The organism is Streptomyces sp. NPDC051322 (genome assembly GCF_040689485.1).
Lineage (GTDB): Bacteria > Actinomycetota > Actinomycetes > Streptomycetales > Streptomycetaceae > Streptomyces.
The window spans coordinates 1-57,671 of sequence record NZ_JBFBAK010000014.1; the positions used below are offsets into that span (position 1 = coordinate 1).

The 57,671-nt window shown below is 69.1% G+C and carries 46 protein-coding genes, 1 tRNA gene and 1 rRNA gene (1 of these 48 running past the window's edge); 34 read left to right on the top strand and 14 right to left on the bottom strand.

From position 1 onward, the window contains the following. The 3 genes from rrf to AB0436_RS26990 all read left to right on the top strand — a co-directional run. A 5S ribosomal RNA gene (gene rrf, locus AB0436_RS26980) occupies positions 1-91 on the top strand; the annotation flags it as partial. Positions 92-187: 96 nt separating this feature from the next. Continuing rightward, entirely contained in the window at positions 188-874 is a 687-nt protein-coding gene (locus AB0436_RS26985; protein WP_366470543.1) for a DegT/DnrJ/EryC1/StrS family aminotransferase, read from the top strand. A gap of 73 nt (positions 875-947) precedes the next feature. Beyond that, a tRNA-Thr gene (locus tag AB0436_RS26990) sits at positions 948-1,020 on the top strand. Positions 1,021-1,110: 90 nt separating this feature from the next. Here AB0436_RS26990 and AB0436_RS26995 read toward each other — a convergent pair. Next, a complete protein-coding gene (locus AB0436_RS26995; protein WP_366470544.1) occupies positions 1,111-3,771 on the bottom strand; it encodes a SpoIIE family protein phosphatase in 2,661 nt (886 codons plus the stop codon). Positions 3,772-4,032: 261 nt separating this feature from the next. Between AB0436_RS26995 and AB0436_RS27000 the strand changes: the two genes are divergently transcribed. The 10 genes from AB0436_RS27000 to AB0436_RS27045 all read left to right on the top strand — a co-directional run bounded on the left by AB0436_RS27000 (position 4,033) and on the right by AB0436_RS27045 (position 18,362). Beyond that, on the top strand, positions 4,033-9,516 hold the full coding sequence (locus tag AB0436_RS27000; RefSeq protein WP_366470545.1) for a HAMP domain-containing protein: 5,484 nt from the start codon (positions 4,033-4,035) through the stop codon (positions 9,514-9,516). A 244-nt stretch (positions 9,517-9,760) separates the two neighbouring features. Further along, positions 9,761-10,441 (top strand): response regulator, encoded by a 681-nt coding sequence (locus tag AB0436_RS27005; protein ID WP_366470546.1) that lies wholly within the window; start codon positions 9,761-9,763, stop codon positions 10,439-10,441. 128 nt (positions 10,442-10,569) lie between these two features. Continuing rightward, entirely contained in the window at positions 10,570-13,389 is a 2,820-nt protein-coding gene (locus AB0436_RS27010; RefSeq protein WP_366470547.1) for a DNA translocase FtsK, read from the top strand. Between the two features lie 201 nt (positions 13,390-13,590). Then, positions 13,591-14,388, top strand: a complete 798-nt coding sequence (locus tag AB0436_RS27015) for a helix-turn-helix domain-containing protein (protein ID WP_366470548.1) — start codon at positions 13,591-13,593, stop codon at positions 14,386-14,388. A gap of 48 nt (positions 14,389-14,436) precedes the next feature. Next, positions 14,437-15,900 carry a 30S ribosomal protein S12 methylthiotransferase RimO gene (rimO, locus tag AB0436_RS27020; protein WP_366470549.1) on the top strand — a complete coding sequence of 488 codons (1,464 nt, stop codon included), beginning with the start codon at positions 14,437-14,439 and terminating at the stop codon, positions 15,898-15,900. Beyond that, positions 15,897-16,553 carry a CDP-diacylglycerol--glycerol-3-phosphate 3-phosphatidyltransferase gene (gene pgsA, locus AB0436_RS27025; protein ID WP_366470550.1) on the top strand — a complete coding sequence of 219 codons (657 nt, stop codon included), beginning with the start codon at positions 15,897-15,899 and terminating at the stop codon, positions 16,551-16,553. Before rimO ends, pgsA begins: the two co-directional genes overlap by 4 nt. Then, positions 16,550-17,059 (top strand): CinA family protein, encoded by a 510-nt coding sequence (locus AB0436_RS27030; RefSeq protein WP_366470551.1) that lies wholly within the window; start codon positions 16,550-16,552, stop codon positions 17,057-17,059. Before pgsA ends, AB0436_RS27030 begins: the two co-directional genes overlap by 4 nt. Before the next feature lie 109 nt (positions 17,060-17,168). Beyond that, positions 17,169-17,552, top strand: coding sequence for a helix-turn-helix transcriptional regulator (locus AB0436_RS27035; RefSeq protein WP_250304879.1), 384 nt, complete (start codon positions 17,169-17,171; stop codon positions 17,550-17,552). Between the two features lie 133 nt (positions 17,553-17,685). After that, complete coding sequence (locus AB0436_RS27040) at positions 17,686-18,156, top strand: DNA starvation/stationary phase protection protein (protein ID WP_366470552.1); 471 nt, start codon at positions 17,686-17,688, stop codon at positions 18,154-18,156. Between the two features lie 11 nt (positions 18,157-18,167). After that, positions 18,168-18,362 carry a hypothetical protein gene (locus AB0436_RS27045; protein ID WP_366470553.1) on the top strand — a complete coding sequence of 65 codons (195 nt, stop codon included), beginning with the start codon at positions 18,168-18,170 and terminating at the stop codon, positions 18,360-18,362. Positions 18,363-18,400: 38 nt separating this feature from the next. Here the strand turns inward: AB0436_RS27045 and AB0436_RS27050 are convergent, their stop codons facing one another. Together AB0436_RS27050 and AB0436_RS27055 are read right to left on the bottom strand one after the other, a co-directional pair. Then, positions 18,401-19,189, bottom strand: coding sequence for a DNA-formamidopyrimidine glycosylase family protein (locus AB0436_RS27050; protein ID WP_366470554.1), 789 nt, complete (start codon positions 19,187-19,189; stop codon positions 18,401-18,403). 52 nt (positions 19,190-19,241) lie between these two features. Beyond that, entirely contained in the window at positions 19,242-23,879 is a 4,638-nt protein-coding gene (locus AB0436_RS27055) for a DEAD/DEAH box helicase (protein WP_366470555.1), read from the bottom strand. Between the two features lie 58 nt (positions 23,880-23,937). Here AB0436_RS27055 and AB0436_RS27060 point away from each other — a divergent pair, with 58 nt between their 5' ends. The 3 genes from AB0436_RS27060 to AB0436_RS27070 are packed head-to-tail and all read left to right on the top strand — an operon-like array spanning position 23,938 to position 25,884. Then, a complete protein-coding gene (locus AB0436_RS27060; protein ID WP_366470556.1) occupies positions 23,938-24,795 on the top strand; it encodes an AraC family transcriptional regulator in 858 nt (285 codons plus the stop codon). Between the two features lie 10 nt (positions 24,796-24,805). Then, on the top strand, positions 24,806-25,582 hold the full coding sequence (locus AB0436_RS27065) for an AzlC family ABC transporter permease (RefSeq protein WP_366470557.1): 777 nt from the start codon (positions 24,806-24,808) through the stop codon (positions 25,580-25,582). Further along, entirely contained in the window at positions 25,579-25,884 is a 306-nt protein-coding gene (locus AB0436_RS27070; RefSeq protein ID WP_366470558.1) for an AzlD domain-containing protein, read from the top strand. Before AB0436_RS27065 ends, AB0436_RS27070 begins: the two co-directional genes overlap by 4 nt. 15 nt (positions 25,885-25,899) lie before the next feature. Here the strand turns inward: AB0436_RS27070 and AB0436_RS27075 are convergent, their stop codons facing one another. After that, positions 25,900-26,814 (bottom strand): hypothetical protein, encoded by a 915-nt coding sequence (locus AB0436_RS27075; RefSeq protein WP_366470559.1) that lies wholly within the window; start codon positions 26,812-26,814, stop codon positions 25,900-25,902. Positions 26,815-26,892: 78 nt separating this feature from the next. On the opposite strand from AB0436_RS27075, the gene AB0436_RS27080 reads away from it, so the two are divergent. The 4 genes from AB0436_RS27080 to recX all read left to right on the top strand — a co-directional run bounded on the left by AB0436_RS27080 (position 26,893) and on the right by recX (position 30,352). Continuing rightward, complete coding sequence (locus AB0436_RS27080; RefSeq protein ID WP_365851440.1) at positions 26,893-27,087, top strand: DUF3046 domain-containing protein; 195 nt, start codon at positions 26,893-26,895, stop codon at positions 27,085-27,087. Between the two features lie 194 nt (positions 27,088-27,281). Then, positions 27,282-28,424, top strand: a complete 1,143-nt coding sequence (locus AB0436_RS27085) for an AI-2E family transporter (RefSeq protein WP_366470628.1) — start codon at positions 27,282-27,284, stop codon at positions 28,422-28,424. Positions 28,425-28,597: 173 nt separating this feature from the next. Further along, positions 28,598-29,725 carry a recombinase RecA gene (gene recA / locus AB0436_RS27090; RefSeq protein ID WP_366470560.1) on the top strand — a complete coding sequence of 376 codons (1,128 nt, stop codon included), beginning with the start codon at positions 28,598-28,600 and terminating at the stop codon, positions 29,723-29,725. A 3-nt stretch (positions 29,726-29,728) separates the two neighbouring features. Then, entirely contained in the window at positions 29,729-30,352 is a 624-nt protein-coding gene (gene recX, locus AB0436_RS27095; protein WP_366470561.1) for a recombination regulator RecX, read from the top strand. A 29-nt stretch (positions 30,353-30,381) separates the two neighbouring features. Here recX and AB0436_RS27100 read toward each other — a convergent pair whose 3' ends face one another. The 5 genes from AB0436_RS27100 to AB0436_RS27120 form a co-directional block, all read right to left on the bottom strand. Next, positions 30,382-32,010: an FAD-dependent monooxygenase gene (locus AB0436_RS27100; protein WP_366470562.1), complete on the bottom strand. Its 1,629-nt coding sequence runs from the start codon at positions 32,008-32,010 to the stop codon at positions 30,382-30,384. A gap of 155 nt (positions 32,011-32,165) precedes the next feature. Next, positions 32,166-33,035, bottom strand: coding sequence for an amino acid ABC transporter permease (locus AB0436_RS27105; RefSeq protein WP_366470563.1), 870 nt, complete (start codon positions 33,033-33,035; stop codon positions 32,166-32,168). Then, positions 33,032-33,679: an amino acid ABC transporter permease gene (locus tag AB0436_RS27110; protein WP_366470564.1), complete on the bottom strand. Its 648-nt coding sequence runs from the start codon at positions 33,677-33,679 to the stop codon at positions 33,032-33,034. Before AB0436_RS27110 ends, AB0436_RS27105 begins: the two co-directional genes overlap by 4 nt. Positions 33,680-33,776: 97 nt before the next feature. After that, positions 33,777-34,697, bottom strand: coding sequence for a glutamate ABC transporter substrate-binding protein (locus tag AB0436_RS27115; RefSeq protein ID WP_366470565.1), 921 nt, complete (start codon positions 34,695-34,697; stop codon positions 33,777-33,779). A gap of 43 nt (positions 34,698-34,740) precedes the next feature. Next, positions 34,741-35,526 (bottom strand): amino acid ABC transporter ATP-binding protein, encoded by a 786-nt coding sequence (locus AB0436_RS27120; RefSeq protein ID WP_366470566.1) that lies wholly within the window; start codon positions 35,524-35,526, stop codon positions 34,741-34,743. Between the two features lie 299 nt (positions 35,527-35,825). Between AB0436_RS27120 and AB0436_RS27125 the strand changes: the two genes are divergently transcribed. Further along, a complete protein-coding gene (locus AB0436_RS27125; RefSeq protein WP_366470567.1) occupies positions 35,826-36,521 on the top strand; it encodes a response regulator transcription factor in 696 nt (231 codons plus the stop codon). A gap of 15 nt (positions 36,522-36,536) precedes the next feature. After that, positions 36,537-37,931 (top strand): HAMP domain-containing sensor histidine kinase, encoded by a 1,395-nt coding sequence (locus AB0436_RS27130; protein ID WP_366470568.1) that lies wholly within the window; start codon positions 36,537-36,539, stop codon positions 37,929-37,931. Positions 37,932-37,955: 24 nt separating this feature from the next. Here AB0436_RS27130 and AB0436_RS27135 read toward each other — a convergent pair whose 3' ends face one another. Beyond that, on the bottom strand, positions 37,956-38,951 hold the full coding sequence (locus AB0436_RS27135) for a TAXI family TRAP transporter solute-binding subunit (RefSeq protein WP_366470569.1): 996 nt from the start codon (positions 38,949-38,951) through the stop codon (positions 37,956-37,958). Between the two features lie 70 nt (positions 38,952-39,021). Between AB0436_RS27135 and miaB the strand changes: the two genes are divergently transcribed. Next, complete coding sequence (gene miaB / locus AB0436_RS27140; RefSeq protein WP_366470570.1) at positions 39,022-40,518, top strand: tRNA (N6-isopentenyl adenosine(37)-C2)-methylthiotransferase MiaB; 1,497 nt, start codon at positions 39,022-39,024, stop codon at positions 40,516-40,518. A 67-nt stretch (positions 40,519-40,585) separates the two neighbouring features. Beyond that, the gene (locus AB0436_RS27145) at positions 40,586-41,296 is read left to right on the top strand and encodes a class III extradiol dioxygenase subunit B-like domain-containing protein (protein ID WP_366470571.1); all 711 of its coding nucleotides are present in this window, start codon (positions 40,586-40,588) and stop codon (positions 41,294-41,296) included. 54 nt (positions 41,297-41,350) lie between these two features. Here AB0436_RS27145 and AB0436_RS27150 read toward each other — a convergent pair whose 3' ends face one another. Continuing rightward, positions 41,351-41,596, bottom strand: a complete 246-nt coding sequence (locus AB0436_RS27150; protein WP_366470572.1) for an antitoxin — start codon at positions 41,594-41,596, stop codon at positions 41,351-41,353. Positions 41,597-41,625: 29 nt separating this feature from the next. Beyond that, positions 41,626-41,877, bottom strand: coding sequence for a hypothetical protein (locus tag AB0436_RS27155; RefSeq protein WP_366470573.1), 252 nt, complete (start codon positions 41,875-41,877; stop codon positions 41,626-41,628). Between the two features lie 180 nt (positions 41,878-42,057). Between AB0436_RS27155 and miaA the strand changes: the two genes are divergently transcribed. The 6 genes from miaA to hflX all read left to right on the top strand — a co-directional run bounded on the left by miaA (position 42,058) and on the right by hflX (position 50,007). After that, positions 42,058-42,996 (top strand): tRNA (adenosine(37)-N6)-dimethylallyltransferase MiaA, encoded by a 939-nt coding sequence (gene miaA, locus AB0436_RS27160; RefSeq protein ID WP_366470574.1) that lies wholly within the window; start codon positions 42,058-42,060, stop codon positions 42,994-42,996. Positions 42,997-43,115: 119 nt separating this feature from the next. Further along, complete coding sequence (locus AB0436_RS27165) at positions 43,116-43,553, top strand: hypothetical protein (protein ID WP_366470575.1); 438 nt, start codon at positions 43,116-43,118, stop codon at positions 43,551-43,553. A gap of 77 nt (positions 43,554-43,630) precedes the next feature. After that, entirely contained in the window at positions 43,631-44,503 is an 873-nt protein-coding gene (dapF, locus tag AB0436_RS27170; protein WP_366470576.1) for a diaminopimelate epimerase, read from the top strand. 158 nt (positions 44,504-44,661) lie between these two features. After that, a complete protein-coding gene (locus AB0436_RS27175; RefSeq protein WP_366470577.1) occupies positions 44,662-46,794 on the top strand; it encodes an HD domain-containing protein in 2,133 nt (710 codons plus the stop codon). 78 nt (positions 46,795-46,872) lie between these two features. Beyond that, a complete protein-coding gene (locus AB0436_RS27180; protein WP_366470578.1) occupies positions 46,873-48,321 on the top strand; it encodes a M1 family metallopeptidase in 1,449 nt (482 codons plus the stop codon). Positions 48,322-48,459: 138 nt separating this feature from the next. Next, positions 48,460-50,007: a GTPase HflX gene (gene hflX, locus AB0436_RS27185; RefSeq protein WP_366470579.1), complete on the top strand. Its 1,548-nt coding sequence runs from the start codon at positions 48,460-48,462 to the stop codon at positions 50,005-50,007. Between the two features lie 128 nt (positions 50,008-50,135). Here hflX and AB0436_RS27190 read toward each other — a convergent pair whose 3' ends face one another. Both AB0436_RS27190 and AB0436_RS27195 read right to left on the bottom strand, forming a co-directional pair. Then, positions 50,136-51,311 (bottom strand): hypothetical protein, encoded by a 1,176-nt coding sequence (locus AB0436_RS27190; RefSeq protein ID WP_366470580.1) that lies wholly within the window; start codon positions 51,309-51,311, stop codon positions 50,136-50,138. 117 nt (positions 51,312-51,428) lie between these two features. Further along, positions 51,429-52,649, bottom strand: coding sequence for a hypothetical protein (locus AB0436_RS27195; RefSeq protein ID WP_366470581.1), 1,221 nt, complete (start codon positions 52,647-52,649; stop codon positions 51,429-51,431). Between the two features lie 333 nt (positions 52,650-52,982). Here AB0436_RS27195 and AB0436_RS27200 point away from each other — a divergent pair, with 333 nt between their 5' ends. The 4 genes from AB0436_RS27200 to AB0436_RS27215 form a co-directional block, all read left to right on the top strand. After that, complete coding sequence (locus AB0436_RS27200) at positions 52,983-54,362, top strand: diaminobutyrate--2-oxoglutarate transaminase family protein (RefSeq protein ID WP_366470582.1); 1,380 nt, start codon at positions 52,983-52,985, stop codon at positions 54,360-54,362. A 27-nt stretch (positions 54,363-54,389) separates the two neighbouring features. Next, on the top strand, positions 54,390-56,249 hold the full coding sequence (locus tag AB0436_RS27205) for an IucA/IucC family protein (RefSeq protein ID WP_366470583.1): 1,860 nt from the start codon (positions 54,390-54,392) through the stop codon (positions 56,247-56,249). A gap of 32 nt (positions 56,250-56,281) precedes the next feature. Continuing rightward, a complete protein-coding gene (locus tag AB0436_RS27210; RefSeq protein WP_366470584.1) occupies positions 56,282-57,058 on the top strand; it encodes a GNAT family N-acetyltransferase in 777 nt (258 codons plus the stop codon). A gap of 138 nt (positions 57,059-57,196) precedes the next feature. Beyond that, positions 57,197-57,671, top strand: partial view of an IucA/IucC family siderophore biosynthesis protein gene (locus AB0436_RS27215; protein WP_366470585.1) — the 5' end (the start) only. The gene runs 1,331 nt beyond the window's last position; only the first 475 of its 1,806 coding nucleotides appear in the window; it begins with the start codon at positions 57,197-57,199; its stop codon lies off the right edge, out of view.

A 57,671-nucleotide genomic window follows, 5' to 3' on the forward strand; every position in this document is an offset into this window, starting at 1 on the left:
GCCCGGTTACATTCCGAACCCGGAAGCTAAGCCTTTCAGCGCCGATGGTACTGCAGGGGGGACCCTGTGGGAGAGTAGGACGCCGCCGAACAATTTTTCATCGTCAGCCCCCGAACTTCGGTTCGGGGGCTGACGTTTTTTTATGCCCGGACACCTCTCGTTCACGTGGGCCGACAAGCATGCGGGCATGAACACCGCGAGGTTTCTGAAGTCCGCAGGCGTGGGCGCCGGCGATGAGGTGATCATGTCGGCCTACGGTGACACCGAGGCCGCCCAGTCCGTGGTCACGGTCGGGGCGCAACCCGTCTTCGTCGACATAGACCCGTCGAGTTACTGCATCGACCCCGAAGCGATTGCCGCCGCACTCACCTCCCGTACGGCGGGCGTCGTAGTGGCTTCCGCCTTCGGCTGCCCGCCGGATCTGGCCCGCATCGGCGAACTGGCACGGGCCCACGGCCTGTTGGTCGTCGGCGCCGGCGAAGCCGAAGCCGGCCCCGACGAGGTGACCCAACGCCGCTCCCATGCAGCCTTTCTGACGGGTCGCTTGACCGGCGTGCGTACCCCGGAACCACACGAGGGCCACACCTACCAGCGGTATGTCGTCCGGGTGCCGGGCAACGGCCGCCCCGATCGCGACGCGTTCGCCCGCGCGTTGCGCGGCAGGGGCGTTGCCTGCGAGGTGCCGGTGCGGGCACCGGTGCACCGGCAGCCGGCCTTTCGCAGCAGCCTTCGGCTGCCCGAGACCGAGCGGGCCGTCGACGAGACCTTGGCGCTGCCCGTGCAGGGGTCGCTGCGGCGCCGCGAACTGCAGCGCATGGTCTCCTCCTGCAACGCACTTGGCGGCCTGCTTCCAACCTGCCTTGCAGGCCGGTGATTCGGAGAGCCGACGAAATGCGGCCGTGTCACGGAGCACCTGGGAGTTCGGGTATGATCTAGCTTGTTGCTGCGCCCCAATAGCTCAGTCGGTAGAGCGTCTCCATGGTAAGGAGAAGGTCTACGGTTCGATTCCGTATTGGGGCTCCGGAGAACAGAAGGGCCCTCGCCGATCGGCGAGGGCCCTTTCTCGTTCCAGCCGTCGGCCTTGGTGCCGTGGCCCACCGGCCGGTCGGCCTACTCGGCGTGCGGCTCAGGGACACGCATCGCCAGGATCGCCATGTCGTCGGAAGCGGGTTCGGCGGCGAAGCGTTCCACTGCCCGCAGGATGCGTCCGGCCACCGCGCCGGCCGTCAGGCCCGTGCAGGTGCTGAGGACATCGGCCAGACCGTCGTCACCGAGCATCCGGGTGCCCTCGCGCCGTTCGGTGACCCCGTCGGTGACGCAGAGCAGCACATCACCCGGGTCGAGCGTCATGGACTGCTCGTAGAGCTCCAGGTCCTCCATGACGCCGAGCAGCGGCTGAGGGTCCGCCGCAGGTTCGACGGTGCCGTCCTGGCGCAGGCGCAGGGGGAGCGGGTGACCGGCACAGACCATCTTGAGCACCGCGCTGCCGTCCTCCTGCGGCCACAACTCCCCGTACAACAGAGTCAGGAACCTGCTGCGGGAGCCCTCGTCGAGAATGGCCGCATTCAGCCGTTCCAGCACCGCCGGCCCGGCGAAGCCCTCGCGGGCGAGCAGCCGGAGGGCGTGCCGGGCCAGGCCCGTCACCGCCGCCGCCTCGGGGCCGGTACCGCAGACGTCGCCGATGGCGAAGCCGTACGCGCCGTCGTGGATCGGGAAGAGGTCGTAGAAATCGCCGCCGACCTCGTTCCCCTCGCCCGCGGCCCGGTAGATGACCTCGACCTCGACATTGGGCACCTCGGGCAGACCGGGCGGAAGCAGACTGCGCTGCAGGGCCTGGCTGATGGCTGTCCGCTCGGAGTAGAGCCGGGCATTGTCGAGGGCGAGCGCCGCACGCCGGGAGAGGTCCTCGGCGAGCTCAAGGATCTCCTGGCGGAAGTGGTCGTCGGACGGTTTGCCGAGGGTGAGCATGCCGATGACACGGTTACGGGCGACCAGCGGCAGAACCACCGTCTCCCCGCCCACCGCGGCGGCGGTCGCCAGCGTCGTCCCGATGCCGGAGCCGAGGGCGGGGCTCGAACCGAGGCCGAGGCTACGCATCGAGGACGTGAGGGCCGCTTGATGGGCAGCCTCTCCAGGAGCCGGCCAGATCCGGGCGCCCGGCGTGGGGACCGGTTCGGGCGGACTGATTTTGGACAGCAGGGCCTTGAGACCGTCGATCCGCTCCTCGTCCTCGTGCAGTACATAGGAGAGATACGGCTCGGACGACTGATCGGCGATGGTGTAAACGGCGCACCAGGCGGCCAGCGTCGGTACCGTCATCTGCGCCATCAGAGCCAGCGTCTGATCGCGGTCGAGGGTGCCCGCGAGCAGGTCGGAGGCTTCGACCAGGAAGGACAGCGAGCCGCGGCGCAGCTTCTCCAGTTCTCCCAGACGGGCCGACTCGACGGCGAGGGCGATGCGGTCGGCAGCGAACTGCAGACGCAGCGCCTCCTCGTTGGAGTACCGGCCGGGGGCTTCCGCCGAGATGCCCAGGGAGCCGGTGAGGCGCCCCTCGACCTTGAGCGGTACCGTGACCACCGAGCGCATACCCGTCCCGTTCAGCAGCGGGACTGCCCCGGGAACAGCGGCAAGATCCTCGTGAACGGCCGGCATACGGGCCGATCCGTACCGTCCTGCGCCGGTCTCCACCGGTACCCGGGCGAAACGCTGGCGGGCGGACGGCAGACCGGTGGTGGCCCGTACCTCCAGTTCCGTCTCGTCGTCGGTTGCCAGCAGCAGGAAGGCGGCGTCCGCGTCCAGCATGTCGCGGGCGCGTTCGACGGTTCGCTGCAGCAGGCCATCGAGGTCGTCGGGGGCCGGTGAGCCGATGAAGACCTCGAAGGGGTCGGTGGTGCGGTTGTCGGTGAAGGCGGTGCCGGTGCTCTGTGGGGCGCGCTGCGGTGTCTGCAGGACAGCTCGTTCTTCATCGCGTACCAGCAGGCAGACGGTCGACGGTTCGCCTTCGGCGTCGCGTACCCGCAGATGCGAGGCGTACACCGGGACGACTCGGCCGTCCGCGCCGCTGATGCCGTAGCTGCCCTCCCAGCGGGACAGCTGAAGGGCGTCGGCGATACCGGTGCCGGTGCCGGGCGTGTGTGGCCACGCTGCGAAATCGGTCAGTTGCTTACCGATGACGTGCTTGGCCGGATAGCCGAACAGCACTTCGGCGTCCTCGTTCCACGCCGAGACGGTGCTTTCCCGGTCGATCTGGATCACGGCCACCCGCACATGCCCGTCGGCGACCGGCAGCATCGTCACCGGGAGCAGCGGGCCCGCGGACCGGGCGCCCACCGGGCGTTGCGGCAGATCGAGCTGGAACCAGACCTGCTTCTCGGTGGGGGTGTACTCCACGCCCCAGCGCGAAGCCAGCGCGGCGCACAGCAGCAGCCCGCGGCCGCCCTCGCTGTCGGGGCTGCCGAAAGGCTGTCCCGCGCTCTGCAGCGGGACCTCTCGCTCCGGGTAGTGGTCGGCGACCTCGACTCGGACGGCTTCGTCCGACCGCAGGCAGAGGACGTCCGCGGTGGTGCCGGCGTGGACCACGGCGTTGGTGACCAGCTCGCTGGTGAGGACGACCGCGTCGTCGACGACGTCGGAGTACCCCCAGCCCTGCAGGGTGTCGCGGACGAAGGCGCGGGCGGTCGCCACGGACCGCCCGACTGGTTCGAAACTGGCAGCCGCCCGCGCGGTGATCACAGAACTCCTCAAACGCGTCTCGACGCCCGGCTCTGCCATATGCCCCGCCCCTCGGTGCCCGGTGGTAGTACTGGTGCCTCCGCCCCCGCCGGGCGGACCGGGACGGTTGGACAGCCGCATGCCAGGTTACTTACCTTCGCAGTCCGTGCGGATGCCGGTCACAGGGTTTCCGCCCCGAAAGGGCGGGGACGGTATGCAAAGCTGCCGAACTGTTATGGCCTGGTTCCGCCGGGGTGAAACACTGGGCAAGCATCTCAAGACAGCCCGGGCAGTACGGCCAACCCCTGCGGGAGGGACACGGTGGAGTCTGGCACGGCGTCGCGTGGCAAGAACACGCGCGCAAAAAGCGGACAGTCCCCAAATAAGCGTCACAGCGGGACAACTGAGGTGGATACCGCCGCCCTGGGGAGACTCCTGAGCGCTCTGGCCGCGATGCGGGACGGGAATTTCCGTCGGCGTCTGACGGTCTCCGGCGAAGGTCCGATGGCCGAGATCGCGGCTGTCTTCAACGAGGTCGCCGACCGCAATCTGCATCTGACGGGCGAGCTGGCCCGGGTGCGCCGGATGGTCGGGCGTGAGGGAAAGCTCACAGAGAGGCTGGAGACCGGAGCCCTCGAGGGGTCCTGGGCCGTCGCGATCGACGCGTCGAACGAACTGGTGGACGACCTGGCACGGCCGGTCTCCGAAGTCGGACGGGTGCTCTCGGCGGTGGCCGAGGGCGACCTGGAGCAGCGGATGGATCTGCGCTCCCAGGCGATGGACGGAGCGGAGCGGCCGCTGCGCGGTGAGTTCCTGAAGGTCGCCCGGACGGTCAACAATCTGGTCGACCAGCTCTCGGCGTTCACCGATGAGGTGACCAGGGTCGCGCTGGAGGTCGGTACCGAGGGCAAGCTCGGCGGTCAGGCCCAGGTGCGCGGCATGTCCGGTTCGTGGAAAGACCTCACGGATTCCGTCAACACCATGGCGTACCGGCTCACCGCGCAGGTGCGTGACATTGCTCTCGTGACCACTGCGGTCGCCAAGGGTGATCTGTCGCGCAAGGTCACGGTCCATGTGGCCGGTGAGATGCTCCAGCTGAAGAACACCGTCAACACGATGGTCGACCAGCTGTCCTCGTTCTCCTCCGAGGTGACCCGGGTCGCGCGCGAGGTGGGTACGGAGGGTGAGCTCGGCGGTCAGGCCGTGGTGCCCGGGGTGGCCGGAGTGTGGAAGGACCTCACCGATTCGGTGAACCTGATGGCCGGCAACCTGACGTCCCAGGTGCGGGGGATCGCCGAGGTCACCACAGCCGTCGCCAATGGTGACCTCTCGCAGAAGGTCACGGTGAGCGCGCGCGGCGAGGTCGCCCAGCTCGCCGAGACGATCAACCAGATGACCGAGACGCTGCGCACTTTCGCGGACGAAGTGACCCGGGTGGCGAGCGAGGTCGGCGCCGAAGGGGTGCTCGGCGGGCAGGCCCAGGTGCCGGGTGCCGCAGGCACCTGGAAGGACCTGACCGACTCGGTCAACACCGTTTTCCGCAACCTCACCACCCAGGTGCGGGACATCGCCCAGGTCACCACGGCGGTCGCCAACGGCGACATGTCGCAGAAGGTCACGGTGGATGTGGCCGGCGAGATGCTGGAGCTGAAGAACACGGTCAACACGATGGTCGATCAGCTGCAGTCCTTCGGCTCCGAGGTCACCCGGGTGGCGCGTGAGGTCGGTGTCGAGGGCCGGCTCGGCGGGCAGGCCGAGGTGCCGGGCGCCGCGGGGACCTGGAAGGACCTGACCGACTCGGTGAACACGGCGTTCCGCAACCTGACCGGTCAGGTGCGGGACATCGCCCAGGTCACGACGGCGGTCGCCAACGGTGATCTGTCGCAGAAGGTCACGGTGGATGTGGCCGGCGAGATGCTGGAGCTGAAGAACACCGTCAACACGATGGTGGCGCAGCTGTCCTCCTTCGCCGACCAGGTGACACGGATGGCGCGTGAGGTGGGCACGGAGGGCCGTCTCGGTGGCCAGGCACGGGTGGACGGGGTCAGCGGTACCTGGAAGGAACTCACCGACTCCGTCAACTCCATGGCAGGCAATCTGACCTCTCAGGTGCGCCAGATCGCTCAGGTGACCACAGCAGTCGCGCGGGGTGACCTGTCGCAGAAGATCGACGTGGACGCGCGGGGCGAGATCCTCGAGCTGAAGAACACCATCAACACGATGGTCGACCAGCTCTCCGCCTTCGCGGACCAGGTGACGCGGGTGGCTCGCGAGGTGGGTACGGACGGCCGCCTGGGTGGTCAGGCGCAGGTGCCCGGCGTGGCCGGCGTATGGCGTGACCTGACCGACTCGGTGAACGGTATGGCGGGCAACCTCACCGCTCAGGTCCGCAACATCGCGCAGGTCGCCACCGCGGTCGCCCGGGGTGACCTGTCGCAGACGATCGACGTGGACGCCCGGGGCGAGATCCTCGAGCTGAAGAACACCCTGAACACGATGGTCGACCAGCTGTCGTCGTTCGCGGAGCAGGTCACGCGGGTGGCACGGGAGGTGGGTACCGAAGGGATCCTCGGTGGTCAGGCCGAGGTCCAGGGCGTCTCCGGTACGTGGAAGGACCTCACCCAGTCCGTCAACTTCATGGCGAACAATCTGACCTCCCAGGTGCGGAACATCGCGGAGGTCACCACCGCGGTGGCCAGGGGCGATCTCTCGAAGAAGATCACCGTTGACGCCAAGGGCGAGATCCTCGAACTGGTCACCACCGTCAACACGATGGTCGACCAGCTGTCGAGCTTCGCCGAGCAGGTGACCCGGGTCGCCCGTGAGGTGGGGACCGAGGGGATCCTCGGCGGCCAAGCCCGGGTGCGCGGGGTCACCGGTATCTGGGAGGACCTCAGCGACAACGTCAATCTGATGGCCAACAACCTGACCTCCCAGGTGCGGAACATCTCTCAGGTCGCCACCGCGGTCGCGAACGGCGACCTGACCAGGAAGGTCACCGTGGAGGCCCGGGGCGAGGTCGCCCAGCTCGCCGACACCGTGAACACCATGGTGACGACGCTCTCCTCGTTCGCCGACGAGGTGACCCGGGTGGCGCGTGAGGTGGGGACCGACGGCTCGCTCGGCGGCCAGGCACGCGTACCCGGGGTGTCGGGTACCTGGAAGGACCTCACCGAGTCCGTGAACTCGATGGCGTCCAACCTGACCGGCCAGGTGCGGCAGATCGCCACGGTCACCACGGCCATCGCCAAGGGAGACCTGACCAAGAAGATCGACATCGACGCCCAGGGGGAGATCCTCGAGCTGAAGACGACGATCAACACGATGGTCGACCAGTTGTCGAGCTTCGCCGAGCAGGTGACCCGGGTCGCCCGTGAGGTGGGGACCGAGGGGCAGCTGGGTGGTCAGGCACGGGTGCGGGATGTGGACGGCACCTGGCGCGACCTCACCGAATCGGTGAACGAGATGGCCGGAAACCTGACCCGTCAGGTCCGTGCCATCGCTGCGGTGGCCACCGCGGTGACCCGTGGTGATCTCAATCTGAAGATCGACGTGGACGCCGCGGGTGAGATCCAGGCGCTGCAGGACAACATCAACACGATGATCGCCAACCTGCGCGACACCACCGTCGCCAACAAGGAACAGGACTGGCTGAAGGGCAACCTGGCCCGTATCTCCGGGCTGATGCAGGGTCGCCGCGACCTGGCCGACGTCGCGTCGCTGATCATGAGCGAGCTCACGCCGGTCGTCTCGGCCCAGCACGGTGCGTTCTTCCTGGCGATGGCGAGCGGTAACACGTCCGAGGGCGGCGCGGGGGGTGAGAACGCGTACGAGCTGCGGATGAGCGGCAGTTACGGATACTCCGCCGGCTCCATGCCGACGACCTTCCGGCCGGGTGAGACGCTCATCGGGACGGCGGCCGAGGAGAAGCGGACGATCCTGGTGGAGAACGTTCCGCCGGGCTATCTCAAGATCTCCTCCGGCCTCGGGGAGGCGCCGCCCGCCCATGTGATCGTGCTGCCGGTGCTCTTCGAGGGGCAGGTCCTCGGGGTGATCGAGCTGGCGTCCTTCCAGCCCTTCACCCATATCCAGAAGGACTTCCTCAACCAGATCGCGGAGATGATCGCGACCAGCGTCAACACCATCAGCGTCAATACCAAGACCGAGGTGCTGCTCAAGCAGTCGCAGGAACTCACCGAGCAGCTCCGGGAGAGGTCGGCCGAACTCGAGAACAGGCAGAAGGCACTTCAGGCGTCCAACGCCGAACTGGAGGAGAAGGCCGAGCTGCTGGCACAGCAGAACCGCGACATCGAGGTGAAGAACACCGAGATCGAAGAGGCCAGGCAGGTGCTCGAGGAGCGTGCCGAACAGCTCGCCGTCTCCATGCGCTACAAGTCGGAATTCCTGGCCAACATGTCGCACGAGCTGCGCACGCCGCTCAACTCGCTGTTGATCCTGGCCAAGTTGCTCGCCGACAACGCCGAGGGGAATCTCTCCCCGAAGCAGGTGGAGTTCGCCGAGACGATTCACGGAGCGGGTTCGGATCTGCTTCAGCTGATCAACGACATCCTGGATCTGTCCAAGGTCGAGGCGGGCAAGATGGATGTCAGCCCGACCAGGATCGCACTGGTCCAGCTGGTCGACTATGTGGAGGCGACCTTCCGGCCGCTCACCGCGGAGAAGGGTCTGGACTTCTCGGTGCGGGTCTCGCCGGAACTCCCCGCGACCCTGCACACCGACGAGCAGCGGCTGTTGCAGGTGCTGCGCAACCTGTTGTCCAACGCGGTGAAGTTCACCGACACCGGAGCGGTGGAGCTGGTGATCAGGCCGGCCGGCGCCAATGTGCCCACTGCCATCCGGGCGCAGCTGCTCGAAGCGGGTTCGTTGCGTGATGCCGACGCCGATCTGATCGCCTTCTCGGTCACCGACACCGGCATCGGGATCGCGGCGAGCAAGATGCGGGTGATCTTCGAGGCGTTCAAGCAGGCGGACGGGACCACAAGTCGCAAGTACGGTGGCACCGGCCTGGGGCTGTCCATCAGTCGCGAGATCGCGCGGCTGCTCGGCGGCGAGATCCACGCGGCCAGTGAGCCGGGCCGAGGGTCGACGTTCACGCTGTACCTGCCGTTGCATCCCAGCGAGCTGCCGCCCCAGGGCTACCCCCAGCTCAGTCCGGGAGGTCTGGAGCGGGCGCCGGGCCACGGACAGGACGAAAAGGCCATCGAGCCCGGTCAGCGTGCCGGTATGGCCCCCACCGACGGCCAGGGCGGACCCGCGGGTCTGCTCCGGCGCCGGCGCAAGGCGCTGGGTTCGGCTGGACGGCCCTCGCTGACCACGCCGGCCACACCGGCGGCGGACGGCGCGGCGACGGAGGAGCCCTGGGCGGGGGACGGACAGGAGGCGCAGGAGCCGCGCCGGGTCTTCGAGTTCCACGGTGAGAAGGTGCTCATCGTCGACGACGACATCCGTAACGTCTTCGCGCTCACCAGCGTCCTCGAGCAGCACGGTCTCTCGGTGCTGTACGCGGAGAACGGCCGGGAAGGCATCGAGGTCCTCGAGCAGCATGACGACCTGACGCTGGTCCTCATGGACATCATGATGCCGGAGATGGACGGATACGCGACGACCACCGCGATTCGCAGAATGCCCCAGTTCGCCGGGCTGCCGATCATCGCGTTGACGGCGAAGGCGATGAAGGGCGACAGGGAGAAGGCCATCGAATCCGGTGCTTCCGACTATGTGACCAAGCCGGTCGATCCTGATCACCTGCTTACGGTTATGGAGCAGTGGATGAACGGGGAGTGATCGATTTCCGGGTGAGTGATCGCAACTTCCTGTTTGCGTTCCGCAAAAGACGTGTGAGGTCCCCGCATCCGGGGAACCTTCTGGTCTTCCACCACGTTTCCGCTATGTGCACAGTGACAATGCGGTGACAGGGTGTGGCGACGGGCGGGGTGCGGTTACCATGACCGGCACAAGGACGGGCGGCGTAATGGAGCCGTCCCCTGGGGCGGCGCCCGGTGCACTTCCGGGACGAGGAGGACGGGCCATGGTGCAGAAGGCCAAGATCCTCCTGGTCGATGACCGGCCGGAGAATCTGCTGGCGCTGGAGGCCATCCTCTCTGCGCTCGATCAGACGCTGGTGCGGGCATCGTCAGGGGAGGAGGCGCTCAAAGCGCTGCTGACGGACGATTTCGCAGTGATCCTGCTGGACGTCCAGATGCCGGGCATGGACGGGTTCGAGACGGCCGCCCACATCAAGCGGCGGGAACGGACCCGGGACATCCCGATCATTTTTCTCACCGCGATCAACCACGGGCCGCACCACACCTTCCGCGGTTACGCCGCGGGGGCGGTGGACTACATCTCCAAGCCCTTCGACCCGTGGGTGCTGCGCGCGAAGGTGTCGGTCTTCGTGGAGCTGTACATGAAGAACTGCCAGCTGCGTGAGCAGGCGGCGCTGCTCCGGCTGCAGCTGGAGGGAAACGGCCACGCCGTCGGTGACACCAAGGAGCCCGCCGGACTGCTCGCCGAACTGTCCGCGCGGCTGGCGGCAGTTGAGGAGCAGGCCGAGGCGCTCACCAAGCAGCTCGATGACGAATCGGCGGATGCCGCCGCGGTGGCCACGGCAGCGCATCTGGAACGCAAGCTCACCGGTCTCCGGAGGGCTCTCGATGCGCTGGAGCCGGGAACAGGCGGCCCTGCCGCCTCCCTTCCATCCCAGAACTGACGGGCAGCGCAGAACTGACGGGCTGTCCGGCTGAATTCCCGTCAAGTGGCCCGTTTGCCGTGCGACACGAACGGGTGAAGCGGTAAGCACACGTGTCCGTTGCCGTGGACACCGGTAACCTCGGCCCCATGGCCTCACGTACGTCCGGCAAAGGTTCCCCAGGTACGGCGGGCACCGCGAAGCCGCGCACCGGCCGTACGGCGGGCGCAGCCAAGAACGCGGTGCCCGCGAAAAAAGCTGCTGCCAAGAAGACCGCTGCCAGGAAACCAGCTGCCAAGAAGGCGGCACCCGGCACCAGGGCGCCGGCCAGGAAGGCGGCAGCCAAACCGCTGCCGAAAGCGGCTCCGAGCCCGACCGGAGGTGTCTATCGGCTGGTCAAGGCGGTGTGGCTGGGAATCGCCCACGGCGTCGGGGCCCTCTTCCGCAGCATAGGACGCGGTGCGAAGGGGCTCGACCCCGCTCACCGCAAGGACGGCCTCGCGCTGCTGCTGCTCGGCCTCGCGCTCGTGGTGGCGGCCGGGACCTGGTCGAATCTGCACGGCCCGGTGGGCGATCTCGTCGAACTGCTGATCACCGGAGCCTTCGGGCGGCTCGATCTGCTGGTGCCGATACTGCTCGGCGCGGTGGCGGTGCGGCTGATTCTCTATCCGGAGAAGCCGGAGGCCAACGGGCGGATCGTCATCGGACTCTCCGCGCTGGTCATCGGCGTGCTCGGACAGGTGCACATCGCCTGCGGCGCGCCGGGACGCGGGGACGGCACGGCTGCGCTGCAGGACGCGGGCGGGTTGATCGGCTGGGCCGCGTCCAAGCCGCTGATCTTCATGATGGGCGAGGTTCTCGCCGTGCCGCTGCTTCTGCTGCTCACCGTCTTCGGGCTGCTGGTCGTCACCGCCACCCCGGTGAACGCCATTCCGCAGCGGCTGCGGGCGCTCGGCGTGATGCTCGGCATCATCGACGCCGCACCGGGCGACCGCTCGGCGGACGAGGACGAGCGGTTCGACGACGAGCGATACGACGAGCAGTGGCGCGAGGCGCTGCCCGGCGGCTCCCGACGTCCGCCCGCACGGCGTGGCGAATCCTCGGACGGTTACGACCCCGGCCACGCGGAGGAGGAGGCGCTCGTCAGGCGCCGCCGTCCGCGCAGGCCGTCGGTGCAGCCCACGCCGGGCCGGGCGATGGACGCTGTGGACGTGGCGGCTGCTGCCGCAGCGGCGCTGGACGGGGCCGTGCTGAACGGGCTACCGCCCTCGCCGCTGGTCGCCGACCTGACCCAAGGCGTGGCCGTGGACCGCGATCGTGCGGCGGGCACCGCGTCGCAGTCGCTCTCGGCGTCCGTGCCGCCGGCGCGGGACGCCGCCAGGCCGGTCCCGTCCGAGGAGTCCGGGGCGACGCCGGTACCCGATCTGACGAAGGCGGCCCCGAAGTCGTCACAGCCGCTGCCTTCCCGGGCGGAACAGCTTCAGCTCGCAGGCGACATCACGTATGCGCTGCCTTCGCTCGACCTGCTGGTACGCGGCGGGCCCGGCAAGACGCGCAGCGCAGCCAACGACGCGGTCGTCGCCTCCCTGTCGAATGTCTTCATGGAGTTCAAGGTGGACGCCGCGGTCACCGGCTTCACCCGCGGACCGACGGTCACCCGGTACGAAGTGGAACTGGGCCCGGCCGTGAAGGTGGAGCGGATCACCGCGCTCACCAAGAACATCGCCTATGCGGTCGCCAGCCCCGACGTGCGGATCATCTCGCCGATCCCGGGGAAGTCGGCGGTCGGCATCGAGATTCCCAACACGGACCGCGAGATGGTCAATCTCGGCGATGTGCTGCGTCTGGCGGATGCGGCCGAGGACGAGCACCCGATGCTGGTCGCACTCGGCAAGGACGTGGAGGGCGGCTATGTGATGGCCAATCTCGCCAAGATGCCGCACGTCCTGGTGGCGGGCGCGACCGGGTCGGGAAAGTCCTCCTGCATCAACTGCCTGATCACCTCGGTGATGATAAGAGCGACCCCGGAGGACGTCCGGATGGTGCTGGTCGACCCCAAGCGGGTGGAGCTCACCGCTTACGAAGGCATTCCGCACCTCATCACCCCGATCATCACCAACCCGAAGAAGGCTGCCGAGGCGCTCCAGTGGGTCGTGCGCGAGATGGACCTGCGCTACGACGACCTCGCGGCCTACGGCTACCGGCACATCGACGACTTCAACCAGGCCGTGCGCAACGGCAAGGCCAAGGCGCCGGAAGGCAGCGAGCGGGAGCTGTCGCCCTACCCGTATCTGCTGGTGATCGTCGACGAGCTGGCGGACCTGATGATGGTCGCGCCACGTGACGTCGAGGACTCGATCGTCCGCATCACCCAGCTGGCGCGCGCCGCGGGCATCCATCTGGTGCTGGCCACGCAGCGGCCTTCGGTCGACGTCGTCACCGGCCTGATCAAGGCGAATGTGCCCTCGCGGCTCGCCTTCGCCACGTCCTCGCTCGCCGACAGCCGGGTCATTCTCGACCAGCCGGGTGCCGAGAAGCTGATCGGCAAGGGCGACGGGCTGTTCCTGCCGATGGGGGCGAACAAGCCGACCCGTATGCAGGGCGCCTTCGTGACCGAGGAGGAGGTCGCCCTGGTCGTCCAGCACTGCAAGGACCAGATGGCACCGGTCTTCCGCGAGGACGTGGTGGTCGGTACGAAGCAGAAGAAGGAGATCGACGAGGACATCGGCGACGACCTGGACCTGCTGTGCCAGGCGGCCGAGCTGGTGGTGTCCACCCAGTTCGGTTCGACGTCGATGCTGCAGCGCAAGCTCCGGGTCGGCTTCGCCAAGGCGGGCCGGCTGATGGATCTGATGGAGTCCCGGAACATCGTCGGCCCCAGCGAAGGATCCAAAGCCCGCGATGTGCTGGTGAAACCGGACGAAATAGATGGCGTACTCGCGGTGATCCGTGGAGAGGCTCATCCGTAACCGATCAGCGGGCAACCGTTTCACCCGGTCGTACGTCAAGTTGAGAAGAGGCCGGGAATGTTCCCTCGTCAGGCCGTCCGGCGGTCATCCGACCATCGGCAGGTCCGATGGCGTACAAATCCCTCCTCCGATTGCCCCACCTTTTCCCCACCCCCCTAGACTGAACATCCAGCAGGTGGCTCACGCTCGAAAGGCGCCCCCGTGTCCATCGGCAACTCCCCCGAAGACGACCGGCCTTCGATCGGTCACATCCTCCAGCAGGCCCGGGTCGCCGCGGGTCTGACGGTCGACGAGATCAGTTCCTCCACACGGGTGCGCATCCCCATCGTGCACGCGATCGAACAGGACGACTTCTCCCGCTGCGGCGGCGACGTGTACGCCCGCGGTCATATCCGTACGCTCGCCCGCGCCGTGGGCATCGATCCCGCCCCGCTCGTCGAGCAGTACGACGCCGGGCACGGCGGGCGTCCCGCACCCACCCCCGCGGCGCCGCTCTTCGAGGCGGAACGCATCAGGCCGGAGCGGCGGCGCCCCAACTGGACGGCCGCGATGGTCGCGGCGATCGTCGTCGTGGTCGGTTTCGTCGGCTTCACCCTCTTGAACGGCGGCAGTGGCGGCCGGCAGAAGACCCCGGTCGCCGAGGGCCCCACGACCACCGGCAAGCCGAAGCCCAGCCCCAGCAAACCCGCCGACCCGAAGCCCGATCCCTCGGACAGCGCCATCGCGGCGGTGCCCAAGGACAAGGTGACGGTCAAGGTCTCCGCGGTCGACGACAAGAGCTGGATCTCGGCGAAGGCGCACAACGGCAAGCTGCTCTTCGACGGGACTCTCGCGAAGGGTGATTCCAAGACCTTCACCGACGAGCAGCAGGTCGATCTGATCCTCGGCAACGCGGGGGCCATCCAGCTGTTCGTGAACGGCAAGGACGTCCAGAACGACTTCCAGCCGGGCCAGGTCGAGCGGCTCTCGTACACCAAGGGCGACCCCGAGGCCGGCTGATCACCCTCGAGGATCGGGTATGGGCCAGGACAAAGTAGTCTTGAGCCCATGCCCGAACGCCGTACCGTCGCCCTTGTCACTCTTGGCTGCGCCCGTAACGAGGTGGACTCGGAGGAGCTCGCAGGCCGCTTGGCAGCGGACGGCTGGGACCTCGTCGAGGACGCCGCCGCCGCGGACGTGGCCGTCGTCAACACCTGCGGGTTCGTCGAGGCCGCCAAGAAGGACTCCGTAGACGCCCTGCTCGAAGCCAATGACCTCAAGGATCACGGCCGCACCCAGGCCGTCGTCGCGGTCGGCTGCATGGCCGAGCGCTACGGCAAGGATCTCGCCGAAGCCCTTCCGGAGGCGGACGCGATCCTGGGATTCGACGACTACGCCGATATCTCCGACCGGCTCCAGACCATCCTCAATGGCGGCATCCACGCCTCGCACACCCCGCGCGACCGGCGCAAGCTGCTGCCCATCAGCCCGGCCGAGCGTCAGGACGTGGCCGCGGTTGCTCTGCCCGGCCACGCTCAGGACGTCGCTCCCGAAGACCTTCCGGCGGGGGTCGCCCCGGTATCCGGCCCCCGGGCGCCGCTGCGTCGCCGTCTCGGCAGCAGCCCGGTCGCCTCGGTGAAGCTGGCGTCCGGCTGTGACCGCCGGTGCTCCTTCTGCGCCATTCCCTCCTTCCGCGGTTCCTTCATCTCACGGCGGCCGTCCGACGTCCTCGGTGAGACCCGCTGGCTCGCGGAACAGGGTGTGAAGGAGGTCATGCTGGTCTCCGAGAACAACACGTCGTACGGCAAGGACCTCGGCGACATCAGGCTGCTGGAGACGCTGCTGCCCGAGCTCGCCGAGGTGGCGGGCATCGAACGGGTCCGCGTCAGCTATCTGCAGCCCGCGGAGATGCGCCCGGGACTCATCGACGTACTGACGTCCACGCCGAAGGTCGCGCCCTACTTCGACCTGTCCTTCCAGCACTCGGCGCCCGGTGTGCTGCGCGCGATGCGGCGCTTCGGGGACACCGACAGGTTCCTGGAGCTGCTGGACACCATCCGCGGCAAGGCCCCGCAGGCCGGCGTGCGGTCCAACTTCATTGTGGGCTTCCCGGGGGAGAGCGAGGCCGATCTGGCCGAGCTGGAGCGCTTCCTCACCGGGGCGCGGCTCGACGCCATCGGAGTCTTCGGCTATTCCGACGAGGACGGCACCGAGGCGGTCGGCTACGAGAACAAGCTGGACACCGACGTCATCGCGGAGCGACTTGCGCGTGTCTCCCGACTCGCCGAGGAGCTGACCGCGCAGCGGGCCGAGGAGCGGCTCGGAGAGACTTTGTCGGTCCTGGTCGAGTCCGTCGACGAGACCGAGGGCGCGGTGGGCCGGGCGGAGCACCAGGCGCCCGAGACGGACGGCCAGGTGATCCTCACGTCGAGCGAAGGACTTGCACCCGGCCGTATGGTCGTGGCCAAGGTGGTCGGTACCGAAGGCGTCGACCTGGTGGCCGAGTGTCTCGGTGAGGAGGCGGGCAGATGACCGGAGTCCCGGCATCCGCCGCCGGCGGTACCGGTGCGAAGCCGGCGCCCGGCGGCAAGCTGGGCGCTGCGGCCGTCCCTCAGGCCGGGCTGTGGAACGTCGCGAATCTGCTGACCATGGTGCGGCTGGTGCTGGTACCCGGATTCGTGGTGCTGCTGCTGCACGACGGCGGCTACGACCCGGTCTGGCGGGCCTACGCGTGGGCGGCCTTCGCCGTCGCCATGATCACCGACATCTTCGACGGACATCTCGCGCGGACGTACAACCTGGTGACGGACTTCGGGAAGATCGCGGATCCCATCGCCGACAAGGCGATCATGGGAGCCGCACTGGTCTGCCTGTCGTATCTCGGCGATCTGCCCTGGTGGGTGACGGGCGTCATTCTCTTCCGCGAGCTGGGGATCACCCTGATGCGGTTCTGGGTGATCAGGCATGCCGTCATTCCGGCCAGTCGTGGCGGAAAGCTGAAGACGCTCGCACAGGGCACGGCGGTCGGAATGTATGTGCTGGCGCTGACCGGCCCGCTCGCTTCGCTGCGCTTCTGGGTGATGGCGGTGGCCGTGGTGCTGACCGTGGTGACCGGGCTGGACTATGTGCAGCAGGCCGTGACGGCGCGACGCCAGGGGCTTGCTGCGGAGCGGGCCGCACGGTGAGCACGGCGGCCCGGGTGCTGGAACTGCTGGCCGGACGAGGGGAGACCCTCGCCGTCGCTGAGTCGCTGACCGGCGGCCTGGTGGCGGCGGAGCTCACCTCGGTGCCGGGTGCCTCGCAGGCTTTCCGCGGGTCTGTGACCGCCTATGCGACCGCGCTGAAGCACGAGATTCTCGGCGTCGATGCGGATCTGCTCGCGGATCGCGGAGCGGTCGACGCGGATGTGGCACGCCGGATGGCAGTCGGCGTACGACGGGTACTCGGCGCCGACTGGGGAGTGGCGACCACGGGGGTGGCCGGTCCCGAGCCCCAGGACGGGCAGCCCGTCGGCACGGTGTATGTGGCCGTTGCCGGCCCCGGAGGCGTGGAGAATCTGTCGCTCCTGCGATTGAACGGGGACAGGGCGGACATCCGTAAAGAGAGCGTACGAAGCGTTCTTGAGCTGCTCTCCGGCGAACTCCGCGAATATGCGGGGGCACAGGATACGGAACAGAACGGGGGGAATTGATGTTTGCAGCCCTGAGTGAACACGACATCGCTCCCCGCACGGCCGCGGCGCAAGGCGGTACGGTGGGGCGAGAAGGATGCGGTTACGCGGTCCGAGGAGGGAGCCACCGATGATTCTGCTCCGTCGCCTGTTGGGTGACGTGCTGCGTCGGCAGCGCCAGCGCCAGGGCCGTACTCTGCGCGAAGTCTCCTCGTCCGCCCGAGTCTCTCTCGGTTATCTGTCCGAGGTGGAGCGGGGGCAGAAGGAGGCATCCTCCGAACTGCTCTCCGCGATCTGCGACGCGCTTGACGTACGGATGTCCGAGCTCATGCGCGAAGTGAGTGATGAACTCTCGCTCGCCGAGCTGGCCGAGTCGGCAGCGGCCAGCGAGCCCGTGCCTGCGCCGGTACGCTCAATGCTCAACTCCGTCTCCGTGACATCGGTGACGGGCGTTCCGACCGAACGAGTGACGATCAAGGCGCCTGCCGAAGCGGTGGATGTCGTCGCTGCCTAGCACTTGCTTCAATGGCTCCGGCCGGTCCTTCGGGACCGGCCGGAGCCTTTTTCGTCGGGCAACCTTGAATGTCCGCCTTGTGGGTATATGTGCGATGGTGGAGTCAACGGACCAACGCATGGGAGGATCTCGCATGTCTGGCGTGAAGAGCCCGCTCTCCGAGGCCGATCAGAAGGTGGTGGGCGAGGCCCTGCAGGGCGCGCTCGCTGATCTCGTCGATCTCTCCCTGGTGGCCAAGCAGGTGCACTGGAACGTGGTGGGGCCGCGCTTCAGGTCGGTGCATCTTCAGCTCGACGAGGTCGTGGACACGGCCCGGCAGTACACGGATGCGGTGGCCGAGCGGTCGTCGGCGGTCGGTGTCACCCCGGACGGGCGGGCCGGCACGGTGTCCAGGACCAGCGCCATCGGCGAGGCACCGCAGGGCTGGATCAAGGACGGCGATGCCGTACGGATCCTGGTGGAGGCGCTCGGCGCCGTCATCGACGGGATGCGGGAACGGATCGCAGCCACCGCTGTCCCCGACCCGGTCACCCAGGATCTGCTGATCGGAGTCGCCGCCGACCTCGAGAAGCATGCGTGGATGTTCCAAGCGGAAAGCGCATAGCGGTTGCGGCCGTGAGACGGCGACGGATAGCCGGGCTGCTGGTGTCCGTGCTGGTCACCGGGGTGTGGTGGTGGACCGTGCTGCGGCTGGTGGTGGCCCCCGGTGACAGCGGGCCGCTGGAGAGCGCGGTCGCGGTGGGGGGCTGGGGCCTCAGTCTGCTGCCCATACATGTCGTCGCGGTGCCTGCCAGGGCGCCGCGACGATGACGTAAGCGGATGACGTGACCGGATGACGCACGCCGCGGTCACGGCGTCGGCCCCGTCTGGCACCGCGGGCACCAGTAGGTCGGACGCTCGCGATTGCCGTCGTCCTGTCCGGCTCTGCGTACCGACGTCCCGCACCGCAGGCAGGGGCGGGGTGCTCGGCCGTAGACGTACAGACGCTGATGGGGCAGCCCGGTGGTCATACGGACCGGACGGTCGCGGTTCGCCTCCAGGAGCTTCTTGGCCACGGTCACGATCCGTTGGGGAGTGGGGACCTCGCCGATCGGCAGCCACGGGGTGGCGCCGAGCAGGAAACAGATCTCCGACTTGAAGATGTTGCCGACACCCGCGAGGTTGCGCTGGTCGAGGAGTGCCTCGCCGAGCGGGCGATCCGGAGCGGCCAGCAGATTGCGCAGGGCCCCGTCCGGGTCCCAGTCGGGGCCGAGCAGATCCGGGCCCAGGTGGCCCACAGCGTTGCTCTCCTGCGACGTACGCAGTAGCTCCAGTACGGGAAGTCGGTAGCCGACCGCGCTGTGTTCCGCGGTGGCGAGGACCGCGCGGATCTCGTGGGCCGGACCGCCGCGCCAGCGCTCGCCCGCGGCGTAGACCCGCCAGGCGCCGTCCATCCGCAGATGGCTGTGCAGGCTGAGATCCCCCTCGATCCGCACAAGCAGGTGTTTGCCGCGCGAGACGACGCCGAGCACCGTGCGCCCCGTGAGGTCGGCGGTGGCGAGCCGGGGCACGCGCAGATCGGACCGGGTCAGGACCCGGCCGGCGAGAGCCGTATGCAGACGCCGTGCCGTCTGTGCGACGTTGTCTCCTTCGGGCATCCCACCATGATGCGCGGTGGGAACCGGCGGTGTCGTGCCGGTCCCGGCGTGGTCAGGCGCGCAGCCGCAGCCCCCTCGGCGTGGCGACGAACCCCGCCGCCTCCAGAGCCCGGCCCACGTCGGACGTCAGGGCGGATACACCGTTGGTGCGCTGCACGGTCACTGTGCCCAGCGCGCCGGCCCGGGCGGAGGCGGCCAGCGCCTGCCCGGCGGCTGCCAGCCGGGGGTCGTCCGGTTCGGTCGGCCAGGCCAGCAGGCTCTTGCCGCCGCGCTCCATGTAGAGGATGAGTTCGCCGTCCACCAGCACGACCAGCGATCCTGCCTTGCGCCCGGGCTTGTGGCCCGCGCCACCGGGAGCCTCCGGCCACGGCAGCGCCGCCCCATAGGCGTTCGCCGGGTCCGCAGCCGCGAGCACCACCCCGCCCCCCGGCGGGCCTCCCTCCGTACGCTCCCGGGCGGTCGCCGCCGCACGCAGCCGGTCCACGGCCCCGTCCATCGCGAACTGGGCCGCCCCCAGGCCTTCGACGACATAGCCGCGGCGTGCCTGGCCACTGTCCTCGAAGGCCGAGAGGATGCGGTAGATGGCGGAAAAGCCGCCCTCGACCCCCTCAGCGGCCACCGCGCCCCGGGTCACGACGCCGTGCCGGTCGAGCAGCGTGCGGGCCAGGGCGTGGGCGCGATGGGTGGCTTCGGGCTCGGCGGCGGGCAGTACGGACCACCGGCCGGCGACGGTCGGTGGTCCGGTACGGGAAGCGGGTCGGGCGGCAGCAGTGAGCGAGCCGTAACGGCCGCGGGGGACCGTCCGCCGTGCCCGGTGCGCGGTGGATCCCGCGGTGCGGCCGGAGCCGAGCAGGGAGCGGAGCGGAGCCAGCGAGTCGTTGGTCAGGCGGCCGGACCAGGCCAGCTCCCAGACGGCATCGGCCAGTTGAGGGTCGGTGCAGTCCGGGTGGGTGGTGGCGCGTACCTCGTCGGCGATCTGGCGGAAGAAGAGGCCGTACCCGGGCGAGAGGACCTTGAGCACGGACTCATGGAGCGCGCTCAGCTCCAGTGGGTGCGGTGGGGGAACGAGCAGCGGGGCGGCGTCCGCGAGATACAGCGAGATCCAGCCGTCCTTGCCGGGCAGCGCTCCCGCTCCCGCCCAGACGACCTCGCCGGTGGTGGTCAGTTCGTCGAGCAGTGTGGGCGTGTAGCCGGCCACCCGGGCAGGGAGGACCAGCCTCTCCAGTGCGGAGGCCGGAACGGGGGCTCCCTGCAACTGTTCGACGGCCCGGGCCAGGCCGTCGATACCGCGCAGGCTGCTGCCGTCGAGGTGCTGCCACTGGGGGAGGAACGCGGCGAGAGCGGCGGGGGCCACCGGTTCGAGCTCCTGGCGCAGGGCGGCCAGCGAGCGCCGGCGCAGTCGGCGCAGCACGGTGGCGTCGCACCACTCCTGACCGATCCCGGACGGGTGGAACTCGCCCTGCACGACCCGGCCGGCAGCGGCGAGGCGCTGCAGGGCGCCGTCGGTGACCGCCGTGCCGAGGCCGAAGCGAGCCCCGGCATCGGACGAGGTGAAGGGGCCGTGCGTACGGGCGAACCGGGACAGCAGATCGCCGAGCGGATCCTTCACCGGCTCGGTGAACGCTTCCGGCACGCCCACCGGCAGCGCCGTGCCGAGCGCGTCGCGCAGCCGACCCGCGTCCTCGATCGCCGCCCAGTGGTCCGCGCCGGCGATACGGACCCGGATGGCCCGGCGGGATTCCGCGAGTCCGCGGGCCCAACCGGGCTCCGCCCCGCGGGCGGTCAGCTCCGCGTCGGTCAGCGGTCCGAGCAGTCTCAGCCGGTCGGCGACACCTTCGATGTCCTTGATCCGCCGGTCCTCGGTCAACCACTGGAGTTCACTCTCCAGCTCCTCGAGGACGTTGGCGTCGAGCAGTTCGCGCAGCTCCGCCTGGCCGAGCAGTTCGGCCAGCAGACGTGAGTCGAGCGACAAGGCGGCGGCCCGCCGCTCGGCGAGCGGGGAGTCTCCCTCGTAGAGGAACTGGGCGACATAGCCGAAGAGCAGCGAACGGGCGAACGGCGAGGGCTCCTGGGTGGTGACCTCGACGAGCCGGACCCGCCGTGACTCGATGTCGCCCATCAGCTCGGTGAGCCCCGGCACGTCGAAAACGTCCTGAAGACATTCCCGAACCGCTTCCAGCACGATCGGGAACGAGCCGAATTCCCCCGCCACCTGCAGCAGTTGGGAGGCGCGCTGACGCTGCTGCCACAGCGGGGTCCGTTTGCCCGGGTTGCGGCGCGGCAGCAGCAGGGCACGCGCCGCGCACTCACGGAACCGTGCGGCGAAGAGCGCCGAGCCGCCGACCTGGTCGGTGACGACCTGCGCGACTTCCCCCTTGTCGAAGGCGACGTCGACGGCTCCCAGCGGGGCTTGCTCACTGTCGTACTCGGCGCCGAGCGGCTGGGTCTGCGCAGCGGGGTCGCCGTCCAGCAGGTCGAGGCCCATGAGGTCGGCGTCCGGCAGCCGCAGCACCAGGCCGTCGTCGGCGTGCATCACCTGGGCGTCCATGCCGTAGCGCTCGGACAGCCTGGCGCCGATGGCCAGCGCCCAGGGGGCGTGCACCTGAGCACCGAACGGGGAGTGGACGACGACCCGCCAGTCACCCAGCTCGTCACGGAATCGCTCGACGACAATGGTGCGGTCGTCGGGGACATGGCCGCAGGCGCGGCGCTGTTCGTCGAGATAGGACAGCACATTGTCCGCAGCCCAGGCGTCGAGGCCGGCGGCGTGCAGCCGCTCGCGGGCACGGTCGGGCTGCAGAGCACCGACCTCGCGGAGGAAGGCACCCACCGCACGGCCCAGCTCCAGCGGACGGCCCAGCTGGTCGCCCTTCCAGAACGGCAGCCGCCCCGGCACACCCGGGGCGGGGGTGACGAGCACGCGGTCCCGGGTGATGTCCTCGATACGCCATGAGGTGGTGCCGAGGGTGAATACGTCCCCCACCCGGGACTCGTAGACCATTTCCTCGTCGAGCTCACCGACCCGGCCGCCGCCCTTCTTGGGGTCGGCACCGGCGAGAAAGACGCCGAAGAGTCCGCGGTCGGGGATGGTGCCGCCGGAGGTGACGGCGAGGCGCTGCGCCCCGGGACGGCCGGTGACCGTACCGGCGACGCGGTCCCAGACCACGCGGGGGCGCAGCTCGGCGAACGCGTCGGAGGGATAACGTCCGGCGAGCATGTCGAGGACGCCGGTGAAGGCCGACTCGGGAAGTGCCGCGAAGGGGGCTGCCCTGCGGACCACCGCCAGCAGATCATCGGCCTGCCAGGTGTCGAGGGCGACCATCGCGACCAGCTGCTGGGCGAGCACGTCCAAGGGGTTGGAGGGAACCCGGAGCGATTCGATCGAACCGGTCCGCATCCGCTCGGTGACCACGGCGGCCTGCACCAGGTCGCCCCGGTACTTGGGGAAGACCACACCGGTGGACACCGCACCGACCTGGTGTCCGGCACGGCCGACCCGCTGCAGCCCGGAGGCGACGGACGGCGGTGACTCGACCTGGATGACGAGATCCACGGCGCCCATGTCGATGCCCAGCTCGAGGCTGGAGGTGGCGACCACCGCAGGCAGCCGACCTGCCTTCAGGTCCTCCTCCACCTGGGCACGCTGTTCCTTGGAGACCGAACCGTGGTGCGCCCGGGCGAGCAGTGCGGGCGCACCCTTCGCCGCGCCTGCCTCCGCCATGACCTCGGCGGGCGAGTGTGCCTCCGGCAGCGGCTCGCCGGTGGCCCTTTCGTACGCGATCTCGTTGAGCCGGTTGCACAGGCGCTCCGCCAGACGGCGGGAGTTGGCGAATACGATGGTCGAGCGGTGGGACTGCACCAGATCGGCGATGCGCTCCTCGACATGGGGCCAGATCGAGGGCTTCTCGGCCTTGTCCGGGTCGATGTCGGAGGCGGGGGAGCCGCCCAGCTCGCCCAGATCCTCGACCGGGACGACGACCGAGAGAGCGAATTCCTTGCCGGACGGCGGCTGGACGATCTCCGCCTTGCGCTGGGGGGACAGATACCGCGCGATCTCATCCACCGGGCGGACCGTCGCGGAAAGACCGATACGGCGGGCCGGCCGAGGCAGCAGTGCGTCCAGCCGCTCCAGCGACACGGCGAGGTGCGCACCGCGCTTGGTGCCGGCCACGGCATGCACCTCGTCGAGGATCACCGTCTCGACACCGGCCAGCGCATCGCGGGCCGAAGAGGTGAGCATCAGAAACAGTGACTCGGGGGTGGTGATCAGGATGTCCGGCGGCTTCGTCGCCATCGAACGCCGCTCGGCCGCCGGGGTGTCGCCCGAGCGGATGCCGACCCGGATCTCCGGCTCGGGCTGCCCCAGCCGCACCGACTCCTGACGGATGCCGGTCAGCGGGCTGCGGAGATTGCGTTCCACATCGACCGCGAGAGCCTTGAGCGGGGATACATAGAGCACCCGGCAGCGCTTTCTGGCGTCAGCGGGCGGGGGCGTCGACGCCAGCTGGTCGAGGGCTGCGAGAAAAGCGGCGAGTGTCTTCCCGGAACCGGTAGGGGCGACCACCAGCACATCCGTACCCTTGCCGATCGCCCGCCATGCGCCGTCCTGAGCGGCTGTGGGCGCATTGAAGGCCCCCGTGAACCAACCGCGGGTCGCGGGGGAGAAGGCGTCGAGCGCTGACCTCACCATGTCCCCATCGTGCACCCCGCCACTGACAACGGCCCGGAGCCGGGGAAATAATGAAGTCATGGGGCCGGGGACCGAGGAGCAGGCGAGGCACTGGCAGCTCGGGGAGTTGCCCGGGGTCGATCTGCTGCACGCCCGCTACATTCGCAAATCCTTCGCCTGGCACACCCACGACACGTTCGTCATCGCAGCGATCACCGAGGGCGTGGAGGCTTTCCACCACCGCAACGAGCTCGTCCGGGCGGGGGTGGGTCAGCTCGCTCTGGTGAACCCGGACACCCCGCACACCGGCCATGCCGGGGTGCCTGAAGGGTGGACGTACCGCACGCTCTATCCGGCCGCCGATCTCATCGCCGAGATCGCGGGCGACATCAGTACTCTCGCCGGTCCTGTCGGGTTCACAGCGCCGGTGGTGGAGGACCCCGGTGCGGCGCGGCTGGTCGTCGCTGTGCACGAGGCAGCCGAGCAGGGCAACGCGCTGGCCGCCGACAGCCTGCTGCGGCTCGCCGTTGCCAGGTTGCTGCGGACCCATGGCGGCCGGCTCCCCGAGCGCCCCCTGCGCACGGCCGGCGCCCGGACCGCGACCCGGGCACGCGCCGTCCTGGAGGCGGAGATGGCGCGGCCGCCCTCTCTGGGGAAGCTGGCCACCGAGCTCGGCACCAGCCCGTTCGCACTGCTGCGCGCCTTCAAGGAGGCGTACGGCATGCCCCCGCACACCTGGCTCACCGACGCACGGGTGCGCCGGGCCCGGCAGTTGCTCGACGAGGGCGCGGCCCCGGCCGAAGCGGCGGTCGCCGTGGGTTTCACCGATCAGCCGCACCTGAACAGGCACTTCGCCCGCATCGTGGGGGTGCCGCCCGGCGCCTACCGCCGAGGGCGTGCAAGAACGTACAAGACCGGTGCCGCCCGCGCCTCATAGCGTTCTCGATGTGGCAGCAGAGCAGACAGCACTCGACGAAAGCAGCACGGCCCCGGAACCCGGACCGGACTCCGCCGTCATCAGGGACGCCCTCGGTGTGGGCATCGTGGTGGGGCTCTCGGGCTTCGCCTTCGGTGTGACCGCAGCGGGCTCCGGCCTCAGCGTGCTGCAGACATGTGTGATGAGCTTGCTGGTGTTCACCGGAGCCTCACAGTTCGCGCTGGTCGGAGCACTGGCAGCGGGCGGCAACCCCCTCACCGCGGCCGCCGGTGCCTTCTTCGTCGGCGTACGAAACACCTTCTACGGGCTGCGGCTCTCCCAGCTGCTCGCGCTGCCACCCGCCGTGCGTCCCCTCGCGGCGCACTGGGTCATCGACGAGACAACGGCCGTCACCCTGGCGCAGCGCACCCGGCGCGCCGCGCGGATCGGGTTCACCGCCACCGGGCTGACCCTCTACGTGCTCTGGAACCTCACCACCCTGCTCGGCGCGCTGGGCGCGGAGGCGCTCGGCGACACCGGCGCGTGGGGCATTGACGCGGCAGGACCGGCGGTGTTCCTGGCACTGCTCGCCCCGATGTTGCGGACGGCGGCGGACCGCGCGGTCGCCGGGCTCGCTGTCCTGCTGGGGCTGGGACTGCTCCCGGTGCTGCCCGCCGGGGTGCCGGTACTGATGGCCGCACTGGCCGCACCGGCCGTGCTGTTCCTCCAGGGCCGCGGCATGTTCCGCACCGCCAGTACCGCACCCGCCGCCGAACAGGGCGCCGCCGATAAGGAGCAGGACCGTTGACCGCCTGGACCGCCATAGCAGTGACCGCTGTCGGCTGCTACCTCGTCAAACTGCTCGGTCTGCTGGTCCCGGCCGGTGCGCTGGAGCGCCCCCTGGTCAGGCGGCTCGCGGCGCTGCTGCCCGTCGCTCTGCTGGCCGCCCTCACCGCCCAGCAGACCTTCGCGGACGGACAGCATCTCGTCCTGGACGCCCGGGGGGCGGGACTGGCGGCCGCAGCGCTCTCACTTGTGCTGCGCGCCCCGTTCCTCGTCGTCGTCGCGGCGGCCGTGGTGGTCACCGCCGGGGTACGCGCCCTCGGCTGAGCCATCCGGCGAGGGTCAGACAACGGCACGTCCGTGCGCCCGCAGTGTCATCAGCGCCCGGATCGTCACCATCGGCCGCGCCTCCAGCTGTGTTCCCGGTGCCCAGGAACGCCAGTTGACCGGCCAGCCGCCGTCCTGCTGCTGCTCGGCAGCCAGGAAGTCCAGCGAACGGTCCATCTCCTCGTCCGTGAACCAGCCGCGCGCCAGCGAGCCGGGTGCCGCCGCATAGTCGTGCGGGAAATGCTGCTCACCCGGTGCGTAGCCGGGCGCGATCGGATAAGCCGCCCGGTCCGCCGGATCCAGCACCGCCAGCCGCTGCTCCCGTACCTGCCGGCCGATCCGGTCCGCGGCCGCCTCGGCACGCGACCGGTCGGGGGCCGAGTCGAGGAAGGCGACTGCCGCCTGGATCTCGTAGGGATGGGACCTCTCCAGGGAGTCGACGGCGGCCCAGCAGAAATCGGTCGCCCGGAACAGCCAGGCGTGCCACACCTCATTACGGTGCAACAGTCCCACCACCGGCCCGGTCGCCAGCAGCTCGCTCGGCGGGTCGTCGACGATCGGGATGAAAGGAGCGGACGGGTATCCGCGCTGCGAGGGATGAACGGCGGGCAGCGCGCCTTCCTTGGTGGACACCTCGGTGAGATAGCGACAGATTCGCTCCATCCGCATTCCACCGCAGCGGCCGACGGAATCCAGGACCTGCAGCGCGTGTGCCGTGTGCAGTGGCTGACTGACCGGGCCGCGCAGATCGGGTTCGAGCGCGTGGCCGTAACCACCGTCCTCGTTGAGGTAAGCGGCGAGCGCGGCCTCGACCTGGTCCGCCCCGCCGTCGAGGAAGTGATAAGCGAACCGCCGCTGCTCGAGCACCCGGGCCGTCAGCCAGATGAAGTGCTCGGCGCGGGCGAGAGGAGATGCTCCGGATCCGGCCATGTTCCGACGGTAGAGCGGAAAGCGCTCTCGGGCAGGGACGCGGGCAGGGAGCACTCTCCAGGGCGGGATACTGGAGGCATGCGGTTGACGATTTTCTGGGAGCGGATGGCGGAGCACTTCGGAGCCGGGTATGCCGATTCGTTCGCCCGCGATCATGTGATGGCAGAGCTCGGCCACCGGACGGTGTACGAAGCGCTCGCCGCCGGCTGGGAGACGAAGGACGTCTGGCGGGGAGTCTGCGCGGCGGTGGGCATTCCGGAGAGCAAGCGCTGAGAGGTACGGCACACCGGGCGGCCCTGACCGGTGTCACACCGGTAAGCGAGACTGAGTTCGTGGCACCGACTGATGAGAGCGCCGAGGACCGGATGATCCCCGACCAGAGCACGGACGACCGGACGACCGCGGGACGGACGCCTCCGGTCGTGCCGCCGACACCCGACGGTGCCACGGCAGCCGGCTCGCTGCGCATGCCCCGGTGGCTGCCGCGTGCGATGGTCCTCGCGCTGGCTCTCGTCGCCTGCTTTCAGCTGGGCAGCTGGGCCTTTTATCAGCTCATCGGGCTGCTCACCAATATCCTCATCGCGTTCTTCCTGGCGCTGGCGATCGAACCGGCGGTGGGACGGATGTCCGCCCGCGGCATGCGCCGCGGCCTTGCCACGTTTCTGGTCTTTCTCGGAGTGGTGATCGCGGGAGCCGGATTCGTCTTCCTGCTCGGCTCGATGCTGGCCGGACAGATCGTGGACATGGTCGAGGAGTTCCCCAAGTACCTCGACTCGGTGATCAACTGGACCAACCACACCTTCCACACCGAGTTGTCCCGGCTGGACGTCCAGGACAGCCTGCTCCACTCCGACTGGCTGCAGAAGTACGTGCAGAACAGCGCGAGCGGAGTGCTGGACGTCTCGGCCACCGTGCTCGGCGGCCTCTTCCGGCTGCTGACGGTTTTCCTGTTCGCCTTCTACTTCGCCGCCGACGGGCCACGACTGCGGCGGGCGCTCTGTTCCGTGCTGCCCCCGGCGAAGCAGGCCGAGGTACTGCGGGCCTGGGAGATCGCGGTTACCAAGACCGGTGGCTATCTGTACTCGCGCGGCCTGATGGCGTTGGTCTCCGGGATCGCGCACTACATCCTGCTGGTCGCCCTCGACGTGCCGTACGCCCCCGCGCTCGCCATGTGGGTCGGCCTGGTCTCGCAGTTCATCCCGACCATCGGCACGTATCTGGCCGGCGCCCTGCCGATGCTGCTGGCGTTCACCGTCGACCCCTGGTACGCGCTGTGGGTGCTGGTCTTCGTGGTGATCTACCAGCAGTTCGAGAACTACGTGCTCCAGCCGAAGCTCACGTCGAAAGCCGTCGACATCCATCCGGCAGTGGCCTTCGGCTCGGTCATCGCGGGCACCGCCCTGCTGGGGGCGGTCGGCGCGCTCATCGCCATCCCGGCGGCCGCGACCCTGCAGGCGTTCCTGGGCGCCTATGTGAAGCGGTACGACGTGACGGACGACCCCCGGGTGCACGGTCGGCGGCGCCCGCGTGACGGGGTCTCGCTGCGCGCCCGGATGCGCGCCTCGCTGCGGCAGGGGCGGACGCCGCCACCGGGAAACACCGGCGGCTGAGTGCCCGCGTGGTGCGCTTGACACCAAAATCGAACATCCATTCTCATTGGATTCCGGGCCCAGCGCGGGTATGAGTCGCCGATGGGCCGGAGGGACGCCGGGGCCCATTGTCAGTGGCAGGGGATAGCGTCATTGACGTGAAGCGATCGACTCAAGCAAATCGGGTGGAACCCATGGCAGGCAACGACCGCGAGAAGGCGCTGGACGCCGCGCTCGCACAGATTGAACGGCAATTCGGGAAGGGCGCGGTGATGCGCCTCGGCGAGCGGCCGAACGAGCCCATCGAGGTCATCCCCACCGGGTCGACCGCCCTCGACGTCGCCCTCGGCGTCGGCGGACTGCCACGCGGCCGCGTCGTCGAGGTCTACGGGCCGGAGTCCTCCGGCAAGACGACGCTGACGCTGCACGCGGTGGCGAATGCGCAGCGGCTCGGCGGCCAGGTGGCCTTCGTCGACGCCGAGCACGCCCTGGACCCAGAGTACGCGAAGAAGCTCGGTGTCGACATCGACAACCTCATCCTGTCCCAGCCCGACAACGGCGAGCAGGCCCTCGAAATCGTGGACATGCTGATCCGCTCGGGCGCGCTCGACCTGATCGTCATCGACTCCGTCGCGGCCCTGGTGCCCCGGGCGGAGATCGAGGGCGAGATGGGCGATTCGCACGTCGGTCTGCAGGCCCGGCTGATGAGCCAGGCGCTCCGGAAGATCACCAGTGCGCTGAACCAGTCCAAGACCACCGCGATCTTCATCAACCAGCTCCGCGAGAAGATCGGCGTGATGTTCGGCTCTCCGGAGACCACGACCGGTGGCCGGGCCCTGAAGTTCTATGCCTCGGTGCGGCTCGACATCCGCCGGATCGAGACTCTGAAGGACGGCACCGACGCGGTCGGTAACCGCACCCGTGTGAAGGTCGTCAAGAACAAGGTCGCGCCGCCCTTCAAGCAGGCCGAGTTCGACATCCTCTACGGCCAGGGCATCAGCCGTGAGGGCGGACTGATCGACATGGGCGTGGAGAACGGCTTCGTCCGTAAGGCGGGCGCCTGGTACACCTACGAGGGCGACCAGCTGGGCCAGGGCAAGGAGAACGCCCGTAACTTCCTCAAGGACAACCCCGATCTCGCCAATGAGATCGAGAAGAAGATCCTGGAGAAACTGGGCATCGGCGTCAAGCCGGAGGCCGTGACTGCTGAGCCGGGCGCGGACGCGGCGGGCGTTGTGGTGGCCGATGAGGCATCGAAGGCGGTTCCCGCCCCGGCCGGTGGCAAGGCCAAGACGGCCAAGACCGCCGCGGCCAAGAGCTGAGCCATGGTCCGGAGAACCGAATGGCCGGGGGCCACGGACTCCGAGGACAGCGAGGGGGAGAGGCCGCGGCAGCCGGGAACACGGCAGCCCGGTGAGCGGGCGCAGAAGCCGCAGGATCCGGCGGAGCAGGCGCGGGCGATCTGCCTGCGCCTGCTCACCGGGACGGCGCGCACCCGCAAGCAGCTCGCGGACGCGCTGAGCAAACGCGAGATCCCCGAGGATGTGTCCGACGAGGTGCTGTCCCGTTTCGAGGAGGTCGGGCTCATCGACGACGCCGCCTTCGCGGACGCCTGGGTGGAATCCCGGCACCGCGGCCGGGGACTTGCCAGACGGGCGCTGGCACGCGAACTCCGCACCAAGGGGGTGGACTCCGCGCTCATCGACGAGGCCGTCGGGCAGCTCGACTCCGAGCAGGAGGAGGAGACGGCCCGCGAGCTCGTCGCACGCAGGCTTCCCTCGACACGTGGCCTGGACCGCGACAAACGGCTGCGCCGGCTTGCGGGCATGCTGGCCCGCAAGGGGTATCCGGAGGGCACGGCCCTGCGAGTGGTCAGACGAGCGCTGGAGGAGGAGAGCGAGGAGCCGAGGAACGATGGCCCGGTAGCCCCGGACCACGAGAGGCCTTAGCGTTGCCCCTCCCACGGCGCCCGCCACGGTCAATTGACGTCGGCTGTGTGCTCCTCCCGCACTGCCGTGGCGGCGCCACCGCGTACGGCGTCGGCCGCCGCGTACAGCTCGGCGGGGCGCACCCCGGCGAAGGCCGCGGCCAGGTGGCCGTCCGGTCGTACCAGCAGCACGGTGTGGGCGGAGGCGCCCGGATAGGCCTCCGCCACCAGAAGTTCGGCCTGCACCGGCAGGGCTGTCACGGCAGCGGCCAGCCGGGGCATCACCCCTGCCGTCAGCCAGTGCCGCCGGTCCCAGACGCCGGTGCCCGGGGCCACCAGGACCACCAGCAACCTGGCGTGTCCCAGTCGGTCCCGCAGCCGCACCGCCGTACCGTCCGGTGCCGTCACCCCGACGTCGGCGACCGGTCCGCCGACCGGCGTGCCGACCGGCGTCTGCGCGGGGGTGGGGGCGGGCGCGAGAGGAGAGCGCGCGTAAGTGGCGGGCGCTCCGAGCGCTCCGCGCCCCAGATGGCCGTCGGCGAGCAGTGCGTCGTGCCCACGCGAGGCACCGGGCAGGTACGTCCGCAGCCCGCCGCCGCGCAGTATCGGCAATGACTGGTCGGCGGCGCGCAGCCGTGCGGCGACGGCCGTGCGGCGCTCCGCCTGATAGCTGTCGAGCAGCAGTTCCGAGGCGCCGTGGTGCCACGCCCGGGCCAGTTTCCAGGCCAGGTTGTCGGCGTCCCGCAGCCCCTCGTCGAGCCCTTGGGTACCCAGGGCGCCCAGCAGATGAGCCGCGTCGCCGGCCAGGAAGGCCCGGCCCACCCGCCAACGGCGGGCGAGTCGGTGGTGCAGCGTGTAGACGCCGGTGTCGATCAGTTCGTAGGGCGGTGTCTCGCCGCACCACCCGGCCAGCGCGGCCCGTACCCGCGCCACCAGTGCCTCGGGCGTGACAAGTTCGGCACGGGGCGGCAGCAGCCAGTCGATCCGCCAGGTGTCGTCGGGAAGCGGACGAGCCGTCACTTCCTCACCGCCGGACCGCCAGGGCGGCATCCGGTGCAGCAGTGCCTCACCGGGCCACGGAAGTTCGGCGCGCAGCGCGGCGACGGCATGGCGCTCCACCGCCGTACGGCCGGGGAAGCGGACATCCAGCAGTTTGCGCACGGTGGACCTGGCCCCGTCGCAGCCGACCAGATGGCTGCCGCGCCACCAGGTGGGCTCCGGCCCGGCGGTGTGCGCGGCGATCCCGGTGACGTCCTGCTCGATGGTGTCGATCCGGCTGCGTCCCACCAGCGTCACCAGGTCCTGGGCGGCCGCCGCGGTCCGTAGACCGCGAGTCAGTGCATGCTGCGGCAGATGCAGCGGCGAAGGCTCCCGTGCTCCGGTCGGCACTGCGAAGCCGCCGAAGTCGTCGAAGTCCCCGAATTCCACATGCTGTACCTGCTGACCTCGCCGGATCGCTCGCCAGGCCACCCAGTGAGCGGCGTCGTCGGGGTGCAGTGTGCAGCCGAGCCGCTCGACGAAGGCCGCGATGTCGGGCCGCAGCACGACCGTACGGGCCGGGCGCGGTTCATGATCGCCGGTGCCCTCGTCGAGTACCACGGAGGGAACGTCCTGAGCAGCCAGCGCCAGAGCCAGCGCGAGCCCGACAGGGCCCGCGCCGACCACGATCACCGGGTCCACGGTGCGACTCCTCGGACCCGTACGGAGAAGTTGCTGATGGCAGGTTGAGCCCGGTGCACGATCACAGAACGTATGCAACCGACTGGGGATGCCCCCGTCAAGCGAGCACGGGAGCCGCGCGCCGCCGCGAACCGGCCGAGATCCTCAGCGCCGTTCTAGACGACATCCGCGGCGGGTTCCACCGTGAAATCGGGGTCTGTGGGCGAAGCGACGGCGATCCCGGCCCTGCCACGCCTGCCGCGCTTCTCGATCCAGGTGGCGAGAGCAGAAAGGAGCAGGCACATCGCGATGTAGATGGCGCCGATGACCACAATCGTCGAGACATACGGGTACTGGCCGTTGACTTGGGTGTTGCTCGCGATGAGACGCGCGGTCTGGAGCAGCTCCGGGTACAGGATGATGAATCCCAGCGAGGTGTCCTTAAGGGTGACGACCAATTGGCTGATGATGGTCGGCAACATCGCACGAACGGCCTGTGGCATCAGCACGCTCGCCATGACCTGCGTCTTGCTCAGCCCCAGGGCGTACGCCGCCTCACGCTGTCCCGTGGGCACAGAGTTGATGCCGGCTCGCAGCACCTCGGCCTGAACACAGCCGTTGTAGATGGACAGGCCCAGAGCCAGCGCCCACATCGAGTAATCGGTCAGGAAACCGACCCAGAGCGCATAGATCGTGATCAGCAGCGGAATGGAGCGGAACAGTTCGATGAAGGCGGTCGCCAGCCAGCGGACGAGCCGCTGATCGGAGAGCCGGCAGACGACCAGCACCACGCCCAGCACGAGCGAGCCCACGGCGGCGAGCCCGAACGCCTTCATGGTGGCGACGATGCCGTCCGCGATGTTCTTCCGGATGCCGGTGTAATTGAAGATGTCCCACATGCCGCCGGCGAGATCGCCCTTGTCGGCAAGGCGCATCACGCAGACGACCAGCAGCGCGATGATGGCGACGCTGCCGACGACGGCATAGACGCGGTTGCGTACGACGGCCTTGGGGCCCGGTGCGTCGTAGAGCACGCTTGCACTCATCGGGCGACCTCCATACGGCGCTCGATCAGACGGAAGATGCCGCTGATGGCGAAGGTGATGACCAGGTAGCCGATGGCCACCCAGATGAAGATGGGAACGATGGAGTGGCCCAGATCGCTCATCGTCTTCTGCCAGCCGAACAGTTCGGTGACGCTGAAGGCGCCCGCGATCGCCGAGTTCTTGGTGAGCGCGATGAAGATGCTGCTCAGTGGCGGCACGACGATGCGAGTCGCCTGCGGCAGCACGACCATCCGCAGCGTCTGGGTGAAGCTCATGCCCAGCGAGCGGGCGGCCTCGGCCTGACCGAGCGGGACCGTGCTGATGCCGGACCTGACGGCTTCGCAGACGAACGACGAGGTGTAGAAGCCGAGCGCGAGCGAGCCGAGAACGTAGGGGCTCATCCCCGGAAAGAGGATCTCCGGGACAACGAAGGTGGCGATGAGGAACAGCAGGACCAGCGGGGTGTTGCGCAGGAGGGTGACCCAGGCCGTCCCGAAGAACCGGAGCGGAGGGACGGGCGAGACCCGGAAGCCGGCGATGAGCACACCGAGCACCAGGGCGATGACCGCGCTGACGGCGGTGATCGACAGGGTTCCTATGAAGCCGTCGCGGAACGCCGGGAAGTTGTCGAGCAGTACGTTCATGAGGTCTCCGCGTCGGCGGGCAGCTGCTGAAAGACGGGGCCGCAGCGCCCCGTACCCGCGTACGGGGTGCTGCGGCGTCGGTTGAGCGAGGGATCGATCAGTACCGCTCGACGGCAGGCGGTGCGACGTACGAGGAGCCGGAGAGACCCAGCGTCGCCTCGTAGATCTTCTTGTACGTGCCGTCCTTGACGTGCTTCTCGATCGAGCTGTCGATGAAGTCGCGCAGCGCCTTGTCGCTCTTGCTCAGGCCGACACCGTAGGGCTCTTCGGTGAAGGGCTTGCCGATCACCTTCAGCCTCTTCGGGTTCTGCGCGGCGTATCCCTTGAGGATCGCGTCGTCGGTGGTGACCGCGTCCACCTGCTTGGTCAGCAGCTCCTGCACACAGTCCGAGTACTTGGCCAGCTCGGTGGTCTTGGCCCCGTACTTCGGCTTCTTGATCTCGGTGAGTGGGGTGGAGCCCTTGATCGAGCAGACCTTCTTGCCCTTCAGGGTCTCGGGCCCGGTGATGCCCGTCTCGTCCTTGCGGACCAGCAGATCGGCGCCTGCCTTGTAATAGGGGCCGGCGAACCCGACGAGCTTCTTGCGCTCGTCGTTGATCGTGTACGTACCGACGAAATAGTCGACCTGGCCCTTGGAGATGGCCGTCTCACGGATGCCGGAGTCCACCGTCTTCCACTCGATCTGGTCCTTGCTGAAGCCGAGGTCGGCCGCGATCATCCGGGCGAGCTCGACGTCGAAACCGGAGCGCTCCTTGGTCGACTGGTCCTCGAAGCCGAGGTACGGCTGGTCGGCCTTGGCGCCGATGACCAGCTTGCCGCGCTTCTTGGCGTTCTTGAACGTGGCCGAGTCCAGCGAAACATTCTTGGCAACGGTGTACGTCGGCAGCTTGGGCGCGTCCGCGCCGCCGGGCGCTGCGGACTGCTTGTCACCGGCAGAGCCGGATTTGCCGCCGCAGGCGGTTCCGGTCAGCGCGAGCACGGCGATCACCGCGGTGGCGGCGGACTTACGGAACTTCATCGTGAACATCCTCTATTTCGGCAGACGTGGGACGTCGTTTTCGTCAGTGGTGCAGGATCTTCGACAGGAAGTCCTTGGCCCGGTCACTGCGCGGGTTGCTGAAGAACTGGTCGGGCACGGCCTCTTCGATGATCTTTCCGTCGGCCATGAAGACGACCCGGTTGGCGGCCGAGCGGGCGAAGCCCATTTCGTGCGTCACCACCACCATGGTCATGCCGTCACGGGCCAGTTGCTGCATGACCTCGAGGACCTCGTTGATCATCTCGGGGTCCAGCGCCGAAGTCGGCTCGTCGAAGAGCATGACCTTGGGGTCCATCGCCAACGCCCGTGCGATGGCGACACGTTGCTGCTGGCCGCCGGAGAGCTGCGCCGGGTACTTGTCCGCCTGCGTTCCGACACCCACCCGGTCGAGCAGCGAACGTGCCTTGTCCTCCGCGGCCTTCTTCTCGGTCTTGCGCACCTTGACCTGGCCCAGCATGACGTTCTGCAGGACCGTCTTGTGTGCGAAGAGGTTGAACGACTGGAAGACCATGCCGACGTCGGCGCGCAGCCGGGCGAGCTCCTTGCCCTCCTGGGGAAGCGGCTTTCCGTCGATCGAGATCGAGCCCGAGTCGATCGTCTCCAGGCGGTTGATGGTGCGGCACAGTGTGGACTTGCCGGAGCCGGAGGGCCCGATGACGACCACGACCTCGCCGCGGGCGATGATCAGGTCGATGTCCTGGAGCACGTGCAGCGCGCCGAAGTGCTTGTTGACGTTGCTCAGCACGACCAGATCGTCCGTCGTCGAGGCTGCTTCCTCGGCGGGCTTGGTCATGGGCACTTTGCTCATCGGCTGTTCGCTCCGTCCTCCTCGGCTGCTAGGGCAGTCGTGGTTCAAAGGACAGTAGTAAGCCGTACGACCAGCGTCATTACATCTGAGCGGGAATTGAGCATCACGATCCGGTAGCGCCCCGATACGCTCCGGATACCGCGCGTGAACATGGTCCTGATCGGAGTACCGGGTGCATAACGGAACCCCCGTGGCAGGAGGAAGTCCTTGACTGGTGCGCCGGCTATCGGCGTGGATGCCCTGGTACCCGTGAAACGCGGGTACGGGCGCGATGTGCACCGCACAACGGGAGGGGGGCCATGAGACTGCTGCTGGTGGAGGACGACAACCATGTGGCCGCCGCGCTCTCCGCGATACTGGCCAGGCACGGCTTCGGGGTCGTGCATGCCCGGAGCGGTGAAGAGGCGCTGCGCGCCCTGCTTCCCGACGACGAGGAGCCCTTCGGGGTCATCCTGCTCGATCTCGGGCTGCCGGACCAGGACGGATACGAGGTGTGCGGGAAGATCCGCAAGCGGACGACGACCCCAGTGATCATGGTGACCGCCCGGGCCGACGTGCGCTCCCGGATCCATGGGCTGAACCTCGGCGCCGACGATTACGTGGTCAAGCCGTACGACACCGGGGAGCTCCTCGCACGTATCCATGCGGTCAGCCGGCGCACGGCCTCCGGCGAGGACACCGGAGCGACCCCCGCGGTCGCGCTGCACCTCGGACCGGTCGAGATCCAGCTGCCCACCCGGCGCGTCAGCGTCGGGGGTACCGAGATCCAGCTCACCCGCAAGGAGTTCGATCTGCTCGCGCTGCTGGCCCAGCGCCCGGGTGTGGTCTTCCGCAGGGAGCAGATCATCAGTGAGGTGTGGCAGACCAGTTGGGAAGGGACCGGTCGCACCCTCGAGGTGCACGTCGCCTCGCTGCGCTCGAAGCTGCACCTGCCCGCGCTGATCGAGACCGTGCGGGGTGTCGGTTACCGGCTCGTCGTCCCGGCCGCTGCCTGAGACGCGTCACCTCCCGTGCGCGCCAGGCTGCTTCCGCTGCTCATCGTCCTGATGGCCGGTGTGCTGCTCGCGCTCGGCTTCCCGCTCGCGCTGAGCCTCGCCGAGGCCCGTCAGCAGAAGGTGATCGTCGACCGGCTCGACGACACCGCGCGGATCGCGGCCGAGGCACAGTTCGTCACCGAGATCCCGGCCAGTGAGGCCGAGCGGCACAGCACCCTCCAGAACGAACTCGCCCGCTACGACACGGTGTACGGAATTCGGGCCGGCGTCTTCTACCGGGACGGCCGGGCCATGGCGGCGGCCCCGCGTTCCTGGGCCGTGCCCGCCGTGGGTGAAGGCCGGCAAGCCTTTCAGGAGGCGCTCGCGGGGCGGCGCAGCAGGGACCCCTCGCAGGTCTGGCCCTGGCAGCGCGGCCGGCTGGTCGTCGCGTCGCCCGTGGTCAGGAACGGCGACGTGATCGCGGTGGTGGTCACCGACTCGCCCACCGGCCAGCTGCGTTCGCGGATCGTGCGCGGCTGGCTGCTGATCGCCGCGGGGGAGACCGCGGCGATGCTGCTCGCGGTGGGCGCCGCCATCCGGCTCACCGGGTGGGTGCTGCTTCCGGTGCGGACGCTGGACGCGGCCACCCATGGCATCGCGACCGGACGGATGAAGTCCCGGGTCGCACCCGGCGGGGGCCCGCCCGAACTCCGCCGGCTGGCCCGTTCGTTCAACGAGATGGCCGACAACGTCGAGGATGTGCTGGAACAGCAGCGCGCCTTCGTGGCCGATGCGTCGCACCAGCTGCGCAACCCGTTGGCCGCGCTGCTGCTGAGGATCGAGCTGCTCGCCTTCGAACTCCCCGAGGACAACGCGGAGATCGCCTCGGTACGCACGGAGGGGAAACGTCTTGCCGAAGTGCTCGACGACCTCCTCGATCTGGCACTGGCCGAACACACCGATGCGGAACTCCGTCTCACCGATGTCGCCGAACTGTCCCTCGAGCGGGTCGCCGCCTGGCGTCCGCTCGCCGAGGGCAGGGGCGTCCGCCTCACCCAGGACGGCGCAGCAGCGGTCACCGCCTGGGTGGATCCGGTGGCGCTCTCCAGCGCGCTGGACGCGGTGATCGACAACGCGCTGAAGTTCACCCCGGAGGGCGAGCAGGTCACCGTCACGGTCTCCGCGCACGGCGCCACGTCCCGAATCGCTGTCGCCGACGGCGGACCGGGGCTGAGCCAGGACGAGCTCGGCCGGATCGGCGACCGCTTCTGGCGCAGCAATCGCCATCAGAACGTCAAGGGGTCCGGCCTGGGGCTGTCCATCTCGCGGAGCCTGCTGACTGCGGGCGGGGGCTCGCTGAGCTATGAGCAGAACGAGCCGCACGGGCTCCGGGTGACGGTCACCGTGCCACGCACCTCGCCGGGCTCCTGAGGGCTGTCCCGGCGAGCCGCCCGGCTATGGCTTGACCGACCGGTAGTAGCGCCTGGCGCCCTCGTGCAGCTGCAGCGGGTCCGTGTAGATCGCGGTCCGTACGTCCACCAGCTGCGCCGCGTGCACCTGGCGGCCTATCCGGTCGCGGCTGCGGATGACGCTGCGGGTGAAGCCCTCGGTCAGCTCCGGGCCCTCCCGGTCGGTCGTGACCAGCACATTGGCAACCGCGACGGTCGACACCGGACCATTGTTCCGCGCCTCGCGGTAGGCGTCGCCGGGGATCACCGCCGCGCGGTAGTACCGGGTGTTCCCGCCGCCCGCGTGCAGCCGGGTCACCAGGTCGTCGAGGGGGACGAGCCGGATCGGATGACGTGAGGCCAGGTCGTGTACCGCGTCGGTCGGCAGGCCACCCGACCAGAAGAAGGCGTCGATCTTGCCGGCGTCCAGCAGCGCGGGACCGGTGTCGATCCCGGCCGGCACCGCGGTGATGTCCTTCTGCGGGTCCAGCCCGGCAGCCCGCAGTACGCGATCCGCTATCAGCCGTACCCCGGAGCCCGGCTGCCCCACGGCCACCCGCTTGTGTCGCAGGTCGCCGGCCCGCTGCACTGCGGAGCCGTCGTCCACGACGAGCTGCACATAGTCGTCGTACAACCGGGCACAGCCGCGCAGCCGGTCCGCTCCGGGCCTGCCGTCGGCGATGTACTGGGCGATCGCGTCGGCGGTGGCGATGGTGAAGTCCGCCTTGCCGGTCGCCACCCTGGCCAGGTTCTGCTGGGAACCCTCGCTCGGCTGCAGATCGATCGACACCCCGGGCAGGTCGTGTGCGAGCGTCGGTTTGAGCAGCTTCCCGTAAAGCTGGTAGACCCCGGTGCGCACCCCCGTGCTGAAGGTGACCGACCCGCGCGGGGCCGACTGGCCGACGGGCAACAGCCACCACATCAGCAGCCCCAGGACCACCAGCGCGGCCGCGGAGCCCTGCAGGGCGCGCCGGCGGCTGAGGTGGGACAGCAGAGTGCACATGCGCGCGATCCTGCCAGTTCGTTGCCCCCGAGGAACAGGGGGTGCCGCTGCCCGTACCCTGGTATGCGATATGAGCGCCAAGACTTACGAAGTGAAGACGTACGGCTGCCAGATGAATGTGCACGACAGCGAACGGCTGTCGGGCCTCCTGGAGGATGCCGGATATGTCCGCGCGCCCGAGGGCGCCGACGGGGATGCCGATGTGGTCGTCTTCAACACCTGCGCGGTGCGGGAGAACGCTGACAACAAGCTGTACGGCAACCTCGGCAGGCTCGCCCCCATGAAGACCAAGCGACCCGGTATGCAGATCGCCGTCGGTGGGTGTCTGGCGCAGAAGGACCGCGACACCATCGTCCAGCGGGCGCCCTGGGTGGATGTGGTGTTCGGTACGCACAACATCGGCAAGCTGCCGGTACTGCTGGAGCGTGCCCGCGTCCAGGAGGAGGCACAGGTCGAGATCGCCGAATCCCTGGAGGCCTTCCCGTCGACGCTGCCGACGCGACGGGAGAGCGCGTACGCGGCCTGGGTGTCGATCTCCGTCGGATGCAACAACACCTGCACCTTCTGTATCGTTCCGGCGCTGCGCGGCAAGGAGAAGGACCGCCGCCCCGGCGACATCCTCGCCGAGATCGAGGCGCTGGTCGCCGAGGGCGTCTCCGAGATCACGCTGCTCGGGCAGAACGTCAACGCCTACGGCTCCGACATCGGTGACCGTGAGGCCTTCTCCAAGCTGCTGCGTGCCTGCGGTGCGATCGAGGGCCTGGAGCGCGTCCGTTTCACCTCCCCGCACCCGCGCGACTTCACCGACGACGTGATCGCGGCCATGGCCGAGACCCCGAACGTGATGCCGCAACTGCACATGCCGATGCAGTCGGGGTCGGACGCCATTCTCAAGGCGATGCGCCGTTCGTACCGGCAGGAGCGCTTCCTCGCGATCATCGAAAAGGTGCGCGCCGCGATCCCGCACGCCGCCATCTCCACCGACATCATCGTGGGCTTCCCCGGCGAGACCGAGGAGGACTTCCAGCAGACGATGCACGCGGTCCGCGAGGCCCGTTTCGCTCAGGCATTCACCTTCCAGTACTCCAAGCGGCCCGGAACCCCCGCGGCCACCATGGAGGGCCAGGTTCCCAAGGAGGTCGTGCAGGAGCGCTACATGCGGCTCTCGGCGCTCCAGGAGGAGATCTCCTGGGCGGAGAACAAGAAGCAGGTCGGCCGCACCGTGGACGTGATGGTCGCGGAGGGCGAGGGCCGCAAGGACGGCGCCACCCACCGCTTGTCCGGGCGTGCGCCCGACAGTCGTCTGGTCCACTTCACCAAGCCGGACGCCGAGGTCCGACCGGGGGACGTGGTGACGGTCCGGATCACCTACGCGGCTCCGCACCACCTCCTCGCCGAGGGCCCGACCACAGCGGTTCGGCGCACCCGCGCCGGGGACGCCTGGCAGAAGCGGAACGCCGCCGAGGTGTCCCGGCCGGCCGGGGTGATGCTCGGACTGCCGACGATCGGTGCCCCGGCCCCGCAAGCGGCTTCGATGGCGGCCGGCAGCTGCGGCTGCGACCAGTAACGACAGCCTGCGACGGCACCTCCTGGCGGGGGCAGGCCCTGCCGGGAGGGGCGCTAGGCTGCGGATCATGCTCGTAGCCGCCGCCGTCTGTCCCTGCCCGCCGCTGCTCGTGCCGGAGGTCGCCGCGGGTGCGGCGCCGGAGCTCGACGCCGCCCGGGCCGCCTGCTTCGACGCCCTGGGCGTGCTCGCGGCGTCCCGGCCCGACCGCCTGATCGTCGTCGGTCCGGCGCCTGTCGCGGGCCGGGGGACGCATCCGCAGGGCGCCACCGGATCTTTCCGGGGCTTCGGGGTGGATCTCGAGGTGCAGTTGGGCGCTGCGGATACCGCGCCCGACCGGGAGCTGCCGCCGGCGCTGGCCGTGGGCGCCTGGCTGCTCGGTCAGGCGCACTGGGCGGGCGTACCGGTCGAGGCGCTGGGGGTCGGCGAGCCGCTGGCACCGGAGCGCTGTCGGGAAGCCGGCCGTGACCTTGCCGCATCCGCCGAGCGGCTCGCTCTCCTGGTGATGGGGGACGGCAGCGCCTGCCGCACCCTCAAGGCGCCCGGCTATCTCGATGAGCGTGCGGTCGGCTTCGACGCGGCTGCCGCCCGGGCGCTGGGCGCCGCCGACCTGCCCGCGCTCCGGGCACTGGACGCGCCGCTCGCCCACGAGCTCAAGGCCGCGGGCCGTGCGCCCTGGCAGGTCCTTGCCGGCGCCGCCGAGGGCGCCGGGCTCGGCGGCCGGCTGATGTACGAGGACGCCCCCTACGGAGTGGGTTACTTCGTCGCCGTCTGGTCCTGACGCGGGTGCCCACGAAGCATGCTGCTCCGTGGGCACCCGGGGCCGGTTGCCCGGTCAGGAAGCCGCAGGTGGCGGCGGCGTGCTGCCGCCGTCCTTGTGGGAGAGCCGGTCCAGAGCATTCTTGGCCTTGCCTGTGCCCGACTCGATCTTGTCGCTGTACTTGCCCTTGGTCTTGGAGTCGACCGTGTGCGCGGCCTTGTCCAGGCCCTGTCCGATCTTGTCCCCGTGCTGCAGGGCGAGGTCCGAGACCTTGTCCTTGGCAGGCGCGAGTTTGGCCTTCAGGTTGTCCATGAATCCCATGACGGACCTACTTCCCTCCGAACGGCGAATTACTTGCGTACGGCGTCACCGACTTCGTTGTCGGCGGCCGCGGCGACGGACTGCTGTCGCGGGATCTCCACTTCGGCGGCCGTGCCGGCCGTGCTTTCCGCACCCGGCTCGCCCGTCTCCGCCCCGGCGGTTCCGTCCGCTGCCGTCCCGACCACGAGCTCATCGGCCGTGGCTTCCGCAGTCCTTGCTTCGTCGGTCGGCTCCTCGGCAGCGGGCTTTACCTTGCGGCGAAACACTGCGAAAACACTCATATTCACTCCATAACCTACTCGGGCGGGCAACATTCCGCGCCGTCCCGGGCGCCTGATCGCGCAGACCGGGGGCCGGTGGGAAGACCGGCGGCCGGAACCTCGGAACAGAAACGAACCCGGGCAGCTGTCTGTCACCTCACTCGTTCGGGGACAGACTCCGGGGTTTGCGAGACTGGGACTGTGAAAAGTGCAGCTCCGCCAGTGCGGGTCATCGCCGTTGTCGGTCCCACCGCGGCCGGAAAGTCCGATCTGGGCGTCGCCCTCGCCCGGCATTTCGGCGGTGAGGTCGTCAATGCCGACTCCATGCAGCTCTACCGGGGGATGGACATCGGTACTGCCAAACTGACGCTCGAGGAGCGCGACGGTGTCCCGCACCATCTCCTCGACATCTGGAGCGTCACACAGGCCGCCAGCGTCGCCGAGTACCAGCGGCTCGCCCGCACGGAGATCGACCGACTGCTCGCCACAGGCCGTACGCCGGTCCTGGTCGGAGGCTCCGGGCTCTACGTCCGCGGAGCCATCGACGCGCTCGAGTTCCCGGGCACCGACCCGGAGGTCCGGGCACGCCTCGAGGAGGAACTCGTGCGGCACGGCCCCGGCGTACTGCACCGCAGGCTCGCCGCGGCCGACCCCGAGGCGGCCGTCGCCATCCTGCCCAGCAACGGCCGCCGTATCGTCCGGGCGCTGGAGGTCATCGAGATCACCGGCAAGCCGTTCACCGCCAACCTCCCCGGGCCGGACTCGGTGTACGACACCGTGCAGATCGGCGTCGACGTGGCACGCCCCGAACTGGACGAGCGCATCGCCGCCCGGGTCGAGCGGATGTGGCAGGCGGGACTGGTCGACGAGGTGCGCACGCTGCAGGAGCAGGGACTCCGCGAGGGCCGGACGGCATCGCGGGCCCTGGGCTACCAGCAGGTGCTCGCGGCACTCGCGGGAGAGTGCACCGACGAGGAGGCGCGAGCCGAGACCGTACGCGCCACTAAGCGCTTCGCGCGCCGTCAGGACTCGTGGTTCCGCCGCGATCCACGCGTGCACTGGCTGAGTGGCGCGGCCACCGACCGTGCCGGACTTCCGCAACGGGCGCTGGCGTTGGTCGAACGAGCGGTCACAGCCTGATCACGTGATGGCATCGGGACGCTCCACCCGTCATTTCCGGGCCTGCGAGCGTGCCATCATCGAGCGTCGATCGACACTCTTCGATCACCAGTGAAGTCCGAGTGGGAGGGCGCGTGGCGATGGAGGCCGGCCCTCGCGACAGTGAGCAGCGATCCCCGGACGAGGGGGTGCAGCTGAGCCCCGACGGGCCCGACGAGCAGGACGCCCCCGAAGTGACTCCGGAGGTCGAGGTCGAACTGCGTCCGCAGCGTCGACTGCGGATCTGGCAGCTCGCACCGATCGTGGTGCTGGCGGCCGTCGGGTCACTGATGTTCGCGTTCCCGCTCGCTTTCGAGCCCGACGACGGCGGCCCCGTCGTTGCCATGCTCGGCCTTCTGATCAGCTGCTGTGCCGCAGGCTGGGGCATGATGGCCGCCCGTCGGGTCGGGTACGCCTGGCCCGGCCTGCCGGCCCGCGGCTCCGGAGAGCGGCCGGACTGGCGGGTACTCGGGCTCTACGCGGTCGCCGGGTGCGTGATCGTGGCACTCGCCGTCGGGCGGGTGGCCCGGCTGCGCTGACCGGCTCCGCCGGTCCGCTTCTCAGGTGCCCGTCGGCTGCCTCCGTGTTCGCCGTGCTCACCTCGTACGATGGCGGGGTGAGCACTTCGCGGATCGCCTTCCTCAAGGGGCACGGGACCGAGAACGACTTCGTGATCATCCCCGACCCGGACAACGCCATTGCCCTGCCCGCCACCGCGGTGGTCGCCCTGTGCGACCGCCGGGCGGGCATCGGCGGCGACGGTCTCCTCCACGTGGTGCGTTCCGCGGCGCATCCCGACGCCCGGGGGATGGCCGCGGAGGCCGAGTGGTTCATGGACTACCGCAACAGCGACGGCTCCGTCGCCGAGATGTGCGGCAATGGGGTACGCGTCTTCGCCGGGTACCTCCAGCGCGCCGGCCTGGTGGCGGACGGCGATCTGGCCGTTGCGACCCGGGGCGGAGTGAAGAAGGTCCACCTCGCCAAGGACGGTGACATCACGGTCTCCATGGGCCGTGCCGGGCTCCCCGAAACCGGAGTCACCGTCACGGTCGACGGTCGCAGCTGGCCGGCCCGCAATGTCGACATGGGCAATCCGCACGCCGTTGTCTTCGTGGACGACCTGCGGCACGCCGGACCACTGCTCTCGACGCCGCCCTTCAGTCCGGCATCCGTTTACCCGGACGGGGTCAACGTCGAGTTCGTGGTGGACCGCGGTGAGCGTCACGTGGCGATGCGCGTGCATGAGCGAGGCTCCGGCGAGACCCGCTCCTGCGGTACGGGCGCCTGCGCGGTAGCCGTTGCGGCAGCCCGCAGGGACGGTACGGACCCAGCAGTCACCGGCAGCCCGGTGACCTACACGGTCGACCTTCCCGGCGGCCGGCTCCTGATCACCGAACTGCCGGACGGTGAAATCGAGATGACGGGGCCCGCGGTGATCGTCGCCGAGGGCACGCTCGACTCCTCGTTCCGCGAAGCGGCCCTCGCCTGACGGCGGAACGGCCTGCGGGCTTCGCTCGAATGGGTGATCCGTTTCACGGTGGGCGGAAGTGGCGCGGCCCTCCATGGTGGGCTCGGTAGCATCAAGCACCGGCCACGAGCGCTCACCCGCAGTCAGCCCACCGCCGGTCGACACTGCCGGAGGTGCCCATGAGTGCAGAGGCCACCAATCCCGAGGGTGTGCCCGCGGATACCCCGACGGCGGATCAGCCGGGCCGTCGGCGCGGCCGGGCCCGGATCGACCTCCGCAGACTCGGTCGCGCCGCGCTCTTCGGACCCACGTCGCGGAGTGGACTGCCCGATGCCATCGGCCATATCGCGGAGGCCCATCGTGCCCACCACCCCGAAGCCGATCTGACGGTCCTGGGCAGGGCATACGAGCTCGCCGAGTCGTCCCACCGCGGTCAGATGCGCAAGAGCGGTGAGCCGTACATCACCCATCCGCTGGCCGTGACCCTGATTCTTGCCGAACTCGGGGCGGAGACCACCACGTTGACCGCTTCGCTGCTGCACGACACCGTCGAGGACACCGATGTGACACTCGACCAGGTCGGGACGGCGTTCGGTGACGAGGTCCGCTATCTGGTCGACGGCGTGACCAAGCTGGAGAAGGTCGACTACGGAGCCGCCGCCGAGCCGGAGACCTTCCGCAAGATGCTGGTCGCCACCGGTGACGATGTCCGGGTCATGTCGATCAAACTCGCCGACCGGCTGCACAACATGCGCACCCTCTCCGTGATGCGCCCGGAGAAACAGGCCAGGATCGCCAAGGTCACCCAGGACGTACTCATTCCGCTGGCCGAGCGGCTCGGCGTGCAGGCACTCAAGACCGAACTGGAGGACCTGGCCTTCGCGATCCTCCGCCCCGAGGAGTACGAAGGCGTCCGGGCGCTGATTGCTGCCGGGACATCCGGCGCCGACCCGCTCGCAGCGATCGCCGAAGAGGCCCGGAAGGTGCTGCGGGAGTCGGACATCCCTGCCGAAGTACTCATCAGACCACGGCATTTCGTCTCGGTGCACCGAGTCCGGGCCAAGCGGGGGGAACTGCGCTCCACCGACTTCGGACGCCTCCTGGTCCTCGTCGGTGAGGATGCCGACTGCTACGCCGTGCTCGGCGAACTGCACACCTGTTTCACCCCGGTGATCTCGGAGTTCAAGGACTTCATCGCCGCACCCAAATTCAACCTGTACCAGTCACTGCACACGGCCGTGGCCGTCCCCGACGGCGCGGTCGCCGAAGTCCTCATCCGTACGCACCGGATGCACAAGGTCGCCGAAGCGGGCGTCGTCGCACTCGGCAACCCCTACGCCCCGGCGGACGGCACCCAGGCCGCCGACACCGCCGACGCCGCCGCGAACGGCGAGCGGGCCGACCCGACCCGACCCGGATGGCTCTCCCGCCTCCTCGAATGGCAGGAGTCCGCGCCCGACCCGGACACCTTCTGGAGCACGCTGCGCGCGGATCTGGCGCAGGACCGGGAGATCACCGTCTTCCGTGCGGACGGGGGCACCCTGGGGCTGCCCGCCGGAGCCAGCTGTGTGGACGCCGCATACGCGCAGCATGGCGAGGAGGCCCACCGCTGCATCGGTGCCCGGGTCAACGGACGCCTGGCCACGCTCAGTACGACGCTGAGCGACGGAGACATCGTGCAGCTGCTGCTGGCCGAGGACACTTCTTCCGGGCCCTCGCCGGAGTGGCTGGACCATGCCCGTACGGCCGCCGCGCGGATCGCGATCTCCGGCTGGCTCGCCGAACACCCGGAAGGGGCCGCGGTGGCGGATCCCGCCCCCCGGTCGGCCACATCCGCCACCGGGGGCACCGTGCGGCGAGCCACCACCGGGGCCGTGGTGGAGCTGCCGCACACCACGGTGCGGCTGGCCGGGTGCTGTACACCGGTGCCGCCCGACGCCATCACCGGTTTCGCGGTGCACGGTGGCGCCGTCACCGTGCACCGCGAAGGCTGCGCGTCGGTTGCCCGGATGCGCGCGCTGGGACGAGCCCCGGTCGGGGCGGACTGGGGCGCCACAGGTGACTGCACGGTCACCCTGGTGGCCGAGGCCTTCGGACGGCCGCAGCTGCTCGCGGACCTGACCGAGGTCATCGCCTCGGCGGGCGCCGCCGTCGTCTCGGCCACCGTGGAACCGCCCAGCGAGCAGCGGGTCAGGCACACCTACACCCTGCAACTTCCGGACGCCGCCGAACTGCCCGCACTGATGCGCACCATGCGCGACGTGGCGGGGGTGTACGACGTGAGCCGTGCCCAGCATCCGGCCACCGCCTGACACCGTTCTGAGACCCGTTCGAGTGGGGGTGGCGCGCCCCGTCCCGGTCCGCCCCGGATGTGCTGGTAGCGGTAGCGCATGCTGCACATCTTCCGGCGCCTTCGTGCCGCCCTGCCGGCGGCCGCATCGGCGGCCCTGATCACCGCTGCCCTGCCCGCCCCCGTACCCCTCGGTATCGGCGATCCGCTCTTCCCCCACCTGGGCAACCCCGGGTACGACGTCCTCACCTACGACATCGCCCTCACCTATCCCGGCCGCAACACCGAGCCACTGTCCGCGGTCACGACGATCGACGCCCTGGCCACCGCTCCCTTGCAGCGCGTCAATCTCGATTTCGCCCGCGGTACGGTGCGCTCCGTCGATGTGAACGGTGAGCGCGCGGGATTCGCCACTGCGGGCGAGGACCTGGTGGTCACACCGCACCATCGCGTACGCAGGGGCGGACGGCTGCGGATCACCGTGCGGCACACCAGCGACCCGCGCGGTGCGACGGCCGGCGGTTGGGTGCGCACCAAGGACGGCCTCGCCATGGCCAACCAGGCGGACGCAGCCCACCGGGTCTTCCCCTGCAACGACCACCCCGCGGACAAGGCATGGTTCACCTTCCGGGTGACGGCTCCACAGCGGTTGACGGTGGTGGCCAACGGGCTGCCCACCGCGCGGAGCACACAAGCGGGCCGTACCACCTGGACCTACCGGACGGTCCGTCCGATGGCCACCGAACTGGCCCAGGTGTCGATCGGGCGCTCGGCGGTGACTCACCGGGCGGGCCCGCACGGGCTGCCGCTGCGCGACGTCGTACCGGCGGCGGACCGCCGCAAGCTGGAGCCCTGGCTGAAGAAGACACCGGGGCAGCTCAGCTGGCTCGAGTCGAAGGTCGGACGCTATCCGTTCGCGACGTACGGCGTGCTCATCGCCGACACCCGCACCGGCTTCGAGCTGGAAACCCAGACGCTGTCCCTCTTCGAGCGCCGGCTCTTCACCGAGCCGCGCTTTCCGGCGTGGTACGTCGAATCGGTCATGGTGCACGAACTCGCCCACCAGTGGTTCGGGGACAGCGTCTCGCCGAACCGTTGGTCCGACCTCTGGCTCAACGAGGGACACGCCACCTGGTACGAAGCGCTGTACGCCGACGAGCACGCCGGCAAGTCGCTGGCCCGGCGCATGCACGACGCCTACCGGGACTCGGACGGTGAACGCGCCCAGGACGGCCCACCCGCCGCCCCGAAGCCTCCCGAGCCGGGGCACCAGATCAGTATCTTCCGGCCGGTCGTCTACGACGGCAGCGCCCTGGTTCTCTACGCACTGCGTCAGGAGATCGGCGCCGACGCCTTCCAGCAGGTGGAGCGCAGCTGGGTGCACGCCTACCGCTACCGCTCGGCCACCACCGCCGACTTCTCCGCCCTGGCCTCACAGATCGCCGGGCGCGACCTGTCCGGCTTCTTCCACGACTGGCTCTACGGCGAGCGGACACCCCCGATGCCCGGCCACCCGGACTGGCACAGCGTCCGGCCGAAAGCCGGGTGACGTGGCGAGCGCACCGTGCCACTATCGACGGGGTCACCGACGCTGCGGGCTCCGCGGATCTTCCCCCGGGAATCATCCGGAGCCGTCACGCGTTGTGACTGGTGAACGGAATATCTATCGGCTCGACGTAAGGATCCAATGACCTCCTCTTCTTCCCCTTCCCAGGACGCACTCGAGCAGGACGTCCTCGAGCTGGACGCCCTCGGACCCGCCCTTGAACCGGACACTCAGAGCTACAACGAGAGCCGCCGGGCCGATGCCCTGATGGAAGAGGACGTCGCCTGGAGCCACGCGATCGACGGCGAGCGTGACGGGGACCAGTACGACAGGTCGGAGCGCGCCGCGCTGCGACGGGTGGCGGGCCTGTCCACCGAGCTCGAGGACGTCACCGAGGTCGAGTACCGGCAGCTGCGCCTGGAGCGGGTGGTGCTGGTCGGCGTCTGGACCTCCGGGACCGCTCAGGATGCCGAGAACTCCCTGGCGGAGCTGGCAGCCCTGGCCGAGACGGCGGGCGCCCTCGTGCTCGACGGTGTCGTACAGCGCCGCGACAAGCCGGACCCGGCCACCTACATCGGCTCGGGCAAGGCACACGAGCTGCGTGACATCGTGCTCGAATCCGGGGCCGACACCGTGGTGTGCGACGGTGAGCTGAGCCCAGGACAGCTGATCCATCTGGAAGACGTCGTCAAGGTCAAGGTGGTCGACCGTACCGCCCTGATCCTCGACATCTTCGCCCAGCACGCCAAGTCGCGCGAGGGCAAGGCACAGGTCGCGCTCGCGCAGATGCAGTACATGCTGCCGCGGCTGCGCGGCTGGGGTCAGTCGCTCTCCCGGCAGATGGGTGGTGGCGGTTCCGGTTCGGCGGGCGGCGGCATGGCCACCCGTGGTCCCGGTGAGACCAAGATCGAGACGGACCGGCGCCGGATTCGCGAGAAGATGGCGAAGATGCGCCGGGAGATCGCGGAGATGAAGACCGGCCGCGACATCAAGCGGCAGGAGCGCAAGCGCCACAAGGTCCCGTCGGTGGCCATCGCCGGATACACCAACGCCGGCAAGTCCTCCCTGCTCAATCGGCTCACGGGGGCCGGCGTGCTGGTGGAGAACTCACTGTTCGCCACCCTGGACCCGACCGTGCGCAGGGCCGAAACGCCCGGCGGCAGGCTCTACACCCTGGCTGACACCGTCGGCTTCGTACGGCACCTGCCGCACCACCTGGTCGAGGCGTTCCGGTCCACCATGGAGGAGGTCGGCGAGTCCGACCTGATCCTTCATGTGGTGGACGGCTCGCACCCGGCTCCGGAGGAGCAGCTCGCCGCCGTGCGTGAGGTGATCAGGGATGTCGGTGCCACCGACGTGCCGGAGATCGTGGTGATCAACAAGGCGGACGCGGCCGATCCGCTCGTACTGCAGCGGCTGCTGCGCATCGAGCGGAGCGCCATCGCGGTCTCGGCTCGTTCGGGCCAGGGAATCGCGCAGCTGCTCGCGCTGATCGACGCGGAACTGCCCCGTCCGCAGGTCGAGGTCGAGGTGCTGGTTCCGTACACGCACGGCCAGTTGGTCGCCCGGGCGCACGCCGACGGCGAAGTGATCTCCGAGGAGCACACTCCGGAGGGCACGCTGCTCAAGGCACGGGTGCACGAGGAACTCGCCGCCGACCTGGCGCCCTACGTTCCGGTGGCCCACTGACCGTCGCCGCACCAGCCGAAGGCCCGCCTCCGCGTCCCATGAGTTCTTGGGTTTGCGGAGGCGGGCCTTCGGCTGTGTGGTGTGGTTATCGTCCGCTGCGGGCCCGGCCTCCGGTCACCGGCACGCGGTCACCGGCCCGCGAATTTGTCGCTCATCGCCGCGTAGAGCTGCTGCGCGCCCTGCCCGAGTCGCGGCCCTGCCAGCCAGCCCGAAGTGACCGGCCCGATCGAGGTGTTGGACACCAGCTCGGACTTTCCGTCCTTGCCGGCGATGAACCAGCCGCCACCTGAGGAACCGCCGGTCATGGTGCAACCGATGCGCCACATCGCCGGTGTGCCGGGGCTGACAGAAAGCCGACCGGGTCGGTCGACGCACTTGTTCATCAACTGCCCGTTGAACGGCGGGGCCGCCGGGTACCCCCAGGCACCCATCGCGGGGATGTCCTTCGCCTCGGGAGCGTCGAAGTCGACCGTGAGCGCGTTGCCGACGGTCTCTTCGAGGGACTTGCCGCCGTTCTCCGGCTTCACGTGCAGAAGCGCGTAGTCGTAAGGTGACCCCGCGCCGCCGGTCGGTCCGCCGTCCGTGATCCAGGCGTTGGACGTCATGGCCCAGTCGGCCCAGTACGAGCCGTAGGGTGCGATCTCCTGCGGCTGGGCATTGCGCAGCTGGGCGGGCGTCCTGCCCTGGTCGTTGTAGGACGGGACGAATGTGATGTTCCGGTACCAGCCGCCGTTGGCCCCCGCGTGGACGCAGTGGCCGGCGGTCCATACCAGGTTCGACCGGCCCGGGGCCTTCGGATCCTTGACGACCGTGCCGGAGCAGACCATGGAGCCCGCGGGGGAGTCGAAGAAGACCTTGCCGACCGGGGCCGCGTACCGGTGATAGGGATGCTTCTCCTCCTGGGCCTGCACGGGTGCGGGCTCCGGGTCGGTGACATTCTGGTCGCCCGTCGAGTCGCCGTAGGCCATGGTCTTCTGCGGCTCCTTGGCCTCCTGCATCCGGTCCGGTTTCCACAGCCCCTTGATCACCGGGTTGACGAAGTCCTTGGCGTTACGCAGCCACTTGTCCTTGTCCCAGTTCTTCCACTCGCCGTTCTTCCACTTGTCCGGGTCGACACCGTGCTTCTTGAGGGTATCGACGAGCGCGCCGGCGTCATCGGCGGCGCCGCCGGCGGATGCGGAGGCCACGGGCTTGTCGGCAGCTTGCCCGGCTGCCTTGTCGTTGGCGCCGCCGCAGGCTGTCGCCGTCAGCGCAAGCGCTGCGGCGACAGCGGTCGCGGCCAGTTTCGGACGGATGGATCGCATGGACCGCATGGAGCAGTTCCCCCTGGTGATGCGCGGGTCTTCTTACCGCCGCTGGTTGCGGCTGCCGTTGCTGAGGACGGCTCGAGGACGAGCTGTGGACGGAAGGGAATGCGCCGTCTAGCGCCGACCCGCATACTTCTTGCTCACCGACTCGTAGACGCCCTTGGCTTCCTTGCCGAGCCGTGGCCCCGCCAGCCAGCCCGTGGTCACCGGGCCGATCGAGGTGTTGGAGACCAGGGCAGGCTTGCCGTCGGCACCCGCGGAGATCCAGCCGCCGCCGGACGAACCGCCGGTCATGGTGCAGCCGATGCGGTACATCGTCGGGTCGTTCGCGGTGACCGAGAGGCGACCCGGGCCATCGGAGCACTGGAAGAGCTTCTGGCCGTCGAACGGCGGAGCCGCCGGGTAACCCGTCGCCGTGATACTCGGGATCTTGGGCACCGCGGGCGCGTTGAAGTTGACCGGCAGTGCGCCGCCGACCGTCTCCTCCAGCGACTTGGTGCTGCCCTTCTCCGGGGTCACATGCAGGACCGCGAAGTCATAGGGAGCACCCTGGCCGCCGGTGGGCCCGCCGTCGCTGATCCACTGCTCGGAAGTCTGCGCCCAGTCCGCCCAGTAGACGCCGTACGGAGCGACCTCCTCCTTCTTGGCATGCTGCAACTGGGCAACGGACTTGCCGCTGTTGTTGTAGGACGGGACGAAGGCGATATTGCGGTACCAGCCGCCCTTCTTGCCCGCGTGAACACAATGACCGGCCGTCCACACCATGTTGGACTTGCCGGGATGGGCCGGGTCCTCGACCACGGTCGCCGAGCAGACCATTGATCCTTCGGGGCTGTCGAAGAACAGCTTTCCCGCCTCGGGCAGATTGGCGTGGTAAGGGGCCTTCACGGCCTGGGCGTTGACCGGAGCCGGCGTCGGATCGGTGACTCCCTTGTCGCCTGAGATGTCACTGTCGACAGGCTTCTGCGGAGTCTTGTCGGCGTCCCGCATCCGGGCCGGGCCCCAGAGACCGGCGATGATCGGGTTGATGAAGTCCTTGGCCTCCCGCAGCCACTTGTCCTTGTCCCAGTTCTTCCACTCGCCGTTCTTCCACTTGTCCAGGTCGACGCCGTGCTGCTTCAGCCGGTCCTTGACGTTGTCCGGAACGGTGATCTTGCCGTCGGATGCCGAAGTGGCGCTGGTGCTGGCCTGACTCGAGGCGTCATCGGCGCCGGGGCCGCAGGCAGTGGCGGTGAGCGAGAGCACGGCTGTGAGGCCAACCACCACTATGGCGGGGAAGGTTCGCCGTGTGCGCGTCCCGCGGCGCGCTGTAGAAGCTGGGTGGAGCGGTCGCATGTGGTGATCCCCCTGAGACTTCGGAACTGATTTCGGAGCAACTGCGGCAGCGCGGAACAGGACGTGTCGGCCCCCGAAGTGCGGGCCCCACTATGCCGGTGCCGATGGGGACGGCGCGCAGCAGGGTTGTGGTTCCGCCGTCACAAGGATCTTCCCTCCCGCCCGTGATCTCGCAGCGCCGTCGTCGTTGGTACGTACGGGGGGCTTTTGGGCTGTGTTCAGCCGTGGAAGCTGCGGCCGTGCGACAGAAAAGCGACGGCCGAAACGCGATGACCTAGCTGTAACGACCTAGCTGTAACGAACTGATTCGGGACAGCGGGAGGAGCACCAGTAGTGGCCGTGACCGAATCTGCTCCGATGGCGCCGGCGACCGTGCACGCGGGGATCCTGCGCCGGCAGTCGATGCGTGAGTCGGCCGCCCGCACCTATGCGCGATCGTTGCCGATCGTTCCGGTGCGGGCCCGTGGACTGACGATCGAGGGCGCGGACGGGCGACGCTACCTCGACTGCCTCTCCGGTGCGGGAACACTCGCACTCGGACACAACCACCCGGCAGTGCTGGAAGCGATCAAGAAGGTGATCGACTCCGGCGCACCGCTGCACGTCCTGGATCTCGCCACACCGGTCAAGGACGCTTTCATCACCGAACTCTTCGAGACGCTGCCCCGACACTTCGCCGACCAGGCGCGGGTGCAGTTCTGCGGACCTGCCGGTACGGACGCGGTCGAGGCAGCGCTCAAACTCGTCCGCACGGCAACCGGGCGCAACGGAATCCTCACCTTCACCGGTGCCTATCACGGCATGACGGCCGGCGCCCTTGCAGTATCGGGCGGTGCCCCCGACGTACGGGTGACCAGGCTGCCGTATCCCCAGGACTACCGCAGCCCCTTCGGGGTCGGTGGCGAGCGAGGAGTGGACCTTGCCACCCGCTGGACCGAGAACCTCCTCGACGACCCCAAGGGCGGGGTGCTGCCGCCGGCCGGGATGATCCTCGAGCCGGTACAGGGCGAGGGCGGGGTGATCCCCGGCCCCGACAACTGGATGCGCCGGATGCGGGAAATCACCGCGGCACGCTCCATTCCGCTGATCGCCGACGAGGTACAGACCGGCGTAGGCCGCACTGGAGCCTTCTGGGCTGTCGAACACAGCGGGATCGTGCCCGACGTGATGGTGTTGTCCAAAGCGATCGGCGGGTCCCTTCCGCTCGCCGTCATCGTCTATCGGTCCGAGCTGGACGTCTGGGATCCGGGCGCCCACGCGGGGACCTTCCGCGGCAATCAACTGGCCATGGCAGCGGGTGCCGCCACCCTCGCGTACGTCCGCGAGAACCGGCTCGCCGAGCGTGCGGGGACTCTCGGCGCCCGCATCATCGGACGGCTGCAGGGGCTGGCCGCAGATCACCCCTCCATCGGAGACGTACGCGGTAGAGGACTGATGATCGGCCTGGAAATCGTCGACCGCGAGGCCGGCGACCCCACCGCCACAGCGCCTCCGCCGGCGGATGCCGCTCGCGCCGCCGCCGTCCAGCGCGAATGCCTGGCCCGAGGGCTCATCGTCGAACTCGGCGGACGTCACTCCAGCGTCGTCCGGCTGCTGCCTCCCCTCACTCTCACTGACGAACAGGCGGAAGCCGTCCTCGACCGGCTGGCCGACGCTCTGACGGCCGCCGAACGTATCCAGAACCATCACCACGAGACCCGCCCCCAGCTCTGACATGGATCTCTCACAAGGAAGCAGTCCGTGAATTCCACCCCCGCACCCGACACGCCCGAGGCCTACGGCCGTCCCGCTTCCTGCGGACCGCTCATCGTCGACTTGGAGACAGTCCCGCGTCAGAACAGCAGGGACCACTCACGCGAACGCCCCCTTCACCCCGACCCTTTGGACGACCCGGACGCGACAGCAGCGGCCGAAACGGCGGGTATCGAGAATCTGCTGCGCTGTTGGATCAGGGAGAACAACATCGTCAGGCCGACCGGCCCGATTCTGCGCGTCCCGCTGAAGGCGAGCGGCGCGGCATTGCTCGTCCCGGTCCTGTACTGGTCGCCCACCGGCTGGCACCGGTTCGGCAGACCGACGCTGGAAGGCGGCTCGGCTACCGCGCCGCCCGCCGACGCTGTTACCGTCGCCGCACTGCTCGGTCGGGAAACCGGCCAACGCGAGAGCGCCGACCTGGTCGGCAGGGTTGCCGATTCGGTACGCCGCACCGCCACCTTCCTCGCCGAGCGGCGCGCCAGTCCCGGGCCGGCCCACGAGACGGATCTCTTCCTCACCGCGGAGCAGTCCCTGCTGTTCGGCCACCCTCTGCACCCCACCCCGAAGAGTCGGGAAGGACTGTCCGACGCCGAGAACCGCACGTATTCGCCGGAGCTGCACGGTTCCTTCCCTCTGCACTGGATCGCTGTCGACCGATCCGTACTGGCGCAGGACTCCGCATGGACGGAGCGGGGCCGTACCCTCCCCGCCGAACTGGTCATCGCTCGATTGGCGGGCCCCCTTTCGCATCCGGACGGCACGGCTCTGCTGCCGCTGCACCCGTGGCAGGCTCGGGACCTGATGCAGCGTCCCGCCGTGGTCCAGCTTGTCGAGGCAGGCCTCCTGTGCGACCTGGGTCCGTATGGTGACCGCTGGCATCCCACCTCCTCCGTGCGTACGGTTCACCGTCCCGGTTCCGCGGCGATGCTCAAGCTCTCGCTGGGCCTGCGCATTACGAACTCCCGTCGGGAGAACCTGCGCAAGGAACTCCACCGGGGCGTGGAAGTCCACCGCCTGCTGAGGGGCGGACTCGGTGAGGAGTGGCAGACAGCTCACCCGCGCTTCGACATCGTCCGCGACCCCGCATGGCTCGGAGTGGACACCCATGACGGAGAACCGCTCCCGGGGTTCGACGTTGTCGTGCGTCACAATCCCTTCGGCCCGGGGGACGATGCCGTGTGCATCGCGGCTCTCACCGCGGTCCGTCCTCGTCCCGGCCGGGACCGCATGAGCTCCCGGCTCGCTGACATCGTGACCGCGCTCGCGGCCTCGACCGGCAGATCCACCGGTGCCGTCGCCGCCGAGTGGTTTCTGCGATACCTCGATCACGTCGTACGCCCCGTGCTCTGGCTCGATGGTGCCGCAGGCATCGCCCTCGAAGCCCATCAGCAGAACACGTTGGTCATGCTGTCACCCAACGGCTGGCCCGTCGGCGGACGCTACCGCGACAACCAGGGCTACTACTTCCGCGAGTCCCACCGTGAGGCTCTGGAAAGGCGCCTGCCGGGCATCAGCACGACCAGTGACACCTTCGTCGCCGATTCCGTGACCGACGAGCGATTCGCCTACTACCTAGGCATCAACAACGTCTTCGGGCTCATCGGGGCATTGGGCTCGCAGCATTTGGCAGACGAACGCCTTCTGATCGCCGCCTTCCGGCAGTTCCTGGCAAAGGCGAGCGTGCTCGGTTCACCGCTGCCCGCTCAGCTGCTGAACGCCCCGGTGCTTCGGACGAAGGCCAACCTCCTGACCAGGCTGCGCGGACTGGACGAGCTGGTCGGCCCGGTCGACACCCAGTCGGTCTACGTCACCCTCACCAACCCCCTTCATTCCACCGGGACATGACCCGATCTGTACCTGAGAAGAGGAGTGTCGCCGTGCCCTCCATAGACGCGAGCATCAACTCCGGGACCGAGCCCGCCCACCCGGCCGGCCCGGACCACCCGACCGACACTGCCGGACCGACCGGGGCCGAAGCAGCAGACACCCTGGATCTGCGGCTGTCCGGGGAACTCCTGGCAGCACTGCGGGACCGTGCCCCGGAGACCGGATACGCCGCCGCTCCCCGGATGCCTACGGGGGGCGACCTCCTGGACGACCCCGGGGGCTGGGAACCCGCCGCCACACCCGCAGGCGAGTTCCGACTTGTCGCTGCGGACGTCGAGCGAGATCTCGCCCTGATCAGCCGGTGGATGAACGACCCGGCCGTCGCCGCATTCTGGGAACTCTCGGGTGATGAGTCCGTTACCGCAGCGCATCTGCGCAGCCAAGTCGACGGTGATGGGCGAAGCGTTCCGTGCCTCGGCCTGCTCGACGGCGTTCCGATGAGCTACTGGGAGCTCTACCGGGCGGATCTCGACCCACTCGCCCGGCACTACCCGGCACGACCGCAGGACACCGGACTGCATCTCCTCATCGGGGGGGTCAGTGACCGCGGCCGAGGTATCGGCACCTCCTTGCTGCGAGCCGTGTCCGACCTCGTACTGGACAACAGACCCCGCTGCACACGGGTGATCGCGGAACCCGACTTGCGTAACACCCCCTCGGTAGCGGCCTTCCTGAGTGCCGGCTTCCGCTTTTCCGCGGAGGTACAGCTCCCGGAGAAGCGCGCCGCCCTGATGATCCGCGACAGAGTGCTACGCCGCCTGCTCTGAGTGATCACTGTGAGCCTCCATGAATGACTGGGTTGTGAGCGACTGGCCGTGCACGACGTCTACGAACAACGTCCATGAACAACGTGCTGCATTTGATACACCGCGCGTCCCGCATCGGTTCCCACTCGAGGAGTGCCTGTGTTGAACCCACCCGTCATCCCCGACTCCGCCGCGGAACCGGCGCTTCTTTCTCCCACCGAGCTGAATCCGGACGACTGGGACCGGGCTGCCCGCCGACTCCTCGCCAAGATGCTGAGTTCGTTCGCCTACGAAGAGATCATCGAACCCACGGCCAGGGCCGGTGACCGCTTCCTGCTCACGCTCGACAACGACCTGCCGCTCACCTTCCGGGCCCGGCGGGGGGCCTACGGGAACTGGCACGTGGAGCCGGACACCATCGAGCTGGAAGGCCGGCAGTTCACCGATCCGCTCCGATTTCTCGTTCTCGCCCGTCGCGTGCTCGACCTCGACGGCGCCACCCTCGGCCACCTGATCCGGGAACTCACCACCACACTGGCGGCCGATGCGCGCCTCGACCACACCGCACTCCCCGTGGAGGACCTCGCCGACCTCGACTACGCGCAACTCGAGGGCCATCAGACCGGACATCCCT

What these genes read in the sequence shown, in the direction of transcription:
- AB0436_RS27005 (WP_366470546.1), top strand. Translation starts at nt 9,761, where the DNA reads ATGGTGCAGAAGGCCAAGATCCTCCTGGTCGATGACCGGCCGGAGAAT.
- pgsA (WP_366470550.1), top strand. Translation starts at nt 15,897, where the DNA reads ATGACCGGAGTCCCGGCATCCGCCGCCGGCGGTACCGGTGCGAAGCCG.
- AB0436_RS27190 (WP_366470580.1), bottom strand. Translation starts at nt 51,311, where the DNA reads ATGCGATCCATCCGTCCGAAACTGGCCGCGACCGCTGTCGCCGCAGCG.
- AB0436_RS27035 (WP_250304879.1), top strand. Translation starts at nt 17,169, where the DNA reads ATGATTCTGCTCCGTCGCCTGTTGGGTGACGTGCTGCGTCGGCAGCGC.
- AB0436_RS27145 (WP_366470571.1), top strand. Translation starts at nt 40,586, where the DNA reads ATGCTCGTAGCCGCCGCCGTCTGTCCCTGCCCGCCGCTGCTCGTGCCG.
- AB0436_RS27175 (WP_366470577.1), top strand. Translation starts at nt 44,662, where the DNA reads ATGAGTGCAGAGGCCACCAATCCCGAGGGTGTGCCCGCGGATACCCCG.
- AB0436_RS27110 (WP_366470564.1), bottom strand. Translation starts at nt 33,679, where the DNA reads ATGAACGTACTGCTCGACAACTTCCCGGCGTTCCGCGACGGCTTCATA.
- AB0436_RS27180 (WP_366470578.1), top strand. Translation starts at nt 46,873, where the DNA reads ATGCTGCACATCTTCCGGCGCCTTCGTGCCGCCCTGCCGGCGGCCGCA.
- AB0436_RS27075 (WP_366470559.1), bottom strand. Translation starts at nt 26,814, where the DNA reads ATGGCCGGATCCGGAGCATCTCCTCTCGCCCGCGCCGAGCACTTCATC.
- AB0436_RS26995 (WP_366470544.1), bottom strand. Translation starts at nt 3,771, where the DNA reads ATGGCAGAGCCGGGCGTCGAGACGCGTTTGAGGAGTTCTGTGATCACC.
- recA (WP_366470560.1), top strand. Translation starts at nt 28,598, where the DNA reads ATGGCAGGCAACGACCGCGAGAAGGCGCTGGACGCCGCGCTCGCACAG.
- AB0436_RS27085 (WP_366470628.1), top strand. Translation starts at nt 27,282, where the DNA reads ATGCCCCGGTGGCTGCCGCGTGCGATGGTCCTCGCGCTGGCTCTCGTC.
- AB0436_RS27125 (WP_366470567.1), top strand. Translation starts at nt 35,826, where the DNA reads ATGAGACTGCTGCTGGTGGAGGACGACAACCATGTGGCCGCCGCGCTC.
- AB0436_RS27055 (WP_366470555.1), bottom strand. Translation starts at nt 23,879, where the DNA reads ATGGTGAGGTCAGCGCTCGACGCCTTCTCCCCCGCGACCCGCGGTTGG.
- AB0436_RS26985 (WP_366470543.1), top strand. Translation starts at nt 188, where the DNA reads ATGAACACCGCGAGGTTTCTGAAGTCCGCAGGCGTGGGCGCCGGCGAT.
- AB0436_RS27120 (WP_366470566.1), bottom strand. Translation starts at nt 35,526, where the DNA reads ATGAGCAAAGTGCCCATGACCAAGCCCGCCGAGGAAGCAGCCTCGACG.
- AB0436_RS27150 (WP_366470572.1), bottom strand. Translation starts at nt 41,596, where the DNA reads ATGGGATTCATGGACAACCTGAAGGCCAAACTCGCGCCTGCCAAGGAC.
- AB0436_RS27105 (WP_366470563.1), bottom strand. Translation starts at nt 33,035, where the DNA reads ATGAGTGCAAGCGTGCTCTACGACGCACCGGGCCCCAAGGCCGTCGTA.
- miaB (WP_366470570.1), top strand. Translation starts at nt 39,022, where the DNA reads ATGAGCGCCAAGACTTACGAAGTGAAGACGTACGGCTGCCAGATGAAT.
- AB0436_RS27010 (WP_366470547.1), top strand. Translation starts at nt 10,570, where the DNA reads ATGGCCTCACGTACGTCCGGCAAAGGTTCCCCAGGTACGGCGGGCACC.
- AB0436_RS27115 (WP_366470565.1), bottom strand. Translation starts at nt 34,697, where the DNA reads ATGAAGTTCCGTAAGTCCGCCGCCACCGCGGTGATCGCCGTGCTCGCG.
- rimO (WP_366470549.1), top strand. Translation starts at nt 14,437, where the DNA reads ATGCCCGAACGCCGTACCGTCGCCCTTGTCACTCTTGGCTGCGCCCGT.
- AB0436_RS27135 (WP_366470569.1), bottom strand. Translation starts at nt 38,951, where the DNA reads ATGTGCACTCTGCTGTCCCACCTCAGCCGCCGGCGCGCCCTGCAGGGC.
- AB0436_RS27050 (WP_366470554.1), bottom strand. Translation starts at nt 19,189, where the DNA reads ATGCCCGAAGGAGACAACGTCGCACAGACGGCACGGCGTCTGCATACG.
- AB0436_RS27155 (WP_366470573.1), bottom strand. Translation starts at nt 41,877, where the DNA reads ATGAGTGTTTTCGCAGTGTTTCGCCGCAAGGTAAAGCCCGCTGCCGAG.
- AB0436_RS27040 (WP_366470552.1), top strand. Translation starts at nt 17,686, where the DNA reads ATGTCTGGCGTGAAGAGCCCGCTCTCCGAGGCCGATCAGAAGGTGGTG.
- AB0436_RS27195 (WP_366470581.1), bottom strand. Translation starts at nt 52,649, where the DNA reads ATGCGACCGCTCCACCCAGCTTCTACAGCGCGCCGCGGGACGCGCACA.
- AB0436_RS27060 (WP_366470556.1), top strand. Translation starts at nt 23,938, where the DNA reads ATGGGGCCGGGGACCGAGGAGCAGGCGAGGCACTGGCAGCTCGGGGAG.
- AB0436_RS27165 (WP_366470575.1), top strand. Translation starts at nt 43,116, where the DNA reads ATGGAGGCCGGCCCTCGCGACAGTGAGCAGCGATCCCCGGACGAGGGG.
- hflX (WP_366470579.1), top strand. Translation starts at nt 48,460, where the DNA reads ATGACCTCCTCTTCTTCCCCTTCCCAGGACGCACTCGAGCAGGACGTC.
- recX (WP_366470561.1), top strand. Translation starts at nt 29,729, where the DNA reads ATGGTCCGGAGAACCGAATGGCCGGGGGCCACGGACTCCGAGGACAGC.
- AB0436_RS27080 (WP_365851440.1), top strand. Translation starts at nt 26,893, where the DNA reads ATGCGGTTGACGATTTTCTGGGAGCGGATGGCGGAGCACTTCGGAGCC.